Source organism: Belnapia sp. AC561 (assembly GCF_979252845.1).
Genome location: NZ_CEEDBP010000045.1, coordinates 1 through 43,612 on the forward strand (window position 1 = coordinate 1; position 43,612 = coordinate 43,612).

Annotated in this window: 44 protein-coding genes; 17 read left to right on the forward strand and 27 right to left on the reverse strand. The window is 70.2% G+C overall.

All coding sequences use genetic code 11. The features are described from left to right. Positions 1-140 precede the first annotated feature (140 nt). From AC0IW9_RS26090 to secA, 3 genes are all read right to left on the reverse strand, one after another. A complete protein-coding gene (locus AC0IW9_RS26090; protein WP_471651222.1) occupies positions 141-830 on the reverse strand; it encodes an RluA family pseudouridine synthase in 690 nt (229 codons plus the stop codon). A gap of 44 nt (positions 831-874) precedes the next feature. Beyond that, positions 875-1,105, reverse strand: coding sequence for a hypothetical protein (locus AC0IW9_RS26095; RefSeq protein ID WP_471651223.1), 231 nt, complete (start codon positions 1,103-1,105; stop codon positions 875-877). 235 nt (positions 1,106-1,340) lie between these two features. Further along, positions 1,341-4,067, reverse strand: a complete 2,727-nt coding sequence (secA, locus tag AC0IW9_RS26100; protein WP_471651224.1) for a preprotein translocase subunit SecA — start codon at positions 4,065-4,067, stop codon at positions 1,341-1,343. A 268-nt stretch (positions 4,068-4,335) separates the two neighbouring features. On the opposite strand from secA, the gene AC0IW9_RS26105 reads away from it, so the two are divergent. From AC0IW9_RS26105 to AC0IW9_RS26125, 5 genes are all read left to right on the forward strand, one after another. Further along, positions 4,336-5,283 (forward strand): peptidylprolyl isomerase, encoded by a 948-nt coding sequence (locus AC0IW9_RS26105; RefSeq protein WP_471651225.1) that lies wholly within the window; start codon positions 4,336-4,338, stop codon positions 5,281-5,283. A gap of 116 nt (positions 5,284-5,399) precedes the next feature. Beyond that, positions 5,400-6,632 carry a bifunctional glutamate N-acetyltransferase/amino-acid acetyltransferase ArgJ gene (gene argJ, locus AC0IW9_RS26110; RefSeq protein WP_471651226.1) on the forward strand — a complete coding sequence of 411 codons (1,233 nt, stop codon included), beginning with the start codon at positions 5,400-5,402 and terminating at the stop codon, positions 6,630-6,632. Between the two features lie 148 nt (positions 6,633-6,780). After that, on the forward strand, positions 6,781-7,878 hold the full coding sequence (locus tag AC0IW9_RS26115) for a TRAP transporter substrate-binding protein (protein ID WP_471651227.1): 1,098 nt from the start codon (positions 6,781-6,783) through the stop codon (positions 7,876-7,878). A gap of 53 nt (positions 7,879-7,931) precedes the next feature. Continuing rightward, entirely contained in the window at positions 7,932-9,560 is a 1,629-nt protein-coding gene (locus AC0IW9_RS26120; RefSeq protein ID WP_471651228.1) for an amidohydrolase, read from the forward strand. Continuing rightward, positions 9,557-10,447, forward strand: a complete 891-nt coding sequence (locus AC0IW9_RS26125) for a CobW family GTP-binding protein (RefSeq protein ID WP_471651229.1) — start codon at positions 9,557-9,559, stop codon at positions 10,445-10,447. Before AC0IW9_RS26120 ends, AC0IW9_RS26125 begins: the two co-directional genes overlap by 4 nt. Positions 10,448-10,454: 7 nt before the next feature. Here AC0IW9_RS26125 and AC0IW9_RS26130 read toward each other — a convergent pair whose 3' ends face one another. The 5 genes from AC0IW9_RS26130 to AC0IW9_RS26150 are packed head-to-tail and all read right to left on the reverse strand — an operon-like array spanning position 10,455 to position 15,902. After that, positions 10,455-11,483: an oligopeptide/dipeptide ABC transporter ATP-binding protein gene (locus tag AC0IW9_RS26130; RefSeq protein WP_471651230.1), complete on the reverse strand. Its 1,029-nt coding sequence runs from the start codon at positions 11,481-11,483 to the stop codon at positions 10,455-10,457. After that, on the reverse strand, positions 11,480-12,445 hold the full coding sequence (locus tag AC0IW9_RS26135) for an ABC transporter ATP-binding protein (protein WP_471651231.1): 966 nt from the start codon (positions 12,443-12,445) through the stop codon (positions 11,480-11,482). Before AC0IW9_RS26135 ends, AC0IW9_RS26130 begins: the two co-directional genes overlap by 4 nt. Continuing rightward, positions 12,442-13,290, reverse strand: coding sequence for an ABC transporter permease (locus tag AC0IW9_RS26140; RefSeq protein WP_471651232.1), 849 nt, complete (start codon positions 13,288-13,290; stop codon positions 12,442-12,444). The genes AC0IW9_RS26135 and AC0IW9_RS26140 overlap by 4 nt, the downstream gene beginning before the upstream one ends. Beyond that, complete coding sequence (locus tag AC0IW9_RS26145) at positions 13,287-14,294, reverse strand: ABC transporter permease (protein ID WP_471651233.1); 1,008 nt, start codon at positions 14,292-14,294, stop codon at positions 13,287-13,289. The genes AC0IW9_RS26140 and AC0IW9_RS26145 overlap by 4 nt, the downstream gene beginning before the upstream one ends. A gap of 6 nt (positions 14,295-14,300) precedes the next feature. Beyond that, positions 14,301-15,902, reverse strand: a complete 1,602-nt coding sequence (locus tag AC0IW9_RS26150; protein WP_471651234.1) for an ABC transporter substrate-binding protein — start codon at positions 15,900-15,902, stop codon at positions 14,301-14,303. A gap of 350 nt (positions 15,903-16,252) precedes the next feature. On the opposite strand from AC0IW9_RS26150, the gene AC0IW9_RS26155 reads away from it, so the two are divergent. After that, positions 16,253-17,035, forward strand: coding sequence for a Crp/Fnr family transcriptional regulator (locus AC0IW9_RS26155; protein ID WP_471651235.1), 783 nt, complete (start codon positions 16,253-16,255; stop codon positions 17,033-17,035). Here AC0IW9_RS26155 and AC0IW9_RS26160 read toward each other — a convergent pair. From AC0IW9_RS26160 to ccoN, 9 genes are read right to left on the reverse strand one after another with little or no spacing between them, the layout of a single operon-like run. Beyond that, positions 16,989-17,171, reverse strand: coding sequence for a hypothetical protein (locus AC0IW9_RS26160; RefSeq protein WP_471651236.1), 183 nt, complete (start codon positions 17,169-17,171; stop codon positions 16,989-16,991). The two genes, AC0IW9_RS26155 and AC0IW9_RS26160, sit on opposite strands and share 47 nt — an antisense overlap. Next, the gene (ccoS, locus tag AC0IW9_RS26165) at positions 17,168-17,359 is read right to left on the reverse strand and encodes a cbb3-type cytochrome oxidase assembly protein CcoS (RefSeq protein ID WP_471651237.1); all 192 of its coding nucleotides are present in this window, start codon (positions 17,357-17,359) and stop codon (positions 17,168-17,170) included. The genes AC0IW9_RS26160 and ccoS overlap by 4 nt, the downstream gene beginning before the upstream one ends. Then, complete coding sequence (locus tag AC0IW9_RS26170) at positions 17,347-19,701, reverse strand: heavy metal translocating P-type ATPase (RefSeq protein WP_471651238.1); 2,355 nt, start codon at positions 19,699-19,701, stop codon at positions 17,347-17,349. Before AC0IW9_RS26170 ends, ccoS begins: the two co-directional genes overlap by 13 nt. Next, a complete protein-coding gene (locus AC0IW9_RS26175; RefSeq protein WP_471651239.1) occupies positions 19,698-20,177 on the reverse strand; it encodes a FixH family protein in 480 nt (159 codons plus the stop codon). The genes AC0IW9_RS26170 and AC0IW9_RS26175 overlap by 4 nt, the downstream gene beginning before the upstream one ends. Continuing rightward, positions 20,174-21,640 (reverse strand): cytochrome c oxidase accessory protein CcoG, encoded by a 1,467-nt coding sequence (gene ccoG, locus AC0IW9_RS26180; RefSeq protein WP_471651240.1) that lies wholly within the window; start codon positions 21,638-21,640, stop codon positions 20,174-20,176. Before ccoG ends, AC0IW9_RS26175 begins: the two co-directional genes overlap by 4 nt. 10 nt (positions 21,641-21,650) lie before the next feature. Continuing rightward, positions 21,651-22,505, reverse strand: coding sequence for a cytochrome-c oxidase, cbb3-type subunit III (ccoP, locus tag AC0IW9_RS26185; protein WP_471651241.1), 855 nt, complete (start codon positions 22,503-22,505; stop codon positions 21,651-21,653). A 14-nt stretch (positions 22,506-22,519) separates the two neighbouring features. Next, positions 22,520-22,675, reverse strand: coding sequence for a cbb3-type cytochrome oxidase subunit 3 (locus AC0IW9_RS26190; protein WP_471651242.1), 156 nt, complete (start codon positions 22,673-22,675; stop codon positions 22,520-22,522). A 12-nt stretch (positions 22,676-22,687) separates the two neighbouring features. Continuing rightward, positions 22,688-23,416: a cytochrome-c oxidase, cbb3-type subunit II gene (gene ccoO / locus AC0IW9_RS26195; protein WP_471651243.1), complete on the reverse strand. Its 729-nt coding sequence runs from the start codon at positions 23,414-23,416 to the stop codon at positions 22,688-22,690. 11 nt (positions 23,417-23,427) lie between these two features. Beyond that, on the reverse strand, positions 23,428-24,897 hold the full coding sequence (gene ccoN, locus AC0IW9_RS26200; RefSeq protein ID WP_471651244.1) for a cytochrome-c oxidase, cbb3-type subunit I: 1,470 nt from the start codon (positions 24,895-24,897) through the stop codon (positions 23,428-23,430). A 168-nt stretch (positions 24,898-25,065) separates the two neighbouring features. Here ccoN and AC0IW9_RS26205 point away from each other — a divergent pair, with 168 nt between their 5' ends. Then, complete coding sequence (locus AC0IW9_RS26205; RefSeq protein ID WP_471651245.1) at positions 25,066-25,842, forward strand: DUF2189 domain-containing protein; 777 nt, start codon at positions 25,066-25,068, stop codon at positions 25,840-25,842. A gap of 3 nt (positions 25,843-25,845) precedes the next feature. Here AC0IW9_RS26205 and AC0IW9_RS26210 read toward each other — a convergent pair whose 3' ends face one another. The 5 genes from AC0IW9_RS26210 to AC0IW9_RS26230 all read right to left on the reverse strand — a co-directional run bounded on the left by AC0IW9_RS26210 (position 25,846) and on the right by AC0IW9_RS26230 (position 28,925). Continuing rightward, the gene (locus AC0IW9_RS26210) at positions 25,846-26,580 is read right to left on the reverse strand and encodes an urease accessory protein UreH domain-containing protein (RefSeq protein ID WP_471651246.1); all 735 of its coding nucleotides are present in this window, start codon (positions 26,578-26,580) and stop codon (positions 25,846-25,848) included. A 143-nt stretch (positions 26,581-26,723) separates the two neighbouring features. Next, positions 26,724-26,936, reverse strand: a complete 213-nt coding sequence (locus tag AC0IW9_RS26215) for a hypothetical protein (RefSeq protein ID WP_471651247.1) — start codon at positions 26,934-26,936, stop codon at positions 26,724-26,726. After that, complete coding sequence (locus AC0IW9_RS26220) at positions 26,936-27,472, reverse strand: GNAT family N-acetyltransferase (RefSeq protein ID WP_471651248.1); 537 nt, start codon at positions 27,470-27,472, stop codon at positions 26,936-26,938. The genes AC0IW9_RS26215 and AC0IW9_RS26220 overlap by 1 nt, the downstream gene beginning before the upstream one ends. Further along, a complete protein-coding gene (locus AC0IW9_RS26225) occupies positions 27,469-28,047 on the reverse strand; it encodes a helix-turn-helix domain-containing protein (protein ID WP_471651249.1) in 579 nt (192 codons plus the stop codon). Before AC0IW9_RS26225 ends, AC0IW9_RS26220 begins: the two co-directional genes overlap by 4 nt. Before the next feature lie 47 nt (positions 28,048-28,094). Next, positions 28,095-28,925, reverse strand: coding sequence for an MlaA family lipoprotein (locus tag AC0IW9_RS26230; protein WP_471651250.1), 831 nt, complete (start codon positions 28,923-28,925; stop codon positions 28,095-28,097). A 20-nt stretch (positions 28,926-28,945) separates the two neighbouring features. Between AC0IW9_RS26230 and hpnI the strand changes: the two genes are divergently transcribed. Genes hpnI through AC0IW9_RS26255 form a run of 5 tightly spaced genes read left to right on the forward strand, consistent with a single transcriptional unit; the run spans position 28,946 to position 34,211 of the window. Continuing rightward, positions 28,946-30,127 carry a bacteriohopanetetrol glucosamine biosynthesis glycosyltransferase HpnI gene (gene hpnI, locus AC0IW9_RS26235; RefSeq protein WP_471651251.1) on the forward strand — a complete coding sequence of 394 codons (1,182 nt, stop codon included), beginning with the start codon at positions 28,946-28,948 and terminating at the stop codon, positions 30,125-30,127. A 21-nt stretch (positions 30,128-30,148) separates the two neighbouring features. Next, complete coding sequence (gene hpnJ / locus AC0IW9_RS26240) at positions 30,149-31,597, forward strand: hopanoid biosynthesis associated radical SAM protein HpnJ (RefSeq protein ID WP_471651252.1); 1,449 nt, start codon at positions 30,149-30,151, stop codon at positions 31,595-31,597. A 12-nt stretch (positions 31,598-31,609) separates the two neighbouring features. Next, a complete protein-coding gene (locus AC0IW9_RS26245) occupies positions 31,610-32,251 on the forward strand; it encodes a ChbG/HpnK family deacetylase (protein WP_471651253.1) in 642 nt (213 codons plus the stop codon). Next, complete coding sequence (locus AC0IW9_RS26250) at positions 32,248-33,222, forward strand: lysylphosphatidylglycerol synthase domain-containing protein (protein ID WP_471651254.1); 975 nt, start codon at positions 32,248-32,250, stop codon at positions 33,220-33,222. The genes AC0IW9_RS26245 and AC0IW9_RS26250 overlap by 4 nt, the downstream gene beginning before the upstream one ends. A gap of 38 nt (positions 33,223-33,260) precedes the next feature. Beyond that, positions 33,261-34,211, forward strand: a complete 951-nt coding sequence (locus AC0IW9_RS26255; protein ID WP_471651255.1) for a Bug family tripartite tricarboxylate transporter substrate binding protein — start codon at positions 33,261-33,263, stop codon at positions 34,209-34,211. A 21-nt stretch (positions 34,212-34,232) separates the two neighbouring features. On the opposite strand, the gene AC0IW9_RS26260 is transcribed toward AC0IW9_RS26255, so the two are convergent. The 3 genes from AC0IW9_RS26260 to AC0IW9_RS26270 form a co-directional block, all read right to left on the reverse strand. Continuing rightward, a complete protein-coding gene (locus AC0IW9_RS26260; protein ID WP_471651256.1) occupies positions 34,233-35,192 on the reverse strand; it encodes a glycosyltransferase family 2 protein in 960 nt (319 codons plus the stop codon). Beyond that, positions 35,192-35,917, reverse strand: coding sequence for a PIG-L deacetylase family protein (locus AC0IW9_RS26265; protein ID WP_471651257.1), 726 nt, complete (start codon positions 35,915-35,917; stop codon positions 35,192-35,194). Before AC0IW9_RS26265 ends, AC0IW9_RS26260 begins: the two co-directional genes overlap by 1 nt. 243 nt (positions 35,918-36,160) lie before the next feature. After that, positions 36,161-36,418, reverse strand: coding sequence for a hypothetical protein (locus tag AC0IW9_RS26270; protein WP_471651258.1), 258 nt, complete (start codon positions 36,416-36,418; stop codon positions 36,161-36,163). A 144-nt stretch (positions 36,419-36,562) separates the two neighbouring features. Between AC0IW9_RS26270 and AC0IW9_RS26275 the strand changes: the two genes are divergently transcribed. Together AC0IW9_RS26275 and dut are read left to right on the forward strand one after the other, a co-directional pair. Further along, positions 36,563-37,528: a Bug family tripartite tricarboxylate transporter substrate binding protein gene (locus AC0IW9_RS26275; protein WP_471651259.1), complete on the forward strand. Its 966-nt coding sequence runs from the start codon at positions 36,563-36,565 to the stop codon at positions 37,526-37,528. A gap of 12 nt (positions 37,529-37,540) precedes the next feature. Further along, positions 37,541-38,002 carry a dUTP diphosphatase gene (dut, locus tag AC0IW9_RS26280; protein WP_471651260.1) on the forward strand — a complete coding sequence of 154 codons (462 nt, stop codon included), beginning with the start codon at positions 37,541-37,543 and terminating at the stop codon, positions 38,000-38,002. Positions 38,003-38,008: 6 nt separating this feature from the next. On the opposite strand, the gene AC0IW9_RS26285 is transcribed toward dut, so the two are convergent. Both AC0IW9_RS26285 and AC0IW9_RS26290 read right to left on the reverse strand, forming a co-directional pair. Further along, positions 38,009-38,836, reverse strand: a complete 828-nt coding sequence (locus tag AC0IW9_RS26285; RefSeq protein ID WP_471651261.1) for an SDR family NAD(P)-dependent oxidoreductase — start codon at positions 38,834-38,836, stop codon at positions 38,009-38,011. Positions 38,837-38,850: 14 nt separating this feature from the next. After that, the gene (locus AC0IW9_RS26290; RefSeq protein WP_471651262.1) at positions 38,851-40,365 is read right to left on the reverse strand and encodes an acetyl-CoA acetyltransferase; all 1,515 of its coding nucleotides are present in this window, start codon (positions 40,363-40,365) and stop codon (positions 38,851-38,853) included. 218 nt (positions 40,366-40,583) lie between these two features. On the opposite strand from AC0IW9_RS26290, the gene AC0IW9_RS26295 reads away from it, so the two are divergent. Genes AC0IW9_RS26295 through AC0IW9_RS26305 form a run of 3 tightly spaced genes read left to right on the forward strand, consistent with a single transcriptional unit; the run spans position 40,584 to position 43,526 of the window. Then, entirely contained in the window at positions 40,584-41,651 is a 1,068-nt protein-coding gene (locus tag AC0IW9_RS26295; protein ID WP_471651263.1) for a ketopantoate reductase family protein, read from the forward strand. Positions 41,652-41,705: 54 nt separating this feature from the next. Then, positions 41,706-42,659 (forward strand): tripartite tricarboxylate transporter substrate-binding protein, encoded by a 954-nt coding sequence (locus tag AC0IW9_RS26300; RefSeq protein WP_471651264.1) that lies wholly within the window; start codon positions 41,706-41,708, stop codon positions 42,657-42,659. A gap of 30 nt (positions 42,660-42,689) precedes the next feature. After that, a complete protein-coding gene (locus AC0IW9_RS26305) occupies positions 42,690-43,526 on the forward strand; it encodes a HesA/MoeB/ThiF family protein (protein WP_471651265.1) in 837 nt (278 codons plus the stop codon). Positions 43,527-43,612: the final 86 nt, after the last annotated feature.

A 43,612-nucleotide genomic window follows, 5' to 3' on the forward strand; every position in this document is an offset into this window, starting at 1 on the left:
GCCCAATAGGTCTTGGCCGCCCGCCCCATCCCGCAGGGCCCGCTCTGCCGTGCGCAAGGCGTCCAGCCCCATCCCCATGCCGCAGCCGCTGCGTTGCGCCGCTACCGGACTGGCCAGCAACAGCAGGACAATCAGGGGAATCACGGCCGCCAGCCGCAGGCCGCCAGCGCCTCCCGCATATGCGGCGGCGGTGGGGCGATGGCGCCGACCGGCGGGTCCAGCGGCAGGGTGATGGCTTGGGCCAGCAGATGCATCCGTCCCTCCCCGCCGCCATAACGGGCATCGCCCAGGATCGGGCAGCCGAGATGGGCGCAATGCACCCGGATCTGATGCGTCCGTCCGGTTCGCGGCCGCAATTCCACCCAGGCCAGCCCTGGCACCCGGCCGAGCACGCGCCAACCGGTCACCGCCGCCTGCCCCGCCGGATCCACCGCCATCCACCAACCATCCCTGGCCGTGCTGCGCTTGATCAGAGGGGCTGAGACTTCGCCGGATTCGCGATCCGGCCCGTCGCGCACCACGGCCCAATAGGTCTTGGCCGCCCGCCCCGAGGCGAAGAGTCCGCCGAGCGTCGCCAGTGCCGGCTTGGTGCGCCCCAGCACCAGACAACCCGCAGTATCCATGTCCAGCCGATGCGCCGGCTGCGGCAGCCGCTTCTTGCCGAAAGCCAGCCGCGGCAGCCAATCCTCCAGGGATGGCCCGCCACGCGGCCCGGCATGCACGGCCAAGCCGGCCGGCTTGTCGAGGATCAGGACCGCCTCATCCCGATGCAGCAACCGGGCAACCGGATCGAAGCGGTCTGGATCGAGGGCGATGGCGGCATCTTCCAAGGTGAAGGCCGCAGGCTACCCTCGCCTGCCCCGCTTGGGCAGTCTCAGACCGGCTCCACGATGTCATCCAGGCCCATGATCCCGGCGATGACGGACAGACCGGGCTTGCGCCGGGCCACTTCGGCACGGAAATGCTGCAGGGCCTCGGCGCGGCAGGCGGTTTCGGCATCCCGCGTCGCCACGCCCGCTTCGCCGAAAGCCAGCTTCGCGGCACAGATCGGCCCGCCCGCGATCACGAATTGACTGTAGCAGTCCCACATATGCTCAGCGCCCATCCAGGCATAGCTGCCGGTGGTGAAGCGCGGTCGATAGAATTGGCCAGCATCGCCTCACAATCGCCACTTGCGACGGCGGCCTGCCCCGCAGAAGCCGAAAGAGCGGGATCCACAACCAGCCCAAACAGGGCCGCGGCGCGGCTGAGAGGCATTGCAACATCATGAGGTTCCCACTGCATCCGGCAGCGCAACCTCTACAATGCTTTCGTTACGCTTAATCAGCTTGAAACTGAAATCAAACCCGCCCGTGACAGTGCTTGTACTTCTTGCCGCTGCCGCAGGGGCAGGCGGCATTGCGCGGAGTGCGATACCAGGTTGCCGGGTCGGCCGGGTCCACGCCCTCGACCTTGCGCGGTGCCGCCTGCGGCGAGGCCATCGGTGCCGGCTCGTAGCCCTCCCCGCCCGCCATCTCCAGCTCACCCACCGGCTGCGGGTGACGCATATCCAACACCCGCACCGGCTCCGGCGAGGGCGGCGGGGTGTCCGGCCGCAGCTCGATCCGCATCAGCACGCTCGTCACCCGCTCCCGCAGATCGGCCAGCATGGTGTTGAACAGGCCGAAGGCCTCGGACTTGTACTCGTTCAGCGGGTCCCGCTGGCCATAGGCCCGCAAGCCGATGCCCTGGCGCAGATGGTCCAGCGACAGCAGGTGCTCCTTCCACACCTGGTCGAAGATCTGCAGCAGCAGGGACTTCTCGACCATGCGCATAAAATCGGGGCCGATATTCGCCGACTTGGCGGCAAAATGCTGCTCGGCCGCGGCCTCGATCCGCTCCCGCACCGCGGTCTCGTCGATGCCCTCTTCCTTGGCCCAGGCGACGACCGGCAACTCGAGCCCGAGCTGTTCGCGCACCTTCTCCTCGAGCCCGGCCACGTCCCATTGCTCGGGATAGGCATTCTCCGGGATCGCCTTGTTGACGAGATCCTCGATGCTCTCGCGCCGCATCTCGGCGACCGTCTCCGCCACGTCCGGCGCGTTCATGAAGGTCCGCCGCTGGGCATAGACCTCCTTCCGCTGGTCGTTCATGACGTCGTCGTATTTCAGCAGGTTCTTGCGGGTGTCGAAGTTCCGCGCCTCGACCTTCTTCTGCGCCTTCTCCAGGGCCTTGTTGATCCAGGGGTGGACGATCGCCTCCCCCGGCTTCAGGCCGAGCTTCTGCAGCATCCCGCCCATGCGGTCGCTGCCGAAGATCCGCATCAGGTCGTCTTCCAGGCTCAGGAAGAAGTGGCTGGCGCCCGGGTCGCCCTGCCGGCCGGACCGGCCGCGGAGCTGGTTGTCGATGCGCCGGCTCTCGTGCCGCTCGGTGCCGATGACGAAAAGCCCGCCGGCGGCCTTGGCCTTGGCCTTGCCTTCCTCGACCTCGGCCTTGTGCCGGGCCAGCGCCGCCTCGAATTCCGGGCCCTCGCCGGTGCCGGTCTCCTGCCGCGCCAGCATCTCGGCATTGCCGCCGAGCTGGATGTCGGTCCCCCGCCCGGCCATGTTGGTGGCGATGGTCACCGAACCGGGCCGCCCGGCCTGGGCGATGATCGTCGCCTCCTGCTCATGGTAGCGCGCGTTCAGCACGCTATGCGGCACGCCGCGCGCCTTCAGCAGGCTGGCGATCAGTTCCGACTTCTCGATGCTGGTGGTGCCGACCAGGCAGGGCTGGCCGCGCTTGCGCGCCTCGTCGATCAGCACGATGACCGCATCGTATTTCTCGGCGGCCGAGCGATAAACCTCGTCGTCGCTGTCCTTGCGGGAGACCGGGACATTGGTCGGGATCTCGACCACTTCCAGCTTGTAGATCTCGGCGAACTCGTCCGCCTCGGTCGAGGCCGTGCCGGTCATGCCGGACAGCTTGGGATAGAGCCGGAAGTAATTCTGGAAGGTGATGCTCGCCAGCGTCTGGTTCTCGGGCTGGACGGTGACGTGTTCCTTGGCCTCCAGCGCCTGGTGCAGGCCATCGGAATAGCGCCGGCCCTCCATCATGCGGCCGGTGAACTCGTCGATGATCACCACCTTGTCGTCGCGGGTGATGTAGTCGACATCCCGGGCAAACAGCGCATGCGCCCGCAGCGACTGGTTGACGTGGTGCACCAGCGTCACGTTGTGGAAGTCGTAGAGGTTGCCTTCCTCCAGCAGCTTCGCCTCGCGCAGCATCTCCTCGACGCGCTCGGAGCCATCCTCGGTCAGGTTGGCGGTGCGCTGCTTCTCATCCTTGTCGTAGGTGCCCTTGTCCTCGACCAGCACCTTCACGACCTCGTCGACCCGGCGATAGAGGTCGGAGCTGTCTTCGGAAGGGCCGCTGATGATCAGCGGCGTCCGCGCCTCGTCGATCAGGATGCTGTCGACCTCGTCGACGATCGCGTAGTTGAAGTCGCGCTGGACCATCTCCTCCAGCCGGTACTTCATGTTGTCGCGCAGGTAGTCGAAGCCGAATTCGTTGTTGGTGCCGTAGGTCACGTCGGCGGCATAGGCCTCGCGCCGCTCCTCGTCGGTCAGACCGTGCACGATCACGCCGGTGGTCAGGCCGAGGAAGCGATAGAGCCGCCCCATCCACTCGCTGTCGCGCTTGGCCAGGTAGTCGTTCACCGTCACGACATGGACGCCGCGGCCGGACAGGGCATTGAGGTAGACCGGCAGCGTCGCCACCAGGGTCTTGCCCTCGCCGGTCTTCATTTCGGCGATCTTGCCCTCGTTCAGCACCATGCCGCCGACCAGCTGCACATCGAAGTGCCTCAGGCCGAGCACCCGCCGGGCGGCCTCCCGCACCACCGCGAAGGCCTCGGGCATGATCGCGTCAAGCGCGGTGCCGGCGGCGAGCTTCGCCCGGAACTCCACCGTCTTGGCCTGCAGGGCCTCATCGGGCAGGGCGGCCAGCGCAGGCTCGAAGGCATTCACCTCCGGCACCCGGGCCTGGAGGCGCTTCAGCGCACGGTCATTGGCAGTGCCGAACACGGCGCGGGCGATGCGGGCGAACATGCGAACCTGGCTTCTCCGGGATTGCGCGGGGGGCCGCGCGCGTGCCTCGGCAATCATGGTACCAAGGGCGACCAGGGCGAAGGCGATGCCCAGGGCCCAAGGCTGAGGGTGGCATTGTCGCGCGAACCTGCCGCAGCCGCACAGATAGGCAAGCCCCGCCCCCAGGTCAACGCCGGGCCTCGGCCACCCGCTCCCGAGGCGCCTCGCTGCTTGTCGGCCCCTCCCGCATCCGGCATTGTCCGGCCCCGTCCCGGAGCCCCCCGCCCGCATGTCCTTTCGTCCCGCGCTGCTCGCCGCCCTCCTGCTGCTTCCGTTCGGGGCCGAGGCCCAGACCGTTCCGGCGCAGACCCCACCAGCCCAGCCGCAGGTGACGGGGGAGGACCCCATCCTCGCCCGGGTGGATGGGGAGCCGGTCCGCCTTTCCGATGTCCTGGCCACCGCCCAGGACGTGCTGCCGTCGGAGATGCGCGGCATGCCCGGCCCCATGCTGCTGCAGATGCTGCCGCCCGAGATCGCCCGGCAGCTGGTCGACCGCACCGTCACCGAGCGCGTCCTGACCGCCGCCGCCAGGACCGCCGGCCTGGACCAGGATGCCGAGATCCAGCGCCGGATCCGCCGCGCCGCCGACCAGGAACTGCAGCAGGCCTACCTGACGCGGGAAGTGAATGCCGCCGTCACCGACGCCGCGCTGCGCGCCCGCTACGACCAGGAAGCCGGCCGCCGCCAGGGCGAGGAGGAGGTCCACGCCCGCCACATCCTGGTCCCGACCGAGGCCGAGGCCAAGGCCGCGCTGGCCGAGGTCACCGGCGGCGCCGATTTCGCCGAGGTCGCCAAGCGCCGCTCCAAGGATCCCGGCTCCCGCGACGGCGGCGACCTCGGCTTCTTCAAGCGCGGCGACATGGTCCCCGAATTCGCCGAGGCGGCCTTCGCCCTCCGCCCCGGCCAGGTGAGCGCCGCCCCGGTCCGCAGCCCCTTCGGCTGGCACATCATCAAGGTGGAGGAACGCCGCTCCGCCCCAGTCCCGAACTTCGAGGAAAGCCGCCAGCAGCTTCGCCAGAAGATGCTGGAGGAGCAGGTGGAGGTCGTGGTGACCCGCGTCCGCACCGCCGCCAAGGTGGAACGGCTGGACCAGCCCGCCCCCTCGATGCTCGACAACGCCGCACCGCCGGCGACGCCCCCGGCCAGCCGGCCGGTCCCGCAACCCCAGCGCCGCTAAACCTTGGTTCGGCGCTGACAAGGGCGCCGAACAGGGTCTAGCGTCTCGTTTTGTCACGTGATTCACGGCCTTCGGCGATTCCGCCTCGGTCGGTCACGCTCAGGAAAGCCTGACCCATGGCCGGATTGCCCGTCTCGCCCCTCGCCCAGCCGATGCCGGAAGTGCCGCCGATCGCCGGCGTCACCCTCGGCGTGACCGAGGCGGGCATCCGATACAAGGGTCGCGCCGACCTGACGATGATGGAGTTCATCCCCGGCACCACCGTCGCCGGGGTCTTCACCCAGAACAAATGCCCCGGCGCCCCGGTCGACTGGTGCCGGGCCGCGCTGAAGAAGGGCAAGGCCCGGGCGCTGGTGGTGAATGCCGGCAATGCCAATGTCTTCACCGGCAAGGCCGGGCGCGAGGCGACCAAGGCGACCGCCGAGGCCGCCGCCGCCCTGGTCGGCTGCAAGGCCAACGAGGTCTTCCTCGCCAGCACCGGCGTCATCGGCGAGACCATGCCGCATGAGCGCCTGACCGCCGCCCTGCCGGCCCTGCACAAGGCCCTGACCCCGGCCCGCTGGGATGAGGCCGCCCGCGGCATCATGACCACGGATACCTTCCCCAAGGCCTGCGTCCGGACCGCCACCATCGGCGACGCCACCGTCACCATCGCCGGCATCGCCAAGGGCAGCGGCATGATCGCCCCCGACATGGCGACCATGCTGTCCTTCCTGGCGACCGATGCGAAGATCCCGGCCGGCGCCCTCCAGGCGCTGCTCTCCAAGGGCTCGGCCAAGTCGTTCAACTGCATCACCGTCGACAGCGACACCTCGACCAGCGACAGCGTCATCCTCTTCGCCACCGGCGCCGCCAAGCACCCGCGCGTCCCGGCCGAGGGCGGCGCCATCCTCAAGGACTTCGCCCGCGCCCTGGACGAGCTGCTGCTGGACCTGGCGCTGCAGGTGGCCCGCGACGGCGAGGGCGCCCAGAAGCTCATCGAGATCAACGTCACCGGCGCGGTCAGCGCCAAGTCGGCGCACCGGATCGCAATGTGCATCGCCAATTCACCCCTGGTGAAGACGGCGATCGCCGGCGAGGACGCCAATTGGGGCCGCATCGTCATGGCGGTGGGCAAGGCCGGAGAGCCGGCGGACCGCGACAAGCTCGGCATCGCCGTCGGCGGCACCTGGATGGCGCAGGAAGGCAGCGTCGTCCCGGGCTATGACGAGACCCCGGTGGTCGCGCATATGAAGGGCCGCGAGGTCGAGATCACCGTCGACATCGGCCTCGGCCGCGGCAAGGCGCGGGTCTGGACCTGCGACCTGACCCACGGCTACATCGATATCAACGGCAGCTACCGGAGCTGAGCATCCGACTGGCGGCACTCCCGTCGCCGGTCCGGTTCCCGCCACCGCGGTCCGTCCCGCCCCAAGGGGTGGCCCCCGCCGGTCCGCACGGGCTAGCCTCTCGTTGCACGGACGCGGCAAGCCGTCCGGCATCGAAGGGACGGAACCCATGGATCGAAGACATCTGCTCAAGGCCGGTGCCCCCGCGGCTGCGCTCGGGCTTGCTTCCCCTTTGGCCAGCCCCGCCCTGGCCCAGGCCAGCCGCAAGGTCACCTGGCGCCTCACCTCCAGCTTCCCCCGCGCGCTGGATACCCTCTGGGGCGCCGCCACCGGCTTCGCCAGGATGGTCAGCGAGGCGACCGACGGCGACTTCACCATCCGCGTCTTCTCCCCCGGCGAGATCGTCCCGGCCCTCGACGCCCGCGATGCCACCTCGAAGGGTTCGGTCGAAAGCTGCTTCACCGCCTCCTCCTACTCGGTCGGCATCGACCCGGCGTTCATGTTCGCCACCGTGCTGCTGTTCGGCCTGAACAGCCGCCAGCAGATGGCCTGGCTGTACGAGATGGGCGGCAACGAGAAGCTGAACCGCCTGCTGTATGAGAAGCACAACGTGCTCTGCTTCCCGCTGATCAGCACCGGGGCGCAGATGGGCGGCTGGTTCCGCAAGGAAATCAAGTTGCCCGAGGACCTCAAGGGCCTGAAATTCCGCATCGGCGGCCTGGCCGGCCAGGTCTTCCAGCGGCTCGGCGCCATTCCGCAGCAGATCGCCGCCGGCGACATCTATCCGTCGCTCGAACGCGGCACCATCGACGCCGCCGAATGGATCGGCCCCTACGACGACGAGAAGCTCGGCCTCTACAAGGTCGCGCCCTACTACTACTACCCGGGCTGGTGGGAGGGCACCGGCATCCTCTCCCTCTTCGTCAACAAGCAGAAGTATGAGGAACTGCCGCCGGCCTTCCGCAGCATCATCCAGACCGCGGCGGCGGCGACCACCTCGCTCGGCCTCGCCCGCTACGATGCGCTGAACCCGCCGGCGCTGCGGCGGCTGGTCGCCGGCGGGGCGCAGCTCCGGCCCTTCCCGCAATCCGTGCTCGATGTCTGCTACGACGAGACGCAGAAGATGCACGAGGAATACTCCCGCGCCGACCCCGTCTATGGCGAGATCTTCCGCGAGATGGCGGCCTTCCGCCAGGATGCCTACCAGTGGCTGCAACTGTCGGAATACACCTTCGACAGCTACCAGATCCGCCGCCTGCGCCGCTGATTGCGCCAGCGGCCGCGCTGACCGAGGATGCCGCCCGGACGGAGGCGGCATCCATGGCATCACCCATCACGGTCTATCGCGCCCGGCGCATCATCACCATGGATCCGTCCTGCCCAAGCGCCACCCATGTCGCGGTGCGCGACGGCCGCATTCTCGCGGTCGGCGGCACGGCGGAAACCAGCGCCTGGGGCCCCGCCGCCACCGACGACCGCTACGCCGACAGCGTCCTGATGCCCGGCCTGGTGGAAGGCCACAGCCATGCCTGGGAAGGCGGCGTCTGGACCTTCGCCTATGCCGGCTACTTCGACCGCCACGACCCCGAGGGCCGCCGCTGGCCCGGCTGCGACAGCATCGAGGCGACCGTCGCCCGCCTGGCCGAGGCCGAGCGGATACTGCCACCCGGCGAGACGCTCTTTGCCTGGGGCTTCGACCCGATCTATTTCGGCGAGACCCGCGTCACCACCGCCGACCTCGACCGCGTCTCCGCGACCCGCCCGGTGGTGCTGCTGCACTCGAACGGCCATGTCATGAACGTCAATACGCCGGTGCTGGAACGCAGCGGCCTGGCCAACGCCAATATCGACGGCGTGCTGCGCGACGCGGGCGGCCGCGCCACCGGCGAGCTGCGCGAAATGGCGGCCAAGTACATGGCCTTCAAGGCGGTCGGCAATCCGCAGCACGGCATCATGGCGCAGGGTGACAGCCTGCACCGTTTCGCCCGGCTCGCCTGCCGCGTCGGCGTCACCACCGCGACCGACCTCTTCACCGACCTGCCCGATCCCGTGGTCGCCGCCTATATCGCCGCGACGCGGGAGGAAAGCTTTCCCCTCCGCCTGCTGCCGGCATTGAACGCCCAGGGCCTGACCGCGGCGGAGGGCATCGCCAAGATCGCCCGGCTTCGCGCCCGGAACAACGACCGGCTGCGCTTCGGCCTGGTGAAGCTGATGACCGATGGCTCGATCCAGGGCTTTTCCGGCCGGCTGAAATGGCCCGGCTATATCGGCGGCCAGCCCAACGGCATCTGGAACATCGGCCCGGACGAGCTGGCCGAGACCCTGCACGCCTATCACGCCGCCGGCCTGCAATGCCACATCCACACCAATGGCGACGAGGCCAGCGAGGTCGCCATCGAGGCGGTCGAGGCCGCGCTCGCCCGCAGCCCGCGCTGGGACCATCGCCACACGCTGCAGCACTGCCAGATGGCCGATGCCTCGCAATTCCGCCGCATGGCCAAGCTCGGCATCTGCGCCAATCTCTTCGCCAACCACGTCTACTACTGGGGCGAGGAACATGCCGCCCGGACCATGGGTCCGGACAAGGCGCGACGGCTCGATGCCTGCGCCACCGCCCTGCGCGAGGGCGTTGCCCTGGCCATGCATTCGGACGCGCCGGTGACGCCCATGGCGCCGCTCTTCACCGCCTGGTGCGCCGTCAACCGCATCACCGCCGCCGGCCGGGTGCTGGGGCCGGCGGAACGCATCCCCGTCGCCGCCGCGCTGCGCGCCATCACCCTCGGCGCCGCCTATACCTTGAAGCTGGATGGCGAGATCGGCAGCATCGAGGTCGGCAAGCGCGCCGATTTCTGCGTCCTCGGCCAGGACCCGGAAGCGGTGGCGCCGGAGGCGCTGAAGGACGTGCCGGTAAAGGGCACCGTCGTCGGCGGCATCCCGCATACCGCATGAGGATCAATACCGGCGAGCCGATCCCCTTCACCGTCGTCGGCGGCTTCCTCGGCGCCGGCAAGACCACGCTGGTGAATGCCCTGCTGCGCCAAGCCGCCGGCCTGCGCCTGGCGGTGCTGGTGAACGACTTCGGCAGCATCGCCATCGATGCCGCGCTGATCGAAAGCAGCACCGGCGACACCATCGCGCTGACCAATGGCTGCATCTGCTGCGCCATCGGCGATGACTTCGCCGCCGGAATCGAGGCCATGCTCCGCCACCGGCCCACCCCCGACCATATCCTGGTCGAGGCCAGCGGCGTCGCCAACCCGGGCGCCATCGCCCAGATCGCGCTGCTGGATCCCGATCTCACCCTCGCCGGTGTCCTCGTCCTGGCCGATGCCGAGAGCCTCCCGGCCCGCCTCGCCGATCCTCGCCTGGGCGATACCCTGCACCGCCAGCTTCGCGCCGCGGACCTGCTTGTCCTCACCAAGACCGACCTGGCCCCCGCCGGTCCCGTCCTCGCCACGCTGCGCGCCCTGGCCCCGCAGGCCGCCATCGTCGAAGGTGCCGACCTGCCCCTGGCCATCGCCCTCGGGCATCACGCCCAGGCCGGCCCCCGGCCCAGCGGCCATGGCACGGCCTTCGCCACCGTGACCCTGCACCCCTCGCGCCCACTGGCCACCGCCACGCTGCGCCTGGCACTCGATGCCCTGCCCGAGGGCGTCCTCCGTGCCAAGGGCCTGCTGTGCCTGGATGGCCGCCCCGCCCTGGTCCAGCGCGTCGGCCGCCGCCTCGCCATCACCGCCTGCGACGCGCCGGTCGAGGAAGCCCTGGTGCTGATCGGCGACGACACGGTCTGGGACGCCGCCGAGGCCCTAGCTGGGCTGGGCCTGGAACGCCGCTGAGCCGCCCTCAGTCCGCCGCCGCGTAATGGCAGGCCGCCTCCCGCCCCCCCGCGAAACGCCGCAGCTTCGGCATCTCCACCCCGCAGCGGTCGGTGCCCGAGGGGCAGCGGCCATGGAAGCGGCAGGCATTCGGGTCCGGGTCGATCGGGCTCTTCGGGTCGCCGGCGAGGCGCAGCGCATCCGCCCGCACCCCATCCAGCCGCGGCACCGCCGCCACCAGGCCCCGCGTATAGGGATGCAGCGGCGCATCGAAGACCGCCCGCGCCGGCCCCACCTCGACGATGCGGCCGAGGTACATGACCACCACCCGGTCGCACAGCAGCCGCACCACGTTCAGGTCGTGGCTGACGAAGACATAGGAAATGCCCAGCGTCTCCCGCAGCGAGACCAGCAGTTGCAGGATGGTGACCTGCACCGAGACGTCGAGCGCCGCCGTCGGCTCATCCAGCACCAGCAGGTCCGGCCGCGGCCCGATCGCCCGGGCGATGCCGACGCGGGCACGCTGCCCGCCCGAAAGCTGATGCGGAAACCGGTCCAGCAGCGCCAGCGGCAGCCCGCAGAGCGTCGCCGCCTCCTCCACCTTCTCCCGCAGCGCCGCGCCGGACAGGCCGAGCAACTGCTTCAGCGGATCGGCGATCGCATCCGCCGCGGTGAAGCGCGGGTTGATGCTCTCGCCGGCATCCTGGAAGACGACCTGGATGCGCGCCCGGTCGGGGTCGCGGGCGAAAGCCTTGGCCGGCAGCGCCGAAAGCTCCCGGTTGCCGAAGCGGATGGACCCGGTGGTCGGGTCGGTCAGCCGGGTGATCAGTCGGACCAGCGTCGACTTGCCGCAGCCTGATTCCCCGACCAGCCCCAGGGTTTCGCCCCGCGCCAGGGTGAAGGAGACATCGTCCACCGCATGCACCATCGACGGCGCCGCATTGCCGAACAGCTTCCGCCGCCCGAGCGGGAAGCGCTTCGACAGCTCCGCCACATCCAGCAGCCAGCGCCCCTCGGCCCCACGCGGGGTCGGGTCGTTGCCGACCTGGCCGCTCATGCCGCCGGGTTCCAGCAGGCGATACGGTGTCCCGCCGCGATGTCCCGCCAGACCATCGGCGCCTCGCAGGCCGCCAGATGCTGCGAGCAGCGGGCGGCGAAGCGGCAGGGCGGCAGGTCCGGCCGGCGCAGGTCCGGCAGGTTGCCGGGGATGGAGCGCAGATCCGCCAGGTCCCCCGCCGCGGTCGGCGTCGCCGCCAGCAGCCGCTGCGTATAGGGATGCCGCGGGGAAGCCAGCAGCTCCCGCGTCGGCGCATCCTCCACGATATGCCCGGCATGCATCACCGCGATCCGGCCGCTCCGCTCCGCCGCCAGGGCCAGGTCATGGGTGATCAGGATGGTGGCCATGCCCGTCTCGCCCGCCAGCTTCGCCACGATATCCATCACCACCGCCTGGGTGGTGACATCGAGCCCGGTGGTCGGCTCATCCGCGATCAGCAGCGCCGGCCGCGTCGCCACCGCGATGGCGATCATCACCCGCTGGCACATCCCGCCCGAAAGCTCGAAGGGATAGGCGCTGGCACGTCGGACCGGATCGGGAATGCCCACCTCCCGCAGCATCTCGATGGCCCGCGCCGCCGCATCCCGGCGGGACAGGCCGGCATGGCGGCGCACCACATCGGCGATCTGCTTGCCGATCGGCCGAATCGGGTTCAGCGCCGCCCGCGGATTCTGGAAGATCATCGAAGCCCGTTTGCCGCGGATGGCCGCCAAGGCGGACGGCGAGGCGGTGGTCAGCTCCGTCCCTTCCAGCGAGGCCCGGCCGCCGGTGACCCGCCCGGCCGCATCCAGCAGCCCCAGCAGCGCATAGGCGGTGACGGATTTCCCCGATCCGGACTCACCCACCAGCGCCATGGTCTCGCCCCGCCCGACCTTGAAGGCGACGCGGTCCAGCGCCTTGACGATGCCGGACCGCGTGCGGAATTCGACCGAGAAGTCGCTGACCTCGAGAACCGCGCTCACGTCCGCCGCCTCGGATCGACGATGTCCCGCACGCCGTCGCCCAGCAGGTTGAAGCAGAAGACCGCGACCATCAGCGTCGCCCCCGGAAACAGCGCCACCCACCACTCGCCGGAGACGATGAAGCTCGCGCCCTCCGCCACCATGATTCCCCATTCCGGCGTCGGCGCCCGCACGCCGAGGCCGATGAAGGACAGGCCGGCGGCATTGAGGATCGCATAGCCCATGGTCAGCGACATCTGCACCACCATGATCGGCAGGATGTTCGGCGCCACCTGCAGCAGCAGCACGCCCATGTCCCGGTGCCCGGCGATGCGCGCGGCATCGACGAAGCCTGCCTCCCGCCGCTGCACCGTCTCCGCCCGCGCCACCCGCACATACAGCGGGAAGTTGATGATAGCCGTCGCCAGCACGATATTCGGCACGGTATTGCCCAGCGCCGCGACGATCGCCATCGCCAGCACGAACAAGGGAAAGGCCATGATGGTATCGGCGATCCGGCCGATCACCTGATCCACCCAGCCGCCGAAGAAGCCGGAGGCAAGCCCGGCGAATCCCCCTGCGGCAAAGACCAGCGCGACGGAGGCCGCGGCGATGCCGAGATCGAGCCGCGTCGCCACCAGCACACGGGAGAAGATGTCCCGGCCGATCTGGTCGGTGCCGAACCAGTGCTGCGCGCTCGGCGGCTGCAGGGCCAGCATGGTATTGCTGGCCAACGGATCATGGGGCGCCAGGCTCGGCCCCAGCAGCGCCGCTGCGACGAAGAAGACGAACAGCCCCAGCGCGAAGCCGGTGACCGGATTCTCCGAGACCACATGCCGCGCATGCCGGATCGCAGCCGTGCTCATGCCTGCCGCGCCCGCGGGTCGAGTGCCCGGTTCACCAGATCGATGGTCAGGTTCAGCGCGACGTACAAAATCGCCATGGTCAGCACGAAGCCCTGCACCGGTGCCCCGTCCGAGGCGATCAGCGCCTCCACCGCATAGCTGCCGATCCCCGGCCAGGCGAAGACCTTCTCCACCAGCACATTGGCCCCAAGCAGGAAGGAGAAGACCATGCCCAAGGTCGTCACCACCGGCAGCAGCGCATTGCGCAGGGCATAGGTCAGGATGACCGTATTGGACGCGAGGCCGGAGGCCCGCGCCGTGCGGATGAACTCCGCCCCCAGCACCGCCAGCATGGAGGCCCGGGTGATGCGGGCGATCGGCGCCAGGGCAAACAGCCCGAGCGTCGCCGCCGGCAGCACGAGCTGCGCCAGGGCACTGCGCCAGGTCTCCCAATCCCCGGCCAGCGCCGCATCGATCAGATAGAAGCCCGTCACCGTCGGCGGTGCGCTGGCAAAGGCATCCAGCCGCCCCAGCGGCGCCGGCGACCAGCCGAGCAGGAAGTAGAAGACATAGACCAGCAGCAGCCCGGTGAAGAAGACCGGCAGCGAGACCCCGGCGGTGACGATCACCCGGCAGGCATGATCCGCCAGCGAGCCCTGCTTCACCGCGGCGAGGATGCCGAGCGGGATGGCGATGCTCATTGCCAGCATCAGCCCGCAGAGCGTCAGCTCCGCCGAGGCCGGCAGCCGCGCCAGGATATCCACCAGCACCGGCTGCCCGGTGGTCAGCGACATGCCGAGGTCGCCATGGAACAGCGCGACGACATAGCTCCAGAACTGCTCCGGCAGCGGCCGGTCGAGGCCCAGCGCGGTGCGGATCTGGGCGATCGATTCCGCACTCGCCGTGGGCCCGGCGAAATAGGTCGCGGTATCCCCCGGCAGGACGCGGGTGAGGATGAAGGTGACGATGACCACCGCCACCAGCGCCGGCAGCGACCCCGCCAGCCGGAACAGCACGCCGCGCATGCGGGCTCAGCCCTTCGTCAGGTAGCGGAAGTCTGGTTCGCGGCAGGGCCAGAACTGGTAGCCGCCGATGGTCCGCTGCATCGCCACGTCGTGGAAGGGCTGGGCGATCGGGATGAAAGGCACCTCCTGCATGCCGAGCTCGAGGAAGCCGCGCACGTTCTCCGCATAGCTCGCCGCATCGGGCGCGAAGCGGGCGCCATCGATCAACTTGTCCATCGCCGGGTTCTGGTAGGAGGGGATGTTGAAGATCGAATTATTGCCGTGGTAATTCCAGAAGAAGAAGTAGTCCGGCCAATCGAGCCAGCCGCCGAAGCGGTTGATCACCATCGGCGCGGTCTTCTTGTTCAGCTCGCCGCGGAAATTAGCGCCCGGGATCTTGCTCAGCTCCACCGTGATGCCGAGCGGGGCGAGCGCCTCCTTCACCAGCACCGCCATCGGCTCGGCGATGGTGCCGGACCCGGCATCGAATAGCAGTGTCGTGCTGAAGGGCGCCACGCCGGACTCCGCCATCAGCGCCTTGGCGCGGTCCGTGTTGGCCGTATAGGGGAAGGGCACCGGCCACTTCAGCTCGGCCGGGGTCGCAGGCCCGCCCCACATCGGCACGCCCCGCCCGAACAGGGAGGCCTGCATGATCTTCTCATAGGGCAGCGCCCAGGCCACCGCCTGCCGCAGCTTCACGTTGTTGAAGGGCGGCAGCGCCGAATTCAGCGCCACGTACCAGATGGCATTCGGCACCGGCACCGCCGCGACCTTGATCTTGCCGGCATCGGCCAGATCCTTGAAGTCCTTCGGCGGCAGGCCGTAGCTGATATCGGCATCCCCCCGCTCGATCAGTGCCCGGCGGGTGGAGGGCGAGGGGATGTCGCGGGCGATGACCCGGCGCAGCTTGGGCAGCGCACCGGACTTCCAGTCGTCGTTCCGGGTATAGATGGTCTCGGTGCCCGGCCGCCAGGCTTCCACCTTGAAGGCGCCGCCACCGGCGACGTTGTTCTTCAGGTAGTCCTTCGCCCAGGGATCGCCGCCGCCGTTGCGGATCGCCAGCTCGCTGTCGAAGACGAAGGGGATCGTCACCGCCAGGTTCGGCATGGTCAGCTTGTCGCGCCGGGCGAAGTCCACCCGGAAGGTCCTGTCGTCCACCGCGACGAATTGCTCGGGCTTCTCCAGGCTGCCCGCATTCATCTGGGTGGTGGCGAAGCCGCCGATCGAGACGGCACGGTCCAGCGACCACTTCACGTCGCGTGCCGTCACGCTGCGCCCGCTATGAAAACGGGCATCTGCCCGAATTTTGAACGTTACGCTGCTGCCGTCGCTGGCTTCCTGCCAGCTCTCGGCCAATTCGGGCTCCAGGGCATTGATGTCGAAGCTGGTGGTGACGTCATCCACCTTCACCCGCTTGAAGCGCACCAGCCGGTCGTAGCAATTCAGCGCCACCCCATTCACCGGCTGGGAGGAACCAATGCCCTGCATATCCAGGCTATTGGGGCCGTATTCCTGCACCAGCAGCAGCGTCTCGTTTCTGGTCGGGGCCGGCTGCGCCGCCGCTTCGCGGATACCCGGCGCGGCCAGGGTGGTGGCGGGCAGCGCCTTCAGGAAGCTACGGCGGTCCATGCAATTCTCCGGGCAACAGGGTCCAAGCCCTGGCGCCAGCGGCAGCAATCCCTGTGCCATGATGGGACATGTCAGACTTGGCATTGGCCCCGGCCCTACCCGACTCGAAGCCTGTGGATATATTTCCGGATCAAATCAGGAACAGAGAAGCACCATCCGGCTGAATCCAAGGCTCAGCCTTGCGAAAGCCCAATTTTTTCCGCCTCACCCGCCTGTGGATTATCTGCTAAGAAAGCAAGGTCGCGGGACCGATGAAGCTTCAGTTGATACCGGCCTTGTAGCGGCGGGTGAATGCGGCGAGATCTGGTCATTGAACAGGAGTAATGGCTGTGGACGTGTCAGGCTCCATCATGCCGCGGCGAACCGGTGCCGTCCTGTGCGAGCGTTGCGCGGGGGCCGTCAAAGGCCTGTGCCATACCCTCGATGACGTGGACCAGGCCGCCCTCTCCGCCGCCTCGACCACCCTGCACCTGCCGGCCCGCAGCGCGGTCTTCCGCGAGGGCGACCGCGCCTCCGCGGTCTTCACCCTGGTGGATGGCGCCGCGAAGCTGCTGCGCTCCCTGCCGGATGGCCGGCAGCAGATCATCGGCTTCCGCTTCCCCGGGGATTTCATCGGCTACACCGCGCGCGACCGCTATCCCTGCGATGCCGAACTGGTCACCGATTCCACCGTCTGCCGGCTCGACCGCCCCCGACTGGAGTCGATGAGCCGGCATTGCGCCCCGCTGTCGCACCGCCTGCTCGAGCTCTGCGCCGAAGACCTCGCCTCCGCCCAGGAACAGCTCGGCGCCATGGCCCAGCGCAGCGCGGAGGGCCGGGTCGCCGCCTTCCTGCTGATGCTGCGCGCCGCGGCGCAGCGGAACGGCCAGCCGGGGATCGAGCTGTCCCTGCCCATGACCCGGGCGGATATCGGCGACTATCTCGGCCTGACGATCGAAAGCGTCAGCCGCGTCTTCGCCGCGCTGCGCCGGGAAGGGCTGCTGCGGGAGCCGAGCCGCGGCCATGTCACGCTCACGGACCTTGCCGCGCTGGAGAGCCTGGCCGGGGCGGAAGCCGCTCCGGAGGCCCATCCGGCACGGCTGCCGCTCAGTGCCGCGCATCCTGCTCATCGAAATGCCGCTTCACGCAGCTGAGCGCGAAGAGCGTGCCGAAGGCGAACAGCCCCAGGCCGAAGACATGCATGTAGTCATGCGCGACGGCCGCGGCCCATAGCCCGACCAGCGCGATGACGACCGACAGAACCAGGAAGAAGACGCGGCTGCTGATCATGGCTGCGTTTGCCTTTTGACAGAGGGTTGGGACGGCGGCGGTGCCGCCGGCGGGTCGTCGAACAGGATGCGGGCCGCGGCGCCGTCCAGGTCATCGTATTGCCCGGACCGCAGCGCCCAGAGGAAGCCGCCGAGGCCCAGCAGCCCCAGCGACAGTGCCAGCGGCACCAGGAAGATCAGCGAGTCCATGGCCGGGACAGCCTTTCCGCGCGCAGCGCATTGAGGATCACGGCGATGGAGGAACTGGCCATCACCGCCGCCGCCCCCAGCGGCGTCACCAGCCCGGCGACCGCGGCCGGCACCGCCACCAGGTTGTAGGCCAGGCTGAAGCCGATGTTCTGGCGCGCCAGCACCTGCGCCCGGCGCGCCGCCTGGATCGCCTCCGGCAGGGCCAGCAGCGCTTCGCCCCGCAGCACGATATCCGCGGCGCCCTGCGCCAGGTCCTGTGCCCCCGGCGCCGCCGCGGCGGCATGCGCCAGCGCCAGCGCCCCGGCATCGTTGATCCCGTCGCCCACCATCAGCGGCCGCCGTCCGGCGGCCCGCAGCGCGGCGATGCGGGCGACCTTGGCCTCGGGGATGGCAGCCGCCGTCCAGTCTGCAACGCCGGTCGCGCCGGCGATGGCCGCCACCGCCCCCGCGCCATCGCCCGAGAGGATCTCGACCGAAAGCCCCAGCGCCCGCAGGGCGGCCACCGCCTCCCGCGCATCCGGCCGCGGCACGTCGGCGAAGCGGAAGGCCGTGGGGGCGGCACCCGGCGTGACGAACCAGAGGGTCGGCTGGCTGCCCGCCTCCGCCTGGCCGCAGAAGCGCGCGCTGCCGAGGCGGGACCCGCCCGCCGCCATGCCCTGCCCCGGATGCTCCACCGCATCGGCCCGCAGCGGCGCCTCCGGGCAGGCGGCGGCCAGGGCGCGGGCCAGCGGATGCCGGCTGCCGTGCGCCAGGGAGGCCGCGGCACGCAGCACCTCCGGCTCCCACCCGCCGGGCAGCAGCACCGGCGTGCCGCCGGTCAGCGTGCCGGTCTTGTCCAGCACCACGTGATCCACCGCCGCCAGCCGTTCCAGTGCGGTCGGCGAGGTCACCAGCACGCCGCGGCGGAACAGCGCCCCCACCGTCACCACCTGCACCGCCGGCACGGCGATGGCGAGGCCGCAGGGGCAGGTCACGATCAGGGCGCAGACCGCCGGCACCAGCGCCGCCTGCCAGCCGAAGCCGGCCCAGAGCCACCAGCCCAGGAACGTCCCCATGGCGACCACCAGCACGGTCGGCACGTAAAGCCGCGCGGCCCGGTCGGCGATGGTCACGAAGCGCCCGCGCGCCTGGGCCGCATGCTCCAGCAGCCGGCCGATCGCCGCCAGCGAGCCATCCGCCGCCGCCGCGCTCACCCGCAGCACCGCCGGGCCGGCCATGTTCACCGCACCCGCGGCCAGGGCCGCACCGGGCGCCACGCTGCGCGGCAGGCTCTCCCCCGTCGTGGCGGCGAGGTCGAAGAGACCCGGCGCATCCTCCAGCACCGCATCCAGCCGCAGCCGCTCCCCGGCACCCAGCAGCACCCGGTCGCCGGCGCGGATCGCACCTGCCGGGACTTCGGCGACGGCGCCACCCGCCTCCAGCCGCCGGACCATGCCATCCTGCAGGGCCAGCAATTCGGCGACCGCCCGCCCGGCCCGTCCGCGCGCGGTGCGGTCCAGCAGCCGCCCGGCCAGCAGCAGCGCCAGCAAGGTGGTGGCGCCATCGAAGAAGGTGAAGGGGCCGTTGCGCAGCGCCTCCGAGAGGGACATCGCCGCCGTCGCCAGCACGCCGAGGCTGATCGCCACGTCCATGTTGACCCGCCGCGCCCGCAGCGCCGCGAGGGCGGAGCGATAGAAGGGCATCCCGGCGATGGCGATGGTCGGCAGCCCGATCAGCGCCGCCAGCCAATGCATCATGCCGCGGGTCTGCTCGCCCATGTCCTCGCCGACCCAGACGGCGACGGAGACCAGCATGACGTTCATCGCGCCGAAGGCGGCGATGCCCAGGGCCCGCGCCAGCGACCGGGTCTCCGCATCATCCGCCGCCCGCAGGCAGGCCGGCGTGAAGGGCACCGCCCGGAAGCCGAGCCGCCCGAGCAGCCCCGCGAATTCCTCCGCCCGCGCCCGCTCGCCCCGCCAGCGCAGGGTCAGCCGCCGCGTGGTCAGGGCGACGCGCGCCGCCAACACATCCGGGTCCGCCGCCAGCGCCTGCTCCACCAGCCAGACGCAGGCGCCGCAATGCAGGCCGGAGACCATGAGGTCCAGCCGCCACAGGCTGGGCCCATCCGCCTCGGCCGCCGCGGCCAGCGCCACCGGGGGGGCGAGGTCCGGGCGCAGCGCGCCATCCGGGGCCTTGCGCCGGCTGTAGAAGGCATCCAGGTGCAGGCCGTTCACCAACCCATGCGCCGCCTCGCAGCCGGCGCAGCAGAAGCGCCCCGGCGCCGCGACCGGTGCCCCGCAATGCGGGCAGCCCGGCACGGACAGTGCCGCCCGTGCGGGCGTGATCAGGCCGATGGCGCTCACCGCGCGATCACCCGCCGGCGGATATCGAGGTGCCGGCCCACCGCATCGGTCAGCGTCAGCCGCGCCTCCCATTGCCCCGCCGCCGGCGTCACCGCCTCGGCCGACCAAGCGCCCACGGCCACCGCGGCGAAGACCAGCGGCACCGCCCGTCCATCCAGCGGCCGATGCAGCAGCCCCTCCAGCCGGCCCGGCACCGGGCTGCCCTCGCGGTCGAGCACCGTGACCTCCAGCCGGCCGCCGAGGAGGCTCACCGCCGGCGTCCAGCCGAGCGCCGCCTGCCGCTCCGCCTCCGCGAGGATGTGGTTATAGGCCCGGCCGCGATCATAGGCCTTGCCCGTGGTCGTGCCGGTGAAGCTATGAACGGCCGAGTAGATCAGCACGCCGTTCACCGCGACGACGATCAGCATCATCCCGGCGAAGACCCAGGGGATCCAGCGGCCGCGGGCCGGGTCGAAGGCAGGCAGGGAAGCGCTCATTTGTGGGGTCCCAGAAAGACGCTGCTGCCGGAGGCGACGACCTGCCCGGCCTCATCCACCAGGCGGAAGCGTAGCGGCTGGCTTTCCCCCAGGTGCAACTCGCGCGGCGCGGTGACCAGGGCGCGGTAGCTGGCCACGCCGTCGCGCCGCACCGGCAGTACCGGCCGGCCGGCGGCATCCACCGCGGCATCCTGCACCACCAGCCGGAGCCCGGCCGGGCCGTCCAGCACCAGCGCATAGCGGCCGCCGTCGCGCGTCTTGTCGGCCAGCTTCAGCGTATAGGCGTTGCGGATGCCGCCGTCCGAAAGCCGCACGAAGGGCGGCGCCCGCTCGGCCAGCGCCGTCAGGGTCAGCGTATCCCGCAGCAGGAAGCCGCCGAGCATGACGGCCACCACGGTGGCAAGTACCCCCGCATACATCAGCGTCCGCGGCCGCAGCAGCTTCAGCGGGCGCCGCGCCGCCATCCCCGCCTGGAACCGCGCCGGGCCGGGCTCGAGGGGCGCCGCGGCGGCGGTGCTGGCGGCGAGGTTCGACAGCGCCTCGAAGGCGATCAGCCCCTGCGGCCGGGACAGCTTGCCCATGATGTCGTTGCAGGCATCGACGCAGAGGCCGCAGCCGATGCATTCGAGCTGCTGGCCCTCGCGGATGTCGATCCCGGTCGGGCAGACATGCACGCAGGCGCCGCAATCGACGCAATCGCCGCTGCCGACATCCTTCGGCTTGCCGCGCGGTTCCCCGCGCCAGTCCCGGTAGGTGACCACCAGGCTGTCCTGGTCGAGCATCGCGCCCTGGAAGCGTGGCCAGGGGCACATGTAGGTGCAGACCTGTTCCCGCGCGAAGCCGGCGAGCACATAGGTCGTCGTGGTGAAAAGCCCGAAGAAGAAATAGGTCTCCAGGCTGGCGGCCCCGGTCAGGATCTCCCGCACCACGGTCGGCGCATCCTGGAAATACATGATCCAGGCGCCCCCCGTCGCCGCGGCGATCACCAGCCAGGCGGCGTGCTTGGCCGCCCGGCGCAGCATGCGGTCGCGCGTGGGCGGCCCCGCATCGCGCTTCATCCGGGCATTGCGGTCACCCTCGATCCGCCGCTCCACCCAGAGGAACAGGTCGGTCCAGACCGTCTGCGGGCAGGTGAAGCCGCACCAGATGCGGCCGAACAGGGAGGTCGCGGCAAACAGCCCGATCGCCGCCAGGATGAGGAAGCCGGTGAGGAAGTAGATCTCCTGCGGCCAGAGCTCGATCCAGAAGAAGAACAGCCGGGCATTGCCGATATCGGCCAGCACCGCCTGGTCGGGCACGCCCGGGCCGCGGTCCCACCGCAGCCAGGGCACGACGTAGTAGAGGCCGAGCAGCACGGTCAGCACCGCCCATTTGATGCGCCGCACCCGGCCTTTGACGGCCCGTGGATAGACCTTCCGATGCGGCGCGTAGAGCGGCGGGGCCGTGATGCTGGTATCGGGCATCGGGTTCGACCTACTGCTCCCCGCCGCCGAGGGCGTGGACATAGACGGTCAGCATGTTGACCATGGCCGGGTCCAGCCGGCTGCCCCAGGCCGGCATCACCCCCGCCCGCGCCATGGCGATGGTGCGGCTGATGGAAGCCTTGTCGCCGCCATAGAGCCAGACCTGATCGTTCAGCCGCGGCGCGCCCAGCTCCCGGTTGCCCTCGCCGCGCTCGCCATGGCAGGCGACGCAATTCTCGGCATAGAGCGCCGCACCCGGGGCCGAGGCCGGCCCTGCGCCCGACAGGGACAGCACATGATCGGCCAAGGTGCCGATCTGCGCCGGCGTCAAACCGGCCTGGGCGAAGGCCGGCATGGCCACGCCGCGGGCATCCGGATGCTCGCCGTTGCGCACGCCGACGGTGATGGTCTTCTGGATATCGTCGAAGCTGCCGCCGTAGATCCAGTCGTCATCGGCTAGGCTGGGGAAGCCGCCCACCGCGCCCTGCCCGCCCGCGCCATGGCAGCCGGCGCAGTTGTTGGCGAAGGCGACGCGCCCACCGGCCAGCGCGAAGCCGCGCAACTCGGAGTCGGCGGCGATGGCGGCCGGCGTCGCGGCGCGGATGCGCGCCAGCATCGGCGCCGTCCTGGCCTTCTCGACCTCCATCGCCGCCTCGAAGTCGCTGCGCCCGGTATAGCCGAGCGTGCCGCGCACGAAGGGCAGCGAGGGGTAGAAGATCACCCAAACGGCGGCGAAGGCGATGCAGGCATAGAAGGTGTAGATCCACCAGGCCGGCATCGGGTTGTCGAGTTCCTTGATCCCGTCCCATTCGTGGCCGGTGGTGACGACGCCGCTGATGGCGTCGGTATCGGGCTTCAGTGCCATTGGGATTGGCGCCTTCAGTTCACGTGGTCGCGGAAGGGGATCTCGGCGTGCCGGCGGGCTGCCTCGCGGCTGCCCGGGCGCAGCACCCAGACCAGGATCCCGGTGAAGAGCACGACGAACCAGAGGACCCAGACGGTCGAGAGGATCTCGTGGATGCGGACCATGTCCATGGCCATGCCTCCTTACGGCTGGCGCAGCTGCTCGGGCGTCACGTCCGAGAAGCGGACGAGCGTGCCGAGCATCTGCAGATAGGCGACCAACGCATCCATCTCCGTCACCGCGCGGGAATCGGCATCGAACAGCCCCTGCCGGGCGCGGGGATAGCGGGCGTTGAAGCCGGCCGCATCCGCATCCGGGTTGGCCTGGGCCGCCAGGTCATTGGCCGCCTCGGCGATCATCGCATCGGTGTAGGGCACGCCTACCGCCCGCTGCGCCCGCAGATGCGCGGTGATCTCCGCGGCATCCAGCGGCCGGTCGAGGAAGGCATAGGGCGGCATGACGGAAGCCGGCACCAGCGCCCGCGGGCTGCGCAGATGCGCCGCCTGCCAATCATCCGAATACCGGCCGCCGACGCGGGCCAGATCCGGCCCGGTGCGCTTGCTGCCCCATTGGAAGGGGTGGTCGTACATGCTCTCGGCCGCCAGGCTGTAGTGGCCGTAACGCTCCGCCTCGTCGCGGAAGGGGCGCACCATCTGGCTGTGGCAGAGGTAGCAGCCTTCCCGGACGTAGATGTTGCGGCCCATGAGCTCGAGCGGCGTATAGGGACGCACACCCTCGACCCGCTCGATGGTCGTCTCCACCAGGAACAGCGGGACGATCTGCACCAAGCCGCCGATGGCGACGGTCAGCAGGGTGAGCACGCCGAGGATGACGACGTTCCGCTCGATGAGCGCGTGGCTGAAGTTCTTCATGGCCCGGTCCCTCACTCGGCCGCCGCGGGAACGGCACCGATGGGAAGCATGGCCGGGGCCGTGTCCTCCACCGCGGTCACCGTCATGTACAGGTTGTAGGCCATGATGCAGGCGCCGCTGAGATAGAGCAGGCCACCGAGCATCCGGATGACGTAGTAGGGGTGCATCGCCGCGACGGTCTCGACGAAGGAGTATTGCAGGAAGCCGAGCTCGTCATAGGCGCGCCACATCAGGCCCTGCATGATGCCGCTGACCCACATGGCGGTGATGTAGAGCACGATGCCCAGGGTCGCGATCCAGAAGTGCCAGGAGGCCAGCTTCTGCGAATACAGCGCCTGCTTCTTCCACAGCACCGGGAACAGCCAGTACAGCGCGCCGAAGGTGATGAAGCCGTTCCAGCCGAGCGCCCCGCTATGCACATGCCCGATCGTCCAGTCGGTATAGTGCGAGAGGCTGTTGACGGCGCGGATGGACATCACCGGGCCCTCGAAGGTCGACATCGCGTAGAAGCCGACCGCGGTAACCGAGAAGCGGAGCCCCGCATCCGTCCGCAGCTTGTCCCAGGCGCCCGAGAGGGTCATCAGCCCGTTGATCATGCCGCCCCAGGAGGGCATCCACAGCATGATCGAGAAAACCATGCCCAGCGTCTGCGCCCAGTCCGGCAGCGCCGTGTAGTGCAGGTGGTGCGGCCCGGCCCAGATATAGAGGAAGATCAGCGCCCAGAAGTGCACGATCGACAGCCGGTAGGAATAGACCGGCCGGTCCGCCTGCTTCGGGATGAAGTAGTACATCATGCCGAGGAAGCCGGCGGTCAGGAAGAAGCCCACCGCATTGTGGCCATACCACCACTGGATCATCGCATCCTGCACGCCGGACGCCAGTCCATAGGACTTGCCGACGCCACCGCCGACCGGCAGCGCCAGGTTGTTCACGATGTGCAGCATAGCGACGGTGATGATGAAGGCGAGGAAGAACCAGTTCGCCACGTAGATATGGGGTTCGCGGCGCTTCACCAGCGTGCCGCCGAAGGCGACCAGGTAGACCACCCAGACCACGGTCAGCCAGAGGTCCACGTACCACTCGGGCTCGGCGTATTCCTTGCCCTGGGTCACGCCGAAGACATAGCCGATGGCCGCGGCGACGATGAAGAAGTTGTAGCCCCAGAACAGGAACCAGCCCATCTCCTCGCCGCCGAACAATCGCGCCCGGCAGGTACGCTGCACGACATACAGGCTGGTGCAGAGCAGCGCGTTGCCGCCGAAGGCGAAGATGACGGCGCTGGTATGCAGCGGCCGCAGCCGGCCGAAGGTGGTCCATTCGAGATCGAGGTTGAGCAGCGGGAAGGCGAGCTGCGTGGCGATCACCACGCCGACCAGGAATCCGACGATGCCCCAGAACATGGTGGCGATGGCGAAGGCCCGGATCGGTGCCTCCACATCCAGCTCCGCCAAGGGCGGTCTCAAGGCGGCAACTGCGGCCATGCTAATCATCTCCGTGCCAAACGGCGGGTGTGCGAGCGGGGCCAGCGGTGGCTCTCCCGGCTGGCCGCCACATTCGGCCTCTTCGCCTCGCGGGTCCTTGATCCGGATCAAGGACCCCCCGCTGACCGCGCCTATAGGGTGCCGGCACTTCCCGGGGAGATAAGGACGATGCCGAGCGAAACCCTTCCCGCGCCCTTGGCGAACCGCATCCGCCGGGTGGCGACCGATCGCCCCTGGGTCTGGTTCACCCTCGGCTGGCGGGACATGATGGCGAACCGCGCGATCAGCCTGCCGCTCGGCGCGGCGCTGACGGTCTTCGGCTGGATGGTCTCGCTGCTGCTGTTCGAGCTCGGCACCACCTGGGCCATCCTGCCGACGACGGCAGGCTTCTTCATCGTCGCCCCGCTGCTGGCGGCCCCGCTGTATGAGACCTCCCGCCGCATGGAGCTCGGCCTGCCGACCACCCTGGCGGAGGCCCTGCAGGGCTACCGCCGCCCCGGCACGCAGGTCGCCATGATGGGGATCGTGCTGCTGCTGATCCACCTGTTCTGGGTCCGGGTCGCCGGGCTGCTCTTCGCCCTGTTCTTCGGCTACGGCACCACGCCCTCGCTGGACCGCCTGCCGCTGGCGATGCTGCAATCGGACCTGCTGCTGCCCTTCCTGGTGGTCGGCACCGGCTTCGGCTTCCTGCTGGCCGCCGGCACCTTCGCCATCTCGGCCGTCTCCCTGCCGATGCTGATCGACCGTGAGATCTCCTTCCTCGAGGCCGCGACCATCAGCATCCAGGCGGTGATGGAGAATTGGCGGGCCATGGCGCTCTGGGCCGGGCTGATCGTGCTGTTCACCGGGCTGGCGCTGGTGCCCTTCTTCCTCGGCCTGGTCCTGGTGCTGCCGCTGATCGGCCATGCCACCTGGCATGCCTACCGCGACCTGGTGGTCCGCTGATGCTCAAGCCAGCAGCCGCCAGGCCAACGCCAGCAGCACCACGGCGTTGAAGGCATGGAGCCAGGGCGCGATCCGCCGCAGCCAGGGCTCCGCCTGCCGCCGGAAGATCCGGCCCAGCAGCGCCAGGCCGACCATGGCCGGCACCGTCCCGGCGACGAAGGCCGCCATCGCCAGCCCCCCGGCCAGCGCGCTGCCGCTCCCCGCCGCCGCCGCCAGTGCCCCATAGAGCAGGCCGCAGGGCAGCGCCGAGAGCAGCACCCCAAGCAGGAAGGAGCGCCCCGGACCGGGCCTTTGCAACAAGGGTCCGACATGCCGGGCGATCGCGCCGCCCCAGACGCCGCCATGCGGCAGCCAGGCGGCCAGTGCCGGCACCGCCTGCGCCGGCACCAATTGGGCCAGCATCGCCAGCGCCGCCAGCAGCAGCAGCACCGGCGGCACCCAGCCGAGCCAGGGCACCAACGCCGCCGCCGCTGCGAAGCCCCCGGCCAGCGCCCCCAGCGTCGCGTATCCCAGGCCGCGCCCCAGGTGATAGGGCAGCAGCAACGCGCCGGAGAGCCTGGCCAGCCGCCCGCCCTCCAGGCTTTGCCCCGCCGCCACCTGGGCCAGCACGAAGGGCCCGCACATCGCCGCGCAATGGCTGGCCCCGCCCGCCAGCCCCATCAGGAACAGCGCCCCCATGAGGGCCGGCAGGCCGGCAGGACCCAGCGCATCGAGCGCGTGCAGACAATTGGCAAGCATGCGCGCCATCATGCTTCTCAAGGGACCAGCTGTCCTTGATCAGGATCAGCCGGCTCAATCCGCCCGAACGGCCGCGGCCTGCTGCTGGTGGATGGCGTGATCCAGACCGGCAGTCCGATGCTGGCCTGCTTGCCGCAGCCCGCTCAGAGGTAGCGGCCGCGCTCCAGGATCTCGAGCGTATATTCCCGGTAGCTCATCCCCAGCTCCTCCGCCCGCGCCAGCCGTCGTAATGCGATCTCCGGCGGGGCCGCCCAGGCCTTCTTCTTCGCCCGCTTCCAGCAGAACAGCCGCCAGCCCGCATCCGGGTCCTCCTCCAGCGGCGGCCCCCCGTTGTGGCCCGGACCCACGGGCGGCATCAGCGCACCCCCGGCCGGCGATGCGGGCCGAGCACCTTGTAGAAACAGGTCGTCGGCGCCAGCCGCCCATCCGGGGTGAAGGCATGGTCGGGCAGCACGCCCAGCACGGTCCAGCCGCAGCTCCGGTACAGCCGCTCCCCGGCGCTATCGGTCTCGGTATCCAGCAGCAGCAGGCTGCGGCCGGCCGCCAGCGCCGCCGCCTCCGCCGCCCCCAGCAAGCGGCGGCCGAGCCCCTGCCGCCGCGCGCCGCTATGCACCAGCATCTTGCCGATCTCGGCCCGGTGCGGCGCATTGGGCTGCGGCGCCAGGCTCAGCACCACCGTCCCCAGCAGCCGCCCCTCCGCCTCGGCCACGAACAGCATCCGCTCACCGGCCGCGACCCCGGGCAGCTGCGCCCGCCAGAAGCGCTCCCCCTCCGCCGCCGAGAAGCCCGCCATGAAATTGACCGAGGCCCCATGCGCCACCGCATCCACCAGCAGGGCGGCCAGCTCGGGCAGGCGCGCCTCCGCCGTCGCGGCATCCAGCGGTCTAATCATGGCGCGGCTCCATGGCTGAGGATGACGGCATAGCGGATGGGCCGATCCAGCGGGTTGCGGAAGCGGATCGGCTGGCCGAAGCGCATCCGCAGGCAATCGCCCTGCTCCAGCCGGATCGCCTCCCGCCCCAGGGTCAGGTCCAGCGTGCCCTCCAGCACCCAGACATGCTGGTCCGCCCCTGGCAGCCGCTGGCTGTCGAAGGCGACCTGCCCATGCGCCGGGAATTCGACCTCGACGATCTCGACCGGGGAGCCGGTGCCGGGCGGCGCCACCTGGCGGCGGAGATAGCCGGACTCCGGATCCCGCCAGACCGGCTGCCGCGCCCGGCGGGACAGCGGGCTGGCCTCGCCCTCCGCCTCGGCAAACAGGGTCGAGAGGGTGATGCCCAGCCCGCCGCAGATGCGGTTGAGCAATTGCGCCGTGGGACTCGATTCGCCCCGCTCGATGCGGGAGAGCATGGCCCGGCTGACCTCCGCCTGCGTCGCCAGGGCATCGAGCGTCAGCCCGCGGGCGGTCCGCAGCGCATGGATGCGGCTGCCGAGGCGGGTATCCAGGTCGAGGACGGCATCGCTCATCCCCGCAGTCTAGATTCCACTATAGTGGAATCCAAGACCCATCATCCTCAGCGGCGCACCGCCTCCGGATCGTCCAGCACGTCGATCGACCCGGCCGTGGTGCGGCCCAGCTCCGCATCCCGGTGCTGCTGCCACAGGCTCCGCAGCCGGGCATAGACATCGAGCGAGCCGTTGCGGATCTCGTCCAGCGTCTCGATGTTCTGCTCCCGCGTGTCCACGCCCTCCACCACGCCGCGGCCGAGATTGGCGCCGAGCGGGATGAAGTAGCTGATCGGGTTCATGAAGCCATCGGCGATGCTGCCGGTCAGCTCCCGCGGGTTGGACGGGCCGAGCACCGGCACCATGAGGTAGGGCCCATCCGGCAGGCCCCAGACATGCAGCGTCTCGCCGAAGTCCCGCCGGGCCGCCGGCGGGCCGCCGAACTGGGCCAGGTCGAACATGCCGCCGATCCCGGCGGTACTGTTGAAGACGAAGCGCAGGGCCGTGGTCGCGGCTTCCTGCGGCCGGCCCTGCAGCAGGCTGTTGGCGGCGGCGACGGGTTCGTTCAGGTTGGCCAGCAGGTTGCGGATCCGGGTACGGGTCCAATTCCCCACCGCATCGCGGTAGAAGACGGCAACCGGCCGCAGGACGGCGTCATCAAGCCGCAGGTTGAAGTCCAGCACCTGGCGGTTGCTCGCTTCCAGCGGGTCCGACGGGTCGGTCGGCGCGGTCACCACCACCGGCGGCGCGGTGCCGGCGGCGTCCGAGGCGATCCGCGCGGCGCCGTTGGCGGCGACCCGCTGCGGGGCGTCACGGCCCGGTTGGGCGCAGGCCGCAAGGCCGACGGCGAGCAGCAGGGAGAGAAGGGCAGCAGTGCGGGGCATTAGGGGGACCGGCATGGGATGGCTTAGCCTAGCGCATGGCGGAGCGGCAGCGCGACCGGCATTCCGGGTGCGGCGTGGTTGATCCGGCGCTCGTGCTCGGCGGGCTCGCCGGGCTGCTGGCCCTGGCGGGCGCGGCCACGACGGCCCTGGCGGCGCGCGCGGCCTGGCGCTTCGGCCAGCAACGGCCGCTGACGGCCCCCGCCCTGCCCGCCTCCGTCCTGAAGCCTTTGCATGGCGCCGAGCCCGGCCTCGGGGACAACCTGCGGGCGACCCTCGGCCAGCGCCATGCGGCCCCGCTCCAGGTCCTGTTCGGCGTGCCGGATGACGGCGATGCCGCCGGGCCGGTGGCCGAGGCCGCCATGGCGGCCCACCCCGGCACCCCTGCCCGGCTGCTGAGGGACCCCCGCCAGCATGGCCCGAACCGCAAGGTCTCCCAGCTCATCAACCTCGCCGGCCATGCCGGGCATGCGGTGCTGGTCGTGGCCGATGCCGACATGCACATGCCGCCCGATTGGCTGACCGCCGTCACCGCCCCCCTGGCGGACCCGGCGGTCGGGCTGGTCACCTGCCTTTACCGGGGGGAGCCCGCCGATGCCGGCCTCTGGTCCCGCCTGGCGGCTTTGGGGATCGACTGGCAATTCCTCCCCAATGCCTGCCTCGGCGAATCCATGGGCCGGGCCAATGGCTGCTACGGCGCGACCATGGCGCTACGGGCCGAGACCCTGGCCCGCATCGGCGGCTTCCAGGCCGTGGCCGACCTGCTGGCCGATGACCATGCGCTGGGCGCCGCGGTCCGCCGGCTCGGCCTGCGGGTGGAGGTGGCACCGGTCCTGCCGGGGCATGTGATGGCCGAGCCCAGCCTCGGCGCGCTGCTGCGGCATGAGCTGCGCTGGGCCCGGACCCTCAGGGCGCTGGACCCGATGGGCTACCTCGGGATGGGCATCACCTATCCGCTGATCCCCGGGCTGATCGCCGCCCTGCTGGCCCCCCCCTGGGGCTGGCTGCCCCTGGCCGTGGCGCTGCTGGCCCGGGCTGGCACCGCCCTGGTGGTGGACCATGTGCTGCGCAAGCCTTGGCGACCGGCAAGAATTCTGCTTCTTCCCCTGCGAGACCTGCTCTCCTTCGCTATATGGGGGGTTGGGCTGGCCCGGGGCACGGTGACGTGGCAGGGCCGGCGATACCGCATGCGGCCCGATGGCAGCATGGTCGAAGCGTAAATTCCGGGGATTTCCGAGCCGATGATGCGCACCCTGTTCCTCCAGGCTCCCTCCTTCGATGGCTTCGATGGCGGCGCCGGGTCCCGCTACCAGGCGAAGCGGGAGATCAAGAGCTTCTGGTTCCCGACCTGGCTGGCCCAGCCGGCGGCCCTCGTCGAAGGTTCGAAGCTGGTCGATGCCCCGCCGCACAAGCAGTCGCTGGCCGATGTCGTCCCCATGGTCCGCGACAAGGACCTGCTGGTGCTGCACACCTCGACCCCGAGCTTCGCCTCGGACGTGAAGGTGGCCGAACGCCTGAAGGCCGAGAACCCGAACCTCAAGGTCGGCATGATCGGCGCCAAGGTCGCGGTCCAGGCCGCCGAGAGCCTGCGCGACGCGCCGGTGATCGACTTCGTTGCCCGCAACGAATTCGATTTCACCGTGAAGGAGGTGGCCGAGGGCCGCGACTGGGGCGCCATCCAGGGCCTCTCCTGGCGCAACAAGGAAGGCGTGCTGGTCCACAACCCGAACCGGCCGGTGCTGGAGGACATGGACAGCCTGCCCTTCGTCTCGCCGGTCTATAAGCGGGACTTGGAGTACCAGAAGTACTTCATCGGCTACCTCAAGCACCCCTACGTCAGCATCTACACCGGCCGCGGCTGCAAGAGCCGCTGCACCTTCTGCCTCTGGCCGCAGACGGTCGGCGGCCACCGCTACCGCACCCGCTCGGTGGCGAACGTGATCGAGGAGATCCGCTACATCCGGGACAGCTTTCCCGGGCTGAAGGAGATCTTCTTCGACGACGACACCTTCACCGACGACCTGCCCCGTGCCGAGGCCATCGCCCGCGAGATGGGCAAGCTCGGCGTCACCTGGTCCTGCAACGCCAAGGCGAATGTCCCGCGCGAGACGCTGAAGATCCTGAAAGACGGCGGGCTGCGCCTGCTGCTGGTCGGCTACGAGAGCGGCAACCAGCAGATCCTGCACAACATCAAGAAGGGCATGCGGATCGAGGTCGCCAAGCAGTTCACCAAGGACTGCCATGAGCTCGGCATCATGATCCACGGGACCTTCATCCTCGGCCTGCCCGGCGAGACGACCGAGACCATCCAGGAGACGATCAAGTTCGCCATCGCGGCCAACCCGCATACCCTGCAGGTCTCGCTGGCGGCGCCCTATCCCGGCACCTTCCTGTTCGACCAGGCGCAGAAGGAAGGCTGGCTCGACACCGCGCATACCGAATACGTGGATGCCCATGGCGTGCAGATCGCCCCGCTGGCCTATCCGCACCTGTCGCACACCGAGATCTTCGACGGGGTCGAGAGCTTCTACCGGAAGTTCTATTTCCGCGCCCCGAAGATCGCCTCGATCTGCGGCGAGATGATCCGCGACCGGCAGATGCTGGTGCGGCGCCTGCGGGAAGGCGTGGAGTTCTTCCACTTCCTGCGGGAGCGGAAGACGGCCGGCGACGCGCAGAAGGCCGCAGCCTGACCCCTGCCGGCCATGGGCCGGCGCGTCATCGTCAACGCCGATGACCTCGGGCTCTCCCCCGAGGTCAATGCCGCCATCGAGCAAGCCCATCGCGACGGCGTCCTCACCGCCGCCAGCCTGATGGTCGGCGAACCCGCCGCCGCCGCCCGTGCCCAGCTCGGCGCCGAGGTCGCTGCCCAGCTCGCCGCCTTCCGTGCCACCGGCCTGGCCTGCGACCACCTCAATGCGCACAAGCACTTCCACCTGCACCCGGTCATCGCCGCCATCGCCTTCCGCGCCGCCGCCGCGGCCGGCATCCGGGCCGTGCGCATCCCCTGGGAGCCACCCGCGCTGGTCCCCGGCGCCGGCCGCGCCCTCTGGCCGCTGACCCGCTGGCTCCGCCTGCTCGCTGCCCGCCACGGTCTCCGGGCGCCTGACCGCGTCGTCGGCCTCCGCTGGACCGGCCATGTCACCGCGGACCGGCTGGCGGCCATCCTCCCGCGCCTCCCCTCCGGCACCACCGAGATCTACCTCCACCCGGCCACCGCCCCCGGCTTCCCCGGCGCCGCCCCCGGCTACGACTACCCCGGCGAGCTGGCCGCCCTGCTCGACCCCCGCGTGCGTGCCGCCTGCGCCGGCCTCGCCACCGGCGGCTATACGGTGATGCTGGCATGAACCGCGCCGGGATCCCCCTCGCCCTCGCCGGCCTCGCCGGGGCGCTCCTGCTCCTCGCGCAGCAGGATATGGGCGAGGTCACCGCGCTGCTCGCCACCGCCGGCTTCGGCCTGGTGCTGGCGGCGCTGGCGCATGTGCCCTCCATGGCGCTGAACGGCCATGCCTGGGCCATCCTGCTGCCGCGCCGGCGCCGGCCTTCGCTGGCGGCGATGACCGCCAATGTCTGGATCCGGGAATCGGTGAACGGGCTGCTGCCCGTCGCCCGGGTCGGCGGCGAGATCGCCTCCTACCGCCTGCTGCGCGGCGAGGGCGTCGGCGTCGCCCCGGCCGCCGCCAGCCTGATGGTGGACATGGCCATCTCCATCCTCAGCCAGCTCGCCTTCGCCCTGCTCGGCCTCGCCCTGCTGGCCTGGGCCGGGGCCGGCGTCGGCTGGGGCGGCATCGCCCTCGGCATGCTGGGCGGCGTCACGCTGGCCGGCGGCTTCATCCTGGCGCAGCGGGCGGATATCCTCAGCCGCCTGGCGCGCGGCCTCAATGCCATCGCCGCCGGCCGCTTCACCGGCCTCGCCGCCCATTCCGCCCGGATCGACCGGATGACCCGCCGCATCTGGCGGGTCCGCGGCGCCATCCTCGGCTGCGTGCTCTGGCAATTCCTCGGCTGGGTCGCCGGCGCGCTGGAGATCTGGCTGGCCCTCTACTTCCTCGGCCACCCCGTCAGCCTCGCCGAGGCCGTCGCCATCGAGGCGATGATCCAGGCCCTCTCCTCCGCCGCCTTCCTGGTTCCCGGCGCGCTCGGCCTGCAGGAGGCCGGCTTCCTCGGCCTCGGTCTGCTGCTCGGCCTGCCGGCGGAAGTGGCGGCGGCCCTGGCCATCGCCCGCCGCCTGCGCGACCTGGTGATCTTCCTGCCCGGCCTGCTCGCCTGGGTCTGGGCCGAACGCCGCATCGCCCGTCTCTCGCCGGGGCTGAGCTGAGGGTCTAGCCTCGGGCGAAAGCCTCTGAGGACGTCCCCATGATCAGCCGCCGCGGCCTCCTGGCCGCCATACCCCTGCTGCCCGCCGCCGCTTACGCCGAGGGCCGCCCGATCCGGGTCATCGTCGGCTATGTCGCCGGCGGCGGCGTCGATATCACCATGCGCATCCTGGCCCCGAAGCTCTCCGCCCTGCTCAGCCAGCCCGTCGTCGTCGACAACCGCCCGGGCGGCGCCGGCAACCTGGCGAATGAGCTGCTGGCCCAGGCCGCGCCCGACGGCACCACGCTGATGGTCGGCACCATCGGCCAGATGACGGTCAATCCGCTGCTGACCAAGCTCTCGCTGGACCCGGTCACCGCCTTCACCCCCATTTCCCTGCTGGTCGATGTCACCAACCTGCTGGTGGTGCCGGCGGACCGCCCCTGGCGGACGGTGGCGGACCTGATCGCCGCGGCGAAGAAGGAACCGGGGGTGCTGACCTACGGCTCCTCCTCGGTCGGCTCGGCCGGGCATCTGGCGGCGGCGGTGCTGGACCAGGCGGCGGGGATCGAGACCATCCACGTCCCCTATCGCGGCGGCGGGCAGCTCATCACCGACCTCATCTCCGGCAAGATCGACTTCGGCTTCGCAACCGCCGCCACCACCGTGCCGCATGTCCAGACCGGTCGCCTCCGCGCCCTGGCGGTGCCGACCGCGCATCGCTCCGGCCTGGTGCCGGATGTGCCGACCATTGCCGAAACCGGCGTGCCCGGCTTCAACGTGGTGAATTGGTACGGCCTGCTGGCGCCGAAGGACACGCCCACCGCCACGGTCGGCGCCCTGAACGCCGCCCTCGCCAGCGCCCTGCGGGACCCGGAGGTGCTGGCCAAGCTGGCGACCCAGGGGCTGGAACCCCTCCCCAGCAGCCCGGAGGAATTCCAGCGCTTCATGCAGGCCGAGGCCACTCGTTGGGCGCAGGTGGTGAAGGCCGCCGGCATCAGCGGCGGCTGACGACCCGGGCCGCCCTGCCGCTCAGCGCGGGCTGCCCACCAGGCTGAACTGCTGCCGCACCGCCCCTGCCACCAGGCGCAGCTGCCGCAGCAGCAGCGCTGGCCCGCCATACTGCACATGCCGCAGCGCCACCCCCAGCCAGCCCCGCCGGATCGCCAGGGCGAAGCTGTTGAAATCCAGCAGGCGCTGCCGCTGCCGCAGCAGGGCGATCAGTGCGCCGTCACCCACCGTGCGGGCTATGTCCAGCATCCGGCGATTGGCGCGGCTGACATGCAGCGGCGCGACCCCGCCATTCGAGACGGATCCGCCCCGCAGCCGATAGACATACAAGGGTTCCGGCAGCAGCAGGAAGCGCGCGCCGCGCGCGACGCATTCGAAGTAGAAGAGGAAATCCTCGCTGGTGGTGACATCCTCGGCATAGCGGATGCGATGCTGCTCGAGGAATTCCCGCCGCATGATCGGCTGCAGGAAGCCGAGCTTGGCATGCTGGCCCTGCCGCAGGTCCGGCATGTCGCCGCGCACCAGATCGAGCAGCGAGAGCGGCCCGGCCCAGGCCTTCATCTGCGCCCCGAAGCAGGGGCCCAGGGCGGTGCCGGTGACGAAGTCGCATTTCAGCAGGTCATCGGCCAGCAGGTCGGCACCGGTTTCCTCGGCATGGCGGATCATGCGCGCGAGCCGGTCCGGCGCGAAAAGGTCATCGGCATCGAGCAACGCGACCCAGCGCCCCCGCGCCACGTCCAGGGCGGCGTTGCGGGCGGCCGAAGGCCCCGATTGCCGCGGCTGCCGCAGCGCCACCACCCGCGGATCGGCCTCGGCCCAGGCCAGGACCGTCTCCCAGGTCGCATCGGCCGAGCCGTCGTCGACGACGATCACCTCGACCCCCGGCTGGGTCTGGGCCAGGGCCGAGGCGATGGCATCGCCCACGAAGGCGGCCGCGTTATAGGCCGGGATGATGATGGAGACGCTGGGATCCGCCGCCATCACGCTGCCCCCCCGCCGGTGGCCGGAAAGAGGAAGACCTCGAAGGGCCGGTCGTGGATCGCCAGCATCTCCGCCGAAAGGCGGAAGGCCTGCGGGTCGTCATCGATCAGCGGGGAATACTGCGAGGCATGGGCCGCGATGGCGCGGCGCTTGGCCGGCAGGTGGCGGGCGATATCGAGCCGTGCCCCGGTGGTCGGCCCGCGCGGCAGGCAGCGATGCGCCGGCAGGGTCCAGCCCCAGACCGGATAGGCGATCAGCCGCACGCCGGAAAGCCGCGCGGCCTCCGCGGCGAGGCGATGCGCCGCCACATGGTCCGGATGCGGGTCGTGTTCCCAGGTGACGAGGATGCTGCCCACGTCATGGTCGTGGATGAGCCGGCTGAGCCGCGCCAGGGCATCCAGGAATTCGGGTCCTTCGGTCGGGGCGGCGGTATCGCGCAGCCCGAGAAAGACCACGCGGTCCGCGCCGAGGCCGAGGCATTCGACCGCCGCCCGTGCCTCCTCCTCCCGCAGGGCCTTGAGCCGCGGTGCCGGATAGCTGGGGGAATTGGGATGGGACATGGTGCCATCGGTCAGCACCGCCACCACCGGCGGGCGGCCCCGGGCGCAGGCCTCGGCGATCAGCCCGCCGCAGCCCAGGCTTTCGTCATCGGGATGCGGTGCCAGGACCAGTACGGTCCGGCCACCGGTAATGCCGTCCAGGTCGGCATGGGGCAGATCCACCATGCGTCCGAGTATCGTTCTGGCAGAGGTTCCGAATAGACAGGGGATACGACAAAGCGCCCGCTGCAACATATTCATTATGAAATACTCTGGAAACTGGCGTTCAGGACGTGATTACTGACCTTTTGGCAGGCATGAATTTGGCCCGTCAATCCGGCATCATGCCTGCAAGACAATTAAAGATAACGAAACAACGATGGCGATGCCCGCTCAGGCACTCATCGGAATTTAGATCAATTATCGAATTCATTCGTATTCTCCGAAGTCTGACATATCCTGAATGGCAATACGATGCCGCGGCAGTACGGATGCAAAATAACGTTTAAAAATTCCTGACAGATATGCTTTGCAACATAAGCTGGGTGCGAAGGATCCGATTCCGGCAACCAATCCCGCAATGACGGCGATGTATCGATCGTGAAGACATCGAGCTGCCCGGCAGTGCAACTTCAGGCCCAGGTCATTATCGGGCTTTCCCCTGCCCACCCGGATCATCGGCTTCATGCCGCGACTCCGGTTGCCCGGCCCACGGGACTTGATCGCGCCAGCCCCGGGCCTCCATCAGGAATGGCCCAGCCTGGCCTCCCGCCCTTGGTGCAGCCGGCGGCACGCGGCTTGCTCCGCCTTGGCATCGAGGAGGCCCATCCCATGCCCAGCCGCCGCGCCCTGCTTGCCGCCCCGCTGCTCCTGCCGTCCCTGGCCCAAGCCCAGGACCCATGGCCGAGCCGGCCCATCCGCCTGATCATCCCCTTCGCGCCCGGCGGCTCCTCCGACATCGCCGCGCGCATCGTCGCGCCGCGCCTCACCGCCCTGCTGGGCCAGCCGCTGCTGATCGAGAACCGCGGCGGCGCCGGCGGCAATATCGCGGCGGAGCTGGTCGTCCGCGCCCCGGCCGATGGCTATACGCTGTTCCAGGGCAATATCGGCATCCTGGCGGTCAACCCGACGCTCTACCGCAACCTCGCCTGGAACCCGGTGACGGACCTGGTGCCGATCTCCCACCTGCTCTCGGTCTTTTACGTGCTGGTGGCGCCGATGGACCGGCCCTGGGACAGCGTGCCGAAGCTCCTCGCCGCCGCCCGCGCCCGGCCGGAGGCGCTGAGCGCCGGCAATTCCGGCATCGGCAGCATGGGCCACCTGGCCTCGGTGCTGATGGACCACATGGCCGGGGTGAAGACCATCCCGGTGCCCTACCGGGGCGGCGGCCCGCTGGCCAACGACGTGCTGGCCGGCAAGCTCGACTTCAGCTTCAGCACCGCCCCCACCGTCCTGCCGCTGATCGAGGCCGGCCGCCTCCGCGCCCTGGCCGTCGCCACCGCCACCCGCTCCGCCCTGCTGCCGGAGGTGCCTACGGTGGCGGAGGCCGGCATCCCCGGCTTCGAGGTCCCGAATTGGGATAGCTGGCTCGCCCCGCGCGGCACCCCGCCCGCCGTGGTGACGCGGCTGAACGCGGCGATGCGGGAGGTGCTGAGTGACCCGGAGGTGATCCGCGAGTTCAACAAGCGGGGGATGGAGGCGACCCCGAGCATGCCGGAGGTGTTAGGAGCGGAAATCGCGCAGCGGGTTGCCCAATTCGCGCCGATCGTGAAAGCCACCGGCGCGACACCGGATTGAGGGAAAAATACGATGCCGAAGATCGAGCTGAAGGTGCTGGACGCGCGGTTGCACGACTGGGGCCTGCCGCGCTACCAGACCGGCATGGCCGCGGCGGTGGACCTGCACGCCTGCCTGGACGCCCCGGCCGAGATCCTGCCCGGCACCGCGCCGCTGCTGATCTCCTCCGGCATCGCCCTCCATATCGGCGATGCCGGCATGGCCGCGCTGGTGCTGCCGCGCTCCGGCCTCGGCCACAAGAAGGGCCTGGTGCTGGGCAACCTCGTCGGGCTGATCGACCCGGACTACATGGGGCCGATCATGATCAGCGCCTGGAACCGCAACGCGCCGGGCAGCGCCCCCATCGTCATCCAGCCCGGCGAACGCTTCGCCCAGATGGTCTTCGTCCCCATCGTCCGGCCGGAGTTCCAGGTGGTGGAGGAATTCACCACCCTCTCCGGCCGCGGCACCGGCGGCTTCGGCTCCACCGGCTGACTGCGGTCAGGGGCGGCCGCCGGCCACCACCAGCGTCTGCCCGCTGACGTAATTCGATTCCGGGATGCAGAACAGGTAGACCGATCCCGCCGCCTCGATCGGCTGCCCGCCGCGGCCGAGCGGGATCAGCGTCTCGGCATTCTTCAGCACCTCCGGCCGCACGCCCACCGCAATCTCGCGTCCGGCGATATCGATTGTGGCGCCGCCATGCGCCGGCGCCTCGGTCAGCCGCGTCATGATGAGGCCGAAGGCGACCGCGTTCACGTTCACCTTGTAGCGGCCCCATTCCTTCGCCATGGCCTTGGTCAGCCCCATGATGCCGGCCTTGGCGGTCGAGTAATTCGCCTGCCCCGCATTGCCGTAGACGCCGGAGGTGGAGCTGATGTTCACCACCTTGCGGAAGACCTCGCGCCCCTCGCTGGCCTCCTGCCGCGCCGCCTCGCGGATGAAGCGCGAGGCCGCGCGCATGATGCGGAAAGGCGCGGTCAGATGGACGTTGAGGATGGCGTGCCACTGCTCGTCCGTCATCTTCTGGATGACGTTGTCCCAGGTATAGCCGGCATTGTTCACGATGATGTCGAGCCCGCCGAAGGTATCGATTCCCGTCTGCACGAAGCGCTCGGCGAAGCCATCGGCGGTGACGTCGCCGTTGCAGGCGACCGCCTCGCCGCCCATGGCGCGGATCTCCGCCGCGGTCTCGTCGCCCGGCGCGGCATCGAGGTCGTTGATGACCAGCCGCGCGCCCTCGCTGGCGAGCTTCAAGGCGATCTGCCGCCCGATGCCGCGGCCGGAGCCGGTGACGAGGGCGGTCTTGCCGGCGAGCTTCTGGGACATGGATGTTTCCTCCTTCAGTGGGATTGCCATTCGAGCACGCCGTCACCGGCGGTGCGCAACGGCCCGGTGGTGCCGATCGGCGTGCGGTCCGGCCGCTTCAGCAGCGCGATGGTCGCGGCATCCGAGGCCGGCACCCGCGCCAGCGTCCGCCGGCCATCCGCGGTGCGCAGGATCACCACGCCATGGTGCGGGCTGCCGTCGCGGTCGTGCAGGACGGTATGCGTCTCGATGGCGGCATCGCCGGCCGCGGCCTCGGCGAATTCCGGCACGGGGCCACGGCGGCCATCCGCCTCGGCCTGCACGCTGTAGTCCTGCGGCAGCCGGTGCTCGCGCGGCGGCCGGCTGGCCAGCACCACCGCATGATGCTTGGTGACGAACTCGCCCTGGCCATAGAGCAGCGCCGCGCGGCCCGGCGCAGCGCGCAAGGCCCGCAGCATCGCCGCCGCGGCATGGGTCATGTAGTTGTTCAGCGGCGCGCCGAAGAAGGTCAGCCCGCCCGTCGTCGTCGGCACCGCACCGGGCGGCAGGCCGAGCCGGCGGGACGCCATCTTCGGCACGCAGGGAAAGCAGCTGTACAGCTCGCAGATGTCGAAGGCGGCGGCTTCCTCGGCGGCGATGGCGGCGCAGGCATCCAGCACCGCATTCTGCGCATGCGCCCCATGGTAGTGGTCGCGGTTCAGGTAGTCGCGCGGCTCCACCGCCGCCGCTCCGGCCCAGAGGTAGATGAGCCGCTCCTCCGCGATCCCCGCCTCCCGCGCCCGCGCCAGGCTGGTCAGCAGGATGGCGGCCCCCTGGTTCACCATGGGATTGGCGACCATCAGTTTGTTGTAAGGGAAGGCGATCGGCCGGTTGCGCTCGCCTGGCGTGGCGATCGCCTCGGCGCTGGTCGCCCGGCCCAGCCAGGCCGCCGGGTTGCGCGCCGCGACCTCGGAGAAGGCGGACCACAACTCGGCTGATTCCGCCTGGCCCTCGGCCGGCGTCTGGCCCCAATGCGCCTCGATGGCATTCTCGTAGAAGGGATAGACCGTCACCGGATCCGCCACGCCCAGCCGCACCGCCAGCGGATGCAGGTAGTCGCGTCCCTTGACCCGGGACCAGGTCGGATCGGGCGTCGTCCAGGGCAGGGTGATGCCCGCCTTCTGCGCCGCCGCCACCGCATGGGTCGCCTCGCCGCCGACCACGGCGCCGACCTGGCTCTCGCCCCGGGCGATCCGGTTCGCCGCCTCATGGATGAAGCGTACCGGGCTCTCGCCGCCCACCGGGCCATAAACCAGCCGGGCCGGCCGCTGGCCAAGGTGCGCGACCAACGCCTCCGGCACGTCATGGTAGGGCCAGGAGACGCTGTTGACGATATCGAGGCTGTCGAGCGCCGCCAGCAGGGTGCTTCCAGCCCTGGTACCCGAATCGGCATCGGCGCGCCGCAGGGCTTCAGCCATCAACGCCGCCGGCTCCCGTGCCAGGATGGGCTCGGCGGGACGGTCCACCACCTCGCCGGCCCCGACGAGGACGGGAATACGGTCCGGGTTCATGCGCTGGGCCGCGCAGGGAACAGGCGGTGGAGCGAGGCCGGCATGGCGTTTCCCCGATGATTCTTGGCCGCCAGGGAAGCGCGGCGGCGCCGGTTTGTCCAATCCCCGGCAGCGCCCCGGGCCGGACCCGCAATGGTCCACCCCCCGCCGGCCGGGCGGTTTGCCGCGCGGCGCGGAGGGCGCAATACTCCCGCCCAAGCAAGGGCAGGAGACATCCAATGGGCAATCGCATCGCCATCATCGGCGCCGGCGCGGTCGGCGGCTATGCCGGCGCGCATATGGTCCAGGCCGGCGAGGACGTGACCTTCGTCGACATGTGGCCGGAGAACGTGGAGGTGATGCGGTCGAAGGGCTTGCGCATCTCCCACCTCAAGGACGTGCCGGAATTCACCGTGCCGGTCCGCGCCATCCACCTGACCGAATTGCAGCATGTCTCGAAGGAACGCCCCTTCGACATCGCCTTCATCTGCACCAAATCCTACGACACTGCCTGGGCGTCCATGATGGTGCAGCAATACCTGGCGCCGGGCGGCTATTGCGTTTCCCTGCAGAACTGCATGAACGAGGAGACCATCGCCGGCATCGTCGGCTGGGGCCGGACGCTCGGCGCCATCGCCAGCTCCATCACCGTGGACCTTTGCGAGCCGGGCCATGTTCGCCGCGCCGCCGGCAAGTCCGGCACCTCCCATACCGTCTTCCGCGTCGGCGAGGTGCATGGCCGCATCACCGACCGGGCAAAGGAAATCGGCCGGCTGACCGCGCTGGCCGACAGCACCCAGGTCACCACCAACCTCTGGGGCGAGCGCTGGTCGAAGCTGGTGACCAATGCCATGGCGAATGGCCTCTCGGCCTGCACCGGGCTGGTGAGCAAGGAGATCCTGCTGGACGACACGCTGCGCCACTTCACCGCCAAGGTGGGGTCGGAGGCGATCCGCGTCGGCCAGGCGCTCGGCTATACGCTGGAGGAGATCCACCACATCGATCCGGAGGTGATCGCCCGCGCCGGCGAGGGCGATGCCGCCGCCCGGCACGACTACGACGAGCACCGCCTGGCCGAGGCCCGCAAGCCCGGCGGCGGCGCGCATCGCCCCTCCATGGGCCAGGACATGATGAAGGGCCGCCGCACCGAGATCGAGTTCATCAACGGCTTCATCGTGGACAAGGCCAAGGCCGTTGGCATGGCAACACCCGCCAATGCCGCCCTGACCGACATTGTGAAGCGCGTCGAGAAGGGCGAAATCCCCGCCGACCCGAAGCACATCATCGACCTCCGCCTTAACTCATAAAAATAGATGAGGGTCCGGGAGAATACCTTCTCCCGGCCTTTTGGGAGGCTACGCATGCTCCGCATCCTGATTGCGCTGCTCGTCTCGATGGCTGGTGCCCAGGCTCAGAATTTCCCCAGCCGCCCCATCACCATCATCGCCGCCGGTGCTGCCGGCGGTCCGACCGATACCATCACCCGCATCGTCGCCGATGCCATGACCCGCACCATGGGCCAGTCGGTCGTGGTGGAAAGCATCGGCGGCTCCACCGTCGGCCCGCAGCGCGGCGCCCAGGCGCGGCCGGACGGCTATACGCTGCTGATCAACAACATCGGCTTCGCCGCCAGCGCCACGCTGTACCGCAAGCTGCCCTACAGCGTGCTGGATAGCTTCGCCCCGCTCGGCATGGTCTCCGATGCCGCGATGACCCTCATCGCCAGGCCCGGCTTCCCCGCCACCGACCTGCGCGGCTACCTCGCCGCGCTGCGGGAGGGCGGGGACCGGCTGAACATGGCCCATGCCGGCCTCGGCTCGGCGGCGCATCTCTGCGGCATGCTGGTGCAGCAGGCCGCCGGGGCCCAGGCCACCACCGTCGCCTTCCGCGGCACCGCGCCGGCGATCGCCGAGCTGATGGCCGGCCGCATCGACCTGCTCTGCGACCAGGCGACCAATACCCTGCCCTTCATCAAGGACAACCGCGTCGCCGCCTATGCCGTCTCCAGCCCCGCCCGGGTGCCGGGGCTCGAGCAATTGCCCACCACGGCCGAGGCCGGCGCCCCCGGCATCGCCATGACCACCTGGCATGCCATGTATGCCCCGGCCGGCACGCCGGAGGCGGTGCAGGAATTCCTCTCCGCCGCGCTGCGGGTCGCGCTGAAGGACGACAAGCTGCGCCAGCGCTTCGCCGAGCTGGCCACCGATACCGCCACCGAGGAACGCGCCACCATCGCCTTCCACCGCCGCTTCCTGGCCGAGGAGGTGGCACGCTGGCGCCCGGTGATCGAGGCCGCCGGCGCCTTCGCCGACTGAGCCTTGCAGCAGGCCGAGGACCACGCCCATATGACCGGCATGGACCTCGATTTCACCGATGCCGAGCTGCACCGCTATTCCCGCCACATCCTCCTCCAGGATGTGGGCGCGGTCGGCCAAGCGAAGCTGCGGGCCGCGCGGGTGCTGGTGGTCGGTGCCGGCGGCCTCGGTGCCCCGCTCTCGCTGTATCTGGCGGCGGCCGGGGTCGGGACCATCGGACTGATCGACCACGATACGCTGGAGCTTTCGAACCTGCAGCGCCAGGTGGTCCATACCACCGCCCGCATCGGCCGCAACAAGGCCGCCAGCGCCGCCGAGACCCTGGCCGGGCTGAACCCGGAAGTGACGGTCGAGGTGCATCCCGTCCGGCTCGATGTCGAGACGGCGCTGGACCTCATCCCCCGCTACGACATCATCTGCGACGGTACCGATAATTTCGGCACCCGCTTCCTGCTCGGCGATGCCTGCCACCTGCTGGGCAAGCCCCTGGTCTCCGCCGCCGTGCTCCGCTTCGAGGGCCAGCTTTCCACCTACAAGGCCCATCTCGGCGCGCCGCATCCCTGCCACCGCTGCCTCCATCCGGAGCCGCCGCCGGAAGGCCTGGTGCCGAGCTGCTCGGAGGCCGGGGTGCTCGGCGCCGTCACCGGCGTCATGGGCACGCTGCAGGCGACGGAGGTGCTGAAGGAGATCCTCGGCATCGGCGAGGGCATGTCCGGCCGGCTCCTGCTCTGGGATGCGCTGGATGCCCGCTTCCGCACGGTGAAGCTGCGGCGGGACCCCGCCTGCGCCCTGTGTGGCGAGGCACCCACCATCCGCGACCTCTCGGCCCATGCCACGCCGGCCCCGCTCGCCTGCACCGCCGCCTGAATGGCCAGGCCGCTCGGCATCCTGCTGATCTCGGGCGGGCATGAACGGGCGCATTACGCCCTGGTCCTGGCCACCGGGGCGGCGGC

Excerpts from the sequence above, each read along its gene's own strand:
- AC0IW9_RS26095 (WP_471651223.1), bottom strand. The coding sequence starts at position 1,105 with ATGGGCGCTGAGCATATGTGGGACTGCTACAGTCAATTCGTGATCGCG.
- secA (WP_471651224.1), bottom strand. The coding sequence starts at position 4,067 with ATGTTCGCCCGCATCGCCCGCGCCGTGTTCGGCACTGCCAATGACCGT.
- AC0IW9_RS26105 (WP_471651225.1), top strand. The coding sequence starts at position 4,336 with ATGTCCTTTCGTCCCGCGCTGCTCGCCGCCCTCCTGCTGCTTCCGTTC.
- argJ (WP_471651226.1), top strand. The coding sequence starts at position 5,400 with ATGGCCGGATTGCCCGTCTCGCCCCTCGCCCAGCCGATGCCGGAAGTG.
- AC0IW9_RS26115 (WP_471651227.1), top strand. The coding sequence starts at position 6,781 with ATGGATCGAAGACATCTGCTCAAGGCCGGTGCCCCCGCGGCTGCGCTC.
- AC0IW9_RS26120 (WP_471651228.1), top strand. The coding sequence starts at position 7,932 with ATGGCATCACCCATCACGGTCTATCGCGCCCGGCGCATCATCACCATG.
- AC0IW9_RS26125 (WP_471651229.1), top strand. The coding sequence starts at position 9,557 with ATGAGGATCAATACCGGCGAGCCGATCCCCTTCACCGTCGTCGGCGGC.
- AC0IW9_RS26130 (WP_471651230.1), bottom strand. The coding sequence starts at position 11,483 with ATGAGCGGCCAGGTCGGCAACGACCCGACCCCGCGTGGGGCCGAGGGG.
- AC0IW9_RS26140 (WP_471651232.1), bottom strand. The coding sequence starts at position 13,290 with ATGAGCACGGCTGCGATCCGGCATGCGCGGCATGTGGTCTCGGAGAAT.
- AC0IW9_RS26145 (WP_471651233.1), bottom strand. The coding sequence starts at position 14,294 with ATGCGCGGCGTGCTGTTCCGGCTGGCGGGGTCGCTGCCGGCGCTGGTG.
- AC0IW9_RS26150 (WP_471651234.1), bottom strand. The coding sequence starts at position 15,902 with ATGGACCGCCGTAGCTTCCTGAAGGCGCTGCCCGCCACCACCCTGGCC.
- AC0IW9_RS26155 (WP_471651235.1), top strand. The coding sequence starts at position 16,253 with ATGCCGCGGCGAACCGGTGCCGTCCTGTGCGAGCGTTGCGCGGGGGCC.
- AC0IW9_RS26160 (WP_471651236.1), bottom strand. The coding sequence starts at position 17,171 with ATGATCAGCAGCCGCGTCTTCTTCCTGGTTCTGTCGGTCGTCATCGCG.
- ccoS (WP_471651237.1), bottom strand. The coding sequence starts at position 17,359 with ATGGACTCGCTGATCTTCCTGGTGCCGCTGGCACTGTCGCTGGGGCTG.
- AC0IW9_RS26175 (WP_471651239.1), bottom strand. The coding sequence starts at position 20,177 with ATGAGCGCTTCCCTGCCTGCCTTCGACCCGGCCCGCGGCCGCTGGATC.
- ccoG (WP_471651240.1), bottom strand. The coding sequence starts at position 21,640 with ATGCCCGATACCAGCATCACGGCCCCGCCGCTCTACGCGCCGCATCGG.
- ccoP (WP_471651241.1), bottom strand. The coding sequence starts at position 22,505 with ATGGCACTGAAGCCCGATACCGACGCCATCAGCGGCGTCGTCACCACC.
- AC0IW9_RS26190 (WP_471651242.1), bottom strand. The coding sequence starts at position 22,675 with ATGGACATGGTCCGCATCCACGAGATCCTCTCGACCGTCTGGGTCCTC.
- ccoO (WP_471651243.1), bottom strand. The coding sequence starts at position 23,416 with ATGAAGAACTTCAGCCACGCGCTCATCGAGCGGAACGTCGTCATCCTC.
- ccoN (WP_471651244.1), bottom strand. The coding sequence starts at position 24,897 with ATGGCCGCAGTTGCCGCCTTGAGACCGCCCTTGGCGGAGCTGGATGTG.
- AC0IW9_RS26205 (WP_471651245.1), top strand. The coding sequence starts at position 25,066 with ATGCCGAGCGAAACCCTTCCCGCGCCCTTGGCGAACCGCATCCGCCGG.
- AC0IW9_RS26210 (WP_471651246.1), bottom strand. The coding sequence starts at position 26,580 with ATGCTTGCCAATTGTCTGCACGCGCTCGATGCGCTGGGTCCTGCCGGC.
- AC0IW9_RS26215 (WP_471651247.1), bottom strand. The coding sequence starts at position 26,936 with ATGCCGCCCGTGGGTCCGGGCCACAACGGGGGGCCGCCGCTGGAGGAG.
- AC0IW9_RS26220 (WP_471651248.1), bottom strand. The coding sequence starts at position 27,472 with ATGATTAGACCGCTGGATGCCGCGACGGCGGAGGCGCGCCTGCCCGAG.
- AC0IW9_RS26225 (WP_471651249.1), bottom strand. The coding sequence starts at position 28,047 with ATGAGCGATGCCGTCCTCGACCTGGATACCCGCCTCGGCAGCCGCATC.
- AC0IW9_RS26230 (WP_471651250.1), bottom strand. The coding sequence starts at position 28,925 with ATGCCGGTCCCCCTAATGCCCCGCACTGCTGCCCTTCTCTCCCTGCTG.
- hpnI (WP_471651251.1), top strand. The coding sequence starts at position 28,946 with ATGGCGGAGCGGCAGCGCGACCGGCATTCCGGGTGCGGCGTGGTTGAT.
- hpnJ (WP_471651252.1), top strand. The coding sequence starts at position 30,149 with ATGATGCGCACCCTGTTCCTCCAGGCTCCCTCCTTCGATGGCTTCGAT.
- AC0IW9_RS26245 (WP_471651253.1), top strand. The coding sequence starts at position 31,610 with ATGGGCCGGCGCGTCATCGTCAACGCCGATGACCTCGGGCTCTCCCCC.
- AC0IW9_RS26250 (WP_471651254.1), top strand. The coding sequence starts at position 32,248 with ATGAACCGCGCCGGGATCCCCCTCGCCCTCGCCGGCCTCGCCGGGGCG.
- AC0IW9_RS26255 (WP_471651255.1), top strand. The coding sequence starts at position 33,261 with ATGATCAGCCGCCGCGGCCTCCTGGCCGCCATACCCCTGCTGCCCGCC.
- AC0IW9_RS26260 (WP_471651256.1), bottom strand. The coding sequence starts at position 35,192 with ATGGCGGCGGATCCCAGCGTCTCCATCATCATCCCGGCCTATAACGCG.
- AC0IW9_RS26265 (WP_471651257.1), bottom strand. The coding sequence starts at position 35,917 with ATGGTGGATCTGCCCCATGCCGACCTGGACGGCATTACCGGTGGCCGG.
- AC0IW9_RS26270 (WP_471651258.1), bottom strand. The coding sequence starts at position 36,418 with ATGAAGCCGATGATCCGGGTGGGCAGGGGAAAGCCCGATAATGACCTG.
- AC0IW9_RS26275 (WP_471651259.1), top strand. The coding sequence starts at position 36,563 with ATGCCCAGCCGCCGCGCCCTGCTTGCCGCCCCGCTGCTCCTGCCGTCC.
- dut (WP_471651260.1), top strand. The coding sequence starts at position 37,541 with ATGCCGAAGATCGAGCTGAAGGTGCTGGACGCGCGGTTGCACGACTGG.
- AC0IW9_RS26285 (WP_471651261.1), bottom strand. The coding sequence starts at position 38,836 with ATGTCCCAGAAGCTCGCCGGCAAGACCGCCCTCGTCACCGGCTCCGGC.
- AC0IW9_RS26290 (WP_471651262.1), bottom strand. The coding sequence starts at position 40,365 with ATGAACCCGGACCGTATTCCCGTCCTCGTCGGGGCCGGCGAGGTGGTG.
- AC0IW9_RS26295 (WP_471651263.1), top strand. The coding sequence starts at position 40,584 with ATGGGCAATCGCATCGCCATCATCGGCGCCGGCGCGGTCGGCGGCTAT.
- AC0IW9_RS26300 (WP_471651264.1), top strand. The coding sequence starts at position 41,706 with ATGCTCCGCATCCTGATTGCGCTGCTCGTCTCGATGGCTGGTGCCCAG.
- AC0IW9_RS26305 (WP_471651265.1), top strand. The coding sequence starts at position 42,690 with ATGACCGGCATGGACCTCGATTTCACCGATGCCGAGCTGCACCGCTAT.